At 43.6% G+C, this 57671-nt stretch carries 48 protein-coding genes and 4 tRNA genes (1 of these 52 only partly in view); 34 read left to right on the plus strand and 18 right to left on the minus strand.

The genetic code is table 11. The annotated features are described in order from the left end of the window. From ACZ48L_RS09015 to ACZ48L_RS09025, 3 genes are all read left to right on the plus strand, one after another. Positions 1 to 64, plus strand: the final stretch of a protein-coding gene (locus ACZ48L_RS09015; RefSeq protein ID WP_025790863.1) for an ATP-binding cassette domain-containing protein. It extends 1403 nt beyond the left edge of the window; 64 of the gene's 1467 nt are visible here — the last part of the coding sequence; its start codon lies off the left edge, out of view; the stop codon is at positions 62 to 64. A gap of 75 nt (positions 65 to 139) precedes the next feature. Further along, the gene (locus tag ACZ48L_RS09020; RefSeq protein ID WP_025790861.1) at positions 140 to 1198 is read left to right on the plus strand and encodes an ABC transporter permease; all 1059 of its coding nucleotides are present in this window, start codon (positions 140 to 142) and stop codon (positions 1196 to 1198) included. A 6-nt stretch (positions 1199 to 1204) separates the two neighbouring features. After that, a complete protein-coding gene (locus ACZ48L_RS09025) occupies positions 1205 to 2290 on the plus strand; it encodes an ABC transporter permease (protein WP_025790859.1) in 1086 nt (361 codons plus the stop codon). 351 nt (positions 2291 to 2641) lie between these two features. On the opposite strand, the gene ACZ48L_RS09030 is transcribed toward ACZ48L_RS09025, so the two are convergent. Further along, on the minus strand, positions 2642 to 4330 hold the full coding sequence (locus tag ACZ48L_RS09030; protein ID WP_025790857.1) for a glycoside hydrolase family 10-like protein: 1689 nt from the start codon (positions 4328 to 4330) through the stop codon (positions 2642 to 2644). A gap of 155 nt (positions 4331 to 4485) precedes the next feature. On the opposite strand from ACZ48L_RS09030, the gene ACZ48L_RS09035 reads away from it, so the two are divergent. From ACZ48L_RS09035 to ACZ48L_RS09090, 12 genes are all read left to right on the plus strand, one after another. After that, positions 4486 to 4980: a membrane protein gene (locus ACZ48L_RS09035; protein WP_025790856.1), complete on the plus strand. Its 495-nt coding sequence runs from the start codon at positions 4486 to 4488 to the stop codon at positions 4978 to 4980. A 47-nt stretch (positions 4981 to 5027) separates the two neighbouring features. After that, positions 5028 to 5636 (plus strand): recombination mediator RecR, encoded by a 609-nt coding sequence (recR, locus tag ACZ48L_RS09040; protein ID WP_025790855.1) that lies wholly within the window; start codon positions 5028 to 5030, stop codon positions 5634 to 5636. A 5-nt stretch (positions 5637 to 5641) separates the two neighbouring features. Beyond that, the gene (locus ACZ48L_RS09045; protein ID WP_025790853.1) at positions 5642 to 6148 is read left to right on the plus strand and encodes a hypothetical protein; all 507 of its coding nucleotides are present in this window, start codon (positions 5642 to 5644) and stop codon (positions 6146 to 6148) included. A 282-nt stretch (positions 6149 to 6430) separates the two neighbouring features. Further along, positions 6431 to 7639 carry a glycosyltransferase family 2 protein gene (locus tag ACZ48L_RS09050; RefSeq protein ID WP_025790852.1) on the plus strand — a complete coding sequence of 403 codons (1209 nt, stop codon included), beginning with the start codon at positions 6431 to 6433 and terminating at the stop codon, positions 7637 to 7639. Beyond that, complete coding sequence (locus ACZ48L_RS09055; RefSeq protein ID WP_025790850.1) at positions 7632 to 8159, plus strand: GNAT family N-acetyltransferase; 528 nt, start codon at positions 7632 to 7634, stop codon at positions 8157 to 8159. The genes ACZ48L_RS09050 and ACZ48L_RS09055 overlap by 8 nt, the downstream gene beginning before the upstream one ends. A 79-nt stretch (positions 8160 to 8238) precedes the next feature. Continuing rightward, positions 8239 to 8312: transfer RNA gene (locus tag ACZ48L_RS09060), tRNA-Asp, on the plus strand. A gap of 22 nt (positions 8313 to 8334) precedes the next feature. Then, positions 8335 to 8408 (plus strand) — tRNA-Asp (locus ACZ48L_RS09065). A gap of 867 nt (positions 8409 to 9275) precedes the next feature. After that, positions 9276 to 9587: a hypothetical protein gene (locus ACZ48L_RS09070; RefSeq protein ID WP_025790848.1), complete on the plus strand. Its 312-nt coding sequence runs from the start codon at positions 9276 to 9278 to the stop codon at positions 9585 to 9587. Positions 9588 to 9628: 41 nt separating this feature from the next. Further along, positions 9629 to 10177 (plus strand): RNA polymerase sigma factor, encoded by a 549-nt coding sequence (locus tag ACZ48L_RS09075; protein ID WP_025790847.1) that lies wholly within the window; start codon positions 9629 to 9631, stop codon positions 10175 to 10177. A gap of 69 nt (positions 10178 to 10246) precedes the next feature. Further along, a complete protein-coding gene (locus ACZ48L_RS09080; protein ID WP_025790846.1) occupies positions 10247 to 10648 on the plus strand; it encodes a hypothetical protein in 402 nt (133 codons plus the stop codon). A 31-nt stretch (positions 10649 to 10679) separates the two neighbouring features. Continuing rightward, a complete protein-coding gene (locus tag ACZ48L_RS09085) occupies positions 10680 to 11105 on the plus strand; it encodes a hypothetical protein (RefSeq protein ID WP_044113774.1) in 426 nt (141 codons plus the stop codon). 47 nt (positions 11106 to 11152) lie between these two features. Next, positions 11153 to 12670 (plus strand): glycoside hydrolase family 10-like protein, encoded by a 1518-nt coding sequence (locus ACZ48L_RS09090; protein WP_008823074.1) that lies wholly within the window; start codon positions 11153 to 11155, stop codon positions 12668 to 12670. 1271 nt (positions 12671 to 13941) lie between these two features. On the opposite strand, the gene ACZ48L_RS09095 is transcribed toward ACZ48L_RS09090, so the two are convergent. The 4 genes from ACZ48L_RS09095 to ACZ48L_RS09110 form a co-directional block, all read right to left on the minus strand. Beyond that, on the minus strand, positions 13942 to 15084 hold the full coding sequence (locus tag ACZ48L_RS09095; RefSeq protein WP_025790842.1) for a penicillin-binding transpeptidase domain-containing protein: 1143 nt from the start codon (positions 15082 to 15084) through the stop codon (positions 13942 to 13944). A gap of 100 nt (positions 15085 to 15184) precedes the next feature. Further along, positions 15185 to 15391 (minus strand): hypothetical protein, encoded by a 207-nt coding sequence (locus ACZ48L_RS09100; protein ID WP_008823072.1) that lies wholly within the window; start codon positions 15389 to 15391, stop codon positions 15185 to 15187. Between the two features lie 98 nt (positions 15392 to 15489). Further along, a tRNA-Lys gene (locus tag ACZ48L_RS09105) sits at positions 15490 to 15562 on the minus strand. Positions 15563 to 15600: 38 nt separating this feature from the next. Then, positions 15601 to 15673 (minus strand) — tRNA-Lys (locus tag ACZ48L_RS09110). Positions 15674 to 16496: 823 nt separating this feature from the next. Here ACZ48L_RS09110 and ACZ48L_RS09115 point away from each other — a divergent pair. The 5 genes from ACZ48L_RS09115 (at position 16497) to ACZ48L_RS09135 (ending at position 20359) form a co-directional block, all read left to right on the plus strand. After that, entirely contained in the window at positions 16497 to 17408 is a 912-nt protein-coding gene (locus tag ACZ48L_RS09115; RefSeq protein WP_008823071.1) for a sugar phosphate nucleotidyltransferase, read from the plus strand. A gap of 128 nt (positions 17409 to 17536) precedes the next feature. Further along, a complete protein-coding gene (locus ACZ48L_RS09120) occupies positions 17537 to 18574 on the plus strand; it encodes a DHH family phosphoesterase (RefSeq protein ID WP_025790840.1) in 1038 nt (345 codons plus the stop codon). Positions 18575 to 18601: 27 nt separating this feature from the next. Next, positions 18602 to 19111 (plus strand): nitroreductase family protein, encoded by a 510-nt coding sequence (locus tag ACZ48L_RS09125; protein ID WP_008823069.1) that lies wholly within the window; start codon positions 18602 to 18604, stop codon positions 19109 to 19111. A 107-nt stretch (positions 19112 to 19218) separates the two neighbouring features. Beyond that, complete coding sequence (locus ACZ48L_RS09130; protein ID WP_025790839.1) at positions 19219 to 19596, plus strand: YccF domain-containing protein; 378 nt, start codon at positions 19219 to 19221, stop codon at positions 19594 to 19596. A gap of 91 nt (positions 19597 to 19687) precedes the next feature. Then, positions 19688 to 20359 carry a hypothetical protein gene (locus ACZ48L_RS09135; RefSeq protein ID WP_025790837.1) on the plus strand — a complete coding sequence of 224 codons (672 nt, stop codon included), beginning with the start codon at positions 19688 to 19690 and terminating at the stop codon, positions 20357 to 20359. 111 nt (positions 20360 to 20470) lie between these two features. Here ACZ48L_RS09135 and ACZ48L_RS09140 read toward each other — a convergent pair whose 3' ends face one another. Beyond that, complete coding sequence (locus ACZ48L_RS09140; RefSeq protein WP_025790836.1) at positions 20471 to 20875, minus strand: hypothetical protein; 405 nt, start codon at positions 20873 to 20875, stop codon at positions 20471 to 20473. Between the two features lie 326 nt (positions 20876 to 21201). On the opposite strand from ACZ48L_RS09140, the gene uvrA (ACZ48L_RS09145) reads away from it, so the two are divergent. Next, entirely contained in the window at positions 21202 to 24060 is a 2859-nt protein-coding gene (gene uvrA, locus ACZ48L_RS09145; RefSeq protein ID WP_025790835.1) for an excinuclease ABC subunit UvrA, read from the plus strand. 574 nt (positions 24061 to 24634) lie between these two features. Here the strand turns inward: uvrA (ACZ48L_RS09145) and ACZ48L_RS09150 are convergent. The 3 genes from ACZ48L_RS09150 to ACZ48L_RS09160 are packed head-to-tail and all read right to left on the minus strand — an operon-like array spanning position 24635 to position 28358. Then, positions 24635 to 26161, minus strand: coding sequence for a peptide MFS transporter (locus tag ACZ48L_RS09150; RefSeq protein ID WP_456101223.1), 1527 nt, complete (start codon positions 26159 to 26161; stop codon positions 24635 to 24637). A 22-nt stretch (positions 26162 to 26183) separates the two neighbouring features. After that, on the minus strand, positions 26184 to 26930 hold the full coding sequence (locus ACZ48L_RS09155; RefSeq protein ID WP_025790832.1) for a porin family protein: 747 nt from the start codon (positions 26928 to 26930) through the stop codon (positions 26184 to 26186). Between the two features lie 39 nt (positions 26931 to 26969). Beyond that, positions 26970 to 28358 carry a PBP1 and LysM peptidoglycan-binding domain-containing protein gene (locus ACZ48L_RS09160; protein ID WP_025790830.1) on the minus strand — a complete coding sequence of 463 codons (1389 nt, stop codon included), beginning with the start codon at positions 28356 to 28358 and terminating at the stop codon, positions 26970 to 26972. A 189-nt stretch (positions 28359 to 28547) separates the two neighbouring features. Here ACZ48L_RS09160 and ACZ48L_RS09165 point away from each other — a divergent pair, with 189 nt between their 5' ends. Next, the gene (locus tag ACZ48L_RS09165) at positions 28548 to 29240 is read left to right on the plus strand and encodes a gliding motility-associated C-terminal domain-containing protein (RefSeq protein WP_050803868.1); all 693 of its coding nucleotides are present in this window, start codon (positions 28548 to 28550) and stop codon (positions 29238 to 29240) included. 328 nt (positions 29241 to 29568) lie between these two features. Further along, the gene (gene uvrA / locus ACZ48L_RS09170; RefSeq protein WP_025790829.1) at positions 29569 to 32412 is read left to right on the plus strand and encodes an excinuclease ABC subunit UvrA; all 2844 of its coding nucleotides are present in this window, start codon (positions 29569 to 29571) and stop codon (positions 32410 to 32412) included. A gap of 262 nt (positions 32413 to 32674) precedes the next feature. Here uvrA (ACZ48L_RS09170) and ACZ48L_RS09175 read toward each other — a convergent pair whose 3' ends face one another. The 5 genes from ACZ48L_RS09175 to ACZ48L_RS09195 all read right to left on the minus strand — a co-directional run bounded on the left by ACZ48L_RS09175 (position 32675) and on the right by ACZ48L_RS09195 (position 37481). Then, on the minus strand, positions 32675 to 33160 hold the full coding sequence (locus tag ACZ48L_RS09175) for a ferritin (protein WP_025790826.1): 486 nt from the start codon (positions 33158 to 33160) through the stop codon (positions 32675 to 32677). Between the two features lie 232 nt (positions 33161 to 33392). Then, positions 33393 to 34409: a branched-chain amino acid aminotransferase gene (locus ACZ48L_RS09180; protein WP_025790825.1), complete on the minus strand. Its 1017-nt coding sequence runs from the start codon at positions 34407 to 34409 to the stop codon at positions 33393 to 33395. 135 nt (positions 34410 to 34544) lie between these two features. Continuing rightward, on the minus strand, positions 34545 to 34733 hold the full coding sequence (gene xseB / locus ACZ48L_RS09185; protein ID WP_025790823.1) for an exodeoxyribonuclease VII small subunit: 189 nt from the start codon (positions 34731 to 34733) through the stop codon (positions 34545 to 34547). Positions 34734 to 34767: 34 nt separating this feature from the next. Next, entirely contained in the window at positions 34768 to 35997 is a 1230-nt protein-coding gene (gene xseA / locus ACZ48L_RS09190; RefSeq protein ID WP_025790822.1) for an exodeoxyribonuclease VII large subunit, read from the minus strand. Positions 35998 to 36065: 68 nt separating this feature from the next. Further along, complete coding sequence (locus ACZ48L_RS09195; protein ID WP_025790821.1) at positions 36066 to 37481, minus strand: S8 family peptidase; 1416 nt, start codon at positions 37479 to 37481, stop codon at positions 36066 to 36068. Between the two features lie 407 nt (positions 37482 to 37888). Here ACZ48L_RS09195 and ACZ48L_RS09200 point away from each other — a divergent pair, with 407 nt between their 5' ends. The 3 genes from ACZ48L_RS09200 to queG all read left to right on the plus strand — a co-directional run bounded on the left by ACZ48L_RS09200 (position 37889) and on the right by queG (position 42920). Next, positions 37889 to 41215, plus strand: a complete 3327-nt coding sequence (locus tag ACZ48L_RS09200) for a glycosyltransferase family 117 protein (protein WP_025790819.1) — start codon at positions 37889 to 37891, stop codon at positions 41213 to 41215. A gap of 108 nt (positions 41216 to 41323) precedes the next feature. Then, positions 41324 to 41956 (plus strand): polysaccharide deacetylase family protein, encoded by a 633-nt coding sequence (locus tag ACZ48L_RS09205; RefSeq protein WP_008823053.1) that lies wholly within the window; start codon positions 41324 to 41326, stop codon positions 41954 to 41956. Then, on the plus strand, positions 41943 to 42920 hold the full coding sequence (gene queG / locus ACZ48L_RS09210) for a tRNA epoxyqueuosine(34) reductase QueG (RefSeq protein WP_390891660.1): 978 nt from the start codon (positions 41943 to 41945) through the stop codon (positions 42918 to 42920). The genes ACZ48L_RS09205 and queG overlap by 14 nt, the downstream gene beginning before the upstream one ends. Positions 42921 to 43533: 613 nt before the next feature. Here queG and ACZ48L_RS09215 read toward each other — a convergent pair. The 3 genes from ACZ48L_RS09215 to ACZ48L_RS09225 are packed head-to-tail and all read right to left on the minus strand — an operon-like array spanning position 43534 to position 46483. After that, on the minus strand, positions 43534 to 44676 hold the full coding sequence (locus ACZ48L_RS09215) for a cytochrome d ubiquinol oxidase subunit II (RefSeq protein ID WP_025790816.1): 1143 nt from the start codon (positions 44674 to 44676) through the stop codon (positions 43534 to 43536). Continuing rightward, positions 44673 to 46208: a cytochrome ubiquinol oxidase subunit I gene (locus ACZ48L_RS09220; protein WP_025790815.1), complete on the minus strand. Its 1536-nt coding sequence runs from the start codon at positions 46206 to 46208 to the stop codon at positions 44673 to 44675. Before ACZ48L_RS09220 ends, ACZ48L_RS09215 begins: the two co-directional genes overlap by 4 nt. 59 nt (positions 46209 to 46267) lie before the next feature. Beyond that, entirely contained in the window at positions 46268 to 46483 is a 216-nt protein-coding gene (locus ACZ48L_RS09225; protein ID WP_008823049.1) for a DUF4492 domain-containing protein, read from the minus strand. Between the two features lie 194 nt (positions 46484 to 46677). On the opposite strand from ACZ48L_RS09225, the gene ACZ48L_RS09230 reads away from it, so the two are divergent. The 5 genes from ACZ48L_RS09230 (at position 46678) to ACZ48L_RS09250 (ending at position 52741) form a co-directional block, all read left to right on the plus strand. Then, positions 46678 to 48186 carry a TolC family protein gene (locus tag ACZ48L_RS09230; RefSeq protein WP_025790813.1) on the plus strand — a complete coding sequence of 503 codons (1509 nt, stop codon included), beginning with the start codon at positions 46678 to 46680 and terminating at the stop codon, positions 48184 to 48186. Between the two features lie 35 nt (positions 48187 to 48221). After that, on the plus strand, positions 48222 to 49205 hold the full coding sequence (locus ACZ48L_RS09235) for an HlyD family secretion protein (protein ID WP_025790811.1): 984 nt from the start codon (positions 48222 to 48224) through the stop codon (positions 49203 to 49205). Beyond that, a complete protein-coding gene (locus ACZ48L_RS09240) occupies positions 49206 to 50423 on the plus strand; it encodes an ABC transporter permease (protein WP_044113771.1) in 1218 nt (405 codons plus the stop codon). It abuts the gene before it with no gap. An 11-nt stretch (positions 50424 to 50434) separates the two neighbouring features. Continuing rightward, positions 50435 to 51760 carry an ABC transporter permease gene (locus ACZ48L_RS09245; RefSeq protein WP_025790809.1) on the plus strand — a complete coding sequence of 442 codons (1326 nt, stop codon included), beginning with the start codon at positions 50435 to 50437 and terminating at the stop codon, positions 51758 to 51760. Positions 51761 to 52195: 435 nt separating this feature from the next. Beyond that, positions 52196 to 52741 (plus strand): hypothetical protein, encoded by a 546-nt coding sequence (locus ACZ48L_RS09250; RefSeq protein ID WP_025790807.1) that lies wholly within the window; start codon positions 52196 to 52198, stop codon positions 52739 to 52741. 250 nt (positions 52742 to 52991) lie between these two features. Here the strand turns inward: ACZ48L_RS09250 and ACZ48L_RS09255 are convergent, their stop codons facing one another. After that, positions 52992 to 55295 carry a transglycosylase domain-containing protein gene (locus ACZ48L_RS09255; RefSeq protein WP_025790805.1) on the minus strand — a complete coding sequence of 768 codons (2304 nt, stop codon included), beginning with the start codon at positions 55293 to 55295 and terminating at the stop codon, positions 52992 to 52994. A 166-nt stretch (positions 55296 to 55461) separates the two neighbouring features. On the opposite strand from ACZ48L_RS09255, the gene pyrB reads away from it, so the two are divergent. The 3 genes from pyrB to ACZ48L_RS09270 are packed head-to-tail and all read left to right on the plus strand — an operon-like array spanning position 55462 to position 57308. Continuing rightward, positions 55462 to 56406, plus strand: a complete 945-nt coding sequence (pyrB, locus tag ACZ48L_RS09260) for an aspartate carbamoyltransferase (protein ID WP_036870850.1) — start codon at positions 55462 to 55464, stop codon at positions 56404 to 56406. Positions 56407 to 56422: 16 nt separating this feature from the next. Next, positions 56423 to 56845: a hypothetical protein gene (locus ACZ48L_RS09265; protein ID WP_052341924.1), complete on the plus strand. Its 423-nt coding sequence runs from the start codon at positions 56423 to 56425 to the stop codon at positions 56843 to 56845. Positions 56846 to 56852: 7 nt separating this feature from the next. Continuing rightward, positions 56853 to 57308, plus strand: coding sequence for an aspartate carbamoyltransferase regulatory subunit (locus ACZ48L_RS09270; protein WP_008823116.1), 456 nt, complete (start codon positions 56853 to 56855; stop codon positions 57306 to 57308). Positions 57309 to 57671 lie beyond the last annotated feature (363 nt).

A 57671-nucleotide genomic window follows, 5' to 3' on the forward strand; every position in this document is an offset into this window, starting at 1 on the left:
GCAGCCCGATATGGACCACGTCTTCACCTATCTGGCGCGCCAGGCGGTGCGCAGTTCCGACTGAAAAGTATAGATAATGTAACAAAAAAGATGAACAGACTGTCCCTTGCAGACACCTGTTCATAACGCCAAACATACAATGAAGCAGTTTATTTCATTTGTCATTAAGGAGGCAAAGCACATCATTCGCGATAAGCGAACCATGCTAATGCTCTTCGGTATGCCCACTGCCATGATGTTACTCTTTGGCTTTGCCATCACGAATGATGTACGAAATGTGCGGACCATCATCGTCATGAGCAATGCCGACTACGCCACACAAGAGGTTGTCGACCGTTTGGGTGCATCGGAATACTTCACCATCAGCAAGATGGTTGCCACTCCTTCAGAGGCTGAAAAGGCTATCCAGAACCAGCAAGCAGACATGGCTATCGTCTTTCCACACGACTTTGCGAGTCGTAGGACGGGCTTGCAATTCATTGTAGATGGTGCCGATCCGAACATGGCACAGCAGTGGTCGACCTACGCCAATGCGGTGATTACGAACCCAAAGGGCGGAGTTACCAACACGAAACTGCTCTATAACCCACAGATGAAGTCGACTTACAACTTCGTTCCAGCCATCATGGGCATGCTGTTGATGCTTATCTGTGCCATGATGACCTCTATTTCCATTGTCAGAGAGAAGGAAAAAGGAACGATGGAGGTGCTCCTTGTCTCACCAACTCAGCCCCTGATGATCATCATTGCCAAGGTGATTCCTTACTTAATACTGGCATTTCTCATCCTGATAATCATCCTTCTAATGTCAGTTTTCCTATTCGGTGTCCCCGTGCAAGGCTCCTTGTTCTGGATATTCAGTATCTCAACACTCTATATTCTCCTTGCACTCTCGTTGGGATTGCTTATCTCCAACATTGCAAAGACACAACTCGTGGCACTCCTGATGTCGGCAATGGTGTTGCTCATGCCCATCATTATGCTCTCAGGAATGGTCTTCCCAGTGGAGTCAATGCCACAGATTCTGCAGTATGTGTCAGCCGTTATCCCCACCCGTTACTACATCATAGCCATGCGAAAGCTTATGATTATGGGTGTAGGCATTGAACAGGTACTCAACGAAACACTCATTCTTGCAGGTATGCTCATCGTCCTGCTGTCCCTCTCACTGGCAATGTTTAAGAAACGATTAGAATAGAAACGCATGACACTCAAATATCTTTTACAGAAGGAATTCATACAGATTCGTCACAATTCGTTCATCCCCCGCCTCATCATCATGTTCCCAATCATGGTGATGTGTGTAATGCCTTGGGTGATGAACATGGAGGTGAAGAACATTGTTGTGGATGTTGTAGACAACGATAGGTCAACGGAGTCACATCGATTGGTACATGAGATAGAAGCCAACAGATACTTTATTTTCCACGGACAGCAGCCCACTTATCAGGCAGCACTTGAGGATATTGAACACTCAAAGGCTGATATCATTCTGGTCATCCCACAGAATTACAGTCGTGACCGTACGCTTGGACGGATGCCACAGGTATTGATTGCAGCCAATGCTGTCAATGGAACGAAAGGTGCTTTGGGCTCCATCTATCTCTCACAGGTGGTTACTGCCCATGCTCAACCTGCTGTTGCAGCCCTGCAGAAGCAAGCTTCAACACTCTATCTGTACAACCGTCACTTGAATTTCAAGCTCTTCATGATACCTGCACTCTTTGCTATTGTGATGATGTTGCTGACCGGTTACTTGCCAACACTGAACATTGTGGGGGAGAAAGAGGCTGGGACTATTGAGCAAATCAACGTTACTCCCGTGAGCAAATGGACTTTTATCCTGGCTAAACTCATCCCTTATTGGCTTATAGCCTTCTTTGTTATCACGGTATGTCTACTCCTTTCGTGGCTCATTTACGGTATAACACCCGTTGGTAACGTAGCTTTTATCTATCTGTTAGCCATGTTGTTGGCACTGTTCTTCTCTTCTTTTGGATTAATAGTGTCCAATTACTCTGACACTATGCAGCAAGCTATCTTCGTGATGTGGTTCTTCGTGATGATACTCATGCTGCTTTCAGGACTCTTCACACCAACGCGTTCCATGCCACCGGTGGCTTATCTGTCTACATACGTCAACCCGATGAGTTACTTTATAGATGCAATGCGAACCGTATTCATCCGTGGTGGCGGTCTGAACAGTATTGGTCATCAGCTCCTTGCACTGTCTGTAATAGGACTGACAATGGGTGTTTGGGCTGTCATCAGCTATAAGAAGAATAAATAAAAAGGGGTGGGGGAATACTGTTTTCTTTATGGATAACGACATCAATGCTTGATCCCTTAAATGACGGTCAAAGCCCCTTCAATGTAAAAACATTTCCCTATTGATTTTTAAAAGACGCCCTTTTGAGGTGTAAAAGGTGCCCTTTTGCAGTGTAAAACATGCCCTTTTGCCATGTAAAAGACGCCCTTTTGCAATGCAAAAGGGCGTCTTTTAGAAGCCTGTTTGTAACTATTTGATTCTCTATGGGTTACAAAGCTGGTTTTAAACGGTTTTCTTCTAAATCAGCGTTCATAGCCTTTCCTTTTTTTGTAAGGTTATTTCGTTACATCCGAAATACCGTCAACACTGTCTCTATCTACGGATAAGGAAGTAGCCCAAAGCGTGATGTGCCTTCTTCTTTGTATACCCTTTGAGTTGATACATACCGTCTGGAAGTGCTGCAATATTAAGCTGATTCTGTCTTACAAGTCGGCTATTGACACTGCGTATGGTTCTTCCCTGCACGTCGAGCAGTTCATAATGATCAAAGTCAGCCAGCTTTGCTTTGGCAGGTAACAGCAGTGTGTTACCGTCATTCTGCAACAGTGAAGAAGGCAAAGAAGCAGCTTGTACGTTCTGTTCTTGCAGTGCTGCACTCTCCATACCATATCTGTTCATTGCCGTAACAGCGTAATGAAGAGAAGGATTGGCATTTCTGAACTGTAGGAAAGTACCACTGTAACGAGCGAAAAGCAGGTTGTGAGGGTTCTTAATGTCTACAGGATACGTCCTGCTCGCATATATATTATAATAAGGTGAGACCCCTTTCCAACTAATTGTCACACTGTTGTCATCCCGATGCTGTACGAATGAAGCAGCAGAAGCAGGCATTGGAGCTGCTACAGATTTGCTTCCTTTCGTCACTTGTGGCAGAGCAAGCGTGGCATTAAACTGCTTTTCAAAATCGTAAACACCCTGTTTGTTGGAAGTAAGGAACCATGAACGGAAGTGAGCATGTCCCATTCCGATAGCCCTACTGACATACATTTGTCGGGTAATATCGTCTAATCGCCAGTTACCCTCACGTGGATCAAGGAAGTAAGTACCCAGCCCCGTGACGATTTCCCGGTCATAATTATTCTCCATCCAGTCTGCAATGAACGGGTAATAGTTCTCTCCACGGAAGTACTGCATAGGATAAAGCTGGTCCATCAGTCCTGTACGCAACCACTCCTGTGCCTCCTGTGCAACACGGTCACGCGCATTGAAGTTCTTCGAACTGTACCTACTGAGGTCAGAATACTTACCGATTGGAGAACAAGACATCTTCACCCAGGGTTTCAAAGCCTTCACTTGGTCGTGTATGGCACGTACAATCTGTGTGATATTATAGCGTCTGTCATCAGGTGTGTCACCGTCCTGATACGTTGGACGAGGCCATCCATCAGGATATCGGATATAGTCTAAGTTGATACCATCAACGTCATACTTCCTTACAATCTCCGCACAGATATTTGCCAGATAGTCAGGAACACGTGGGTCAGAAGGGTCGAGATAAGATCCAGTAGAGAAGTTTCTGATACGGAAACCCTTTCTAGTCAGAGTCTGACAACCCAATGAACTCTTTGCACCGACAGGTATTGTGGCAATCCATGCATGCAGTTCCATTCCCCTTTTATGGCATTCTGCAATGGCAAAAGCCAACGGGTCATAGCCAAAGCCTGGTGCTTTACCTTCCACACCAGTAATACAACGATCCCAAGGTTCGATGTCTGAAGGGTAAATAGTGGCAGCTCGCACACGTGCCTGTAGTAAAACAGTGTTTATATTTGCCTTTTGATAACTGTCAAGGATATCCGTCAGCTCCTTCTTCTGCTGTTCAATGGTTTCCGGAGAGGTTGCATATGTCTTCGGCCAGTCCAAGTTTGCCAATGTAGTAAGCCATACCGCACGTGTCTCACGCTTAGGGATTGGCTGCGTCAAGTAGTCGCTAAGTATTGTTTGTGCTTGTATTGTACAGACGAAAACACAACAAAGTGCCAGAAAAAACGATTTCTTCATATCTTTTAATATCCTATTATCCGTTGAAATAAGTTACAAAGATAGTCATTTATTTCTTTAATCCAAATATTCTGTTTACCTTTGTCTAAGATTTATTGACATAACCTAAATGGTGTGATTTGTCAATCAAAGTATTCACTTAACGAAAAGTATTTATGATTAAGAAGTGTCTGTTGCTCGTTGCAACAATGATGGTAAGCATTTGTGCATCAGCTCAGTTTCAAGAAGGTAAAGGCTATATTGGTGCCTCTCTGACAGGACTTGACCTGCATTACAATGCTCAAGACGGCTTAAATGTCGGCTTAGAAGCAAAGGCCGGTTTCTTCCCTTGGGATAATCTTATGATACTTGGCAATGTCAGCGCAGTACATAATGGTTCAGAGGCAGTTGCCGATCACATCTCTATTGGTGCTGGTGGAAGATATTACATCACACAGAATGGCTTGTATCTTGGTGCTGGTGTGAAGTTTTTGCATGCCAATCACAGTTACAATGACATGATGCCGGGTCTTGAAGTGGGCTATGCTTTCTTCCTGAATCGCTCCGTTACGATTGAACCAGCTATCTATTACGATCAATCTTTCAAGAGTTCTAGATATTCAACAGTGGGCTTTAAGCTTGGTGTTGGTGTTTATCTCTTTGATGATTGATAAAGAAAGGATAGCTCTTTCTTCACTTGTAACCACGTAAAACATAGATGCAACAATATCCATCTCAGCTCTTAGAGCGAGCTGTTGAGTCGTTTTCACAGTTGCCAGGCGTAGGGCGTAAGACCGCTTTACGCCTGGTTCTGCATCTTCTTCGCCAATCAACGGAGGATGTAGACAGCTTTGCTGATGCCATAACGAGGGTGAAACATGACGTGAAATATTGTAAGGTATGCCACAATATCTCTGATACTGACGTCTGTTCCATCTGCTCCGATCCGCGCAGAGACGCCTCTGTGGTGTGTGTAGTGGAGAATATTCAAGACGTAATGGCGATAGAAAACACACAACAGTTCCATGGTTTGTACCACGTTTTGGGTGGAATCATCTCTCCAATGGACGGAATTGGACCGAATGATCTTGAGATTGAGTCGCTTGTTAAGCGTGTTGAGGAGGGTGAAGTGAAAGAGATTATCCTGGCACTTGCCAGTACTATGGAAGGAGATACCACCAATTTCTATATCTCACGTAAGCTAAAAGACAAGCAAGTGAAGCTCTCTGTGATAGCAAGAGGTATATCTGTTGGTGACGAATTGGAATATACAGACGAGGTAACGTTGGGCAGAAGTATTCTGAACCGTACCCCTTTTGATGCTTAATACTCATGGATAAAACAAGAAAGATACTCCTTACGGAACTCATAGCGTCCTGTTGTCTGGCGTTATTGCTCGTTGGAAGTTATGAAACAGGGCTGTTATTACCCGGATTCTGGGCTACTGAAGATAACAGTCAGTTGTTAGTTCTGTTGCAATTCTGCATGCAATTAACAACACTTATCGCCATTCCGCTGGCACTTTTCCTCTTTAAGATTCGCTATGTAGCCGACTCTCTGCAGGCTGATGAGAGCCATGTAGACCGTCAGTTATGCTTCTGGGGCAGCGTAAGGATGATGATGTTGTGCCTACCAATGGTACTTAACGTGTTCTTTTATTATGCTTTCGGCGACGTTGCGGGGTTTTATTACCTTGCAATCATACTCGCTTTGAGTTTATTCTTCGTCTTTCCGACAAAGAAACGTTGTGAACATGAATGCCATTTGACCAATGAAGCAAATGACTCTGTGGATAAACCAGAAGACAAAAGGAATAAATCAGTAGACCAAAGAGGATAAATCTGTGGGCAGATGATTATAAATCTGTTGACAAAAGTGGATATATCTGCAGAGCAAAGGTTATAAATCAGAAGTCCTAAAAGGATATTTCTGGAGACCAAAGGTTATGAATTAGTGATCCTAAGAAGATAAACCTGTAAACCAAAGATTATACATCAGTGGACAAAAGTTTATAAATCAATGACCCTAAGAAGATAAATCTCTAGACCAAAGGTTATAAATCTGTGGGCAAAAGTGGATGAACCAGAAGACCAAAGGAAATAAATCAGTGAACCAAAGCGAATGAAATTAAGTGTTATCATTGTCAGTTATAACGTAAAATACTACCTTGAGCAATGTCTTGAGAGTCTGTATAAAGCTTTAAAAGACATTGATGCAGAGGTTTTTGTAGTAGATAATCACTCGCATGATGGCTCCGTCAGCTACCTGAAGGAGCGTTTCCCAGATACACATTTCATAGCCAGTTCACATAATTTGGGCTTTGCACGCGCCAACAACTTAGCCATTCAACAGTGTAAAGGGGAGTATGTCCTTCTGCTAAACCCCGACACTGTGGTGGGAGAAGACGTCATCATGACTTCCATTTCCTTCATGGATAGCCATCCAAAGGCGGGTGGTCACGGTGTTCAGATGCTCAATGACTGTGGTGAAAAAGCCTTAGAAAGCCGACGAGGATTGCCCTCTCCATTGACAGCTTTCTATAAAATGACGGGACTTTGCAAGCGTTTCCCAACCAGCAAAAGGCTTGCACATTATTATATGGGGGGACTATCATGGGATAAACCGGGACAGATTGAAGTCATAAGTGGTGCATATTGCTTCCTTCGCAAGGCTGCATTAGACCGTATAGGACTACTTGATGAGGACTTTTTCATGTATGGTGAGGACATAGACCTAAGCTATCGACTGTTAAAAGGTAACTATGAGAACTGGTATCTACCCACTCGAATCCTGCATTACAAAGGAGAAAGCACACAGAAATCAAGTTTCCGATATGTTCATGTGTTCTATGATGCAATGTTTATCTTCTTCCGTAAACACTACGGAGGGATGAGTTTACTACTCAGATTACCCATTAAAACAGCCATTTTCATCAAAGCTTCTTGCTCATTAGTGCGTACATTATGTTATTCTATACGCAAATATCTTGGCTTTAATAGCTTCTATACGACATCATTTCCCCACTATGTGTTCCTTGGTGGGCAGGAAATGACAGATCAATGTAGGCATATTGCTATGGAGAAAGGCCTTTCTGCTGAGTATTACACAGGAGATAAGGAGAGTCTTTGGCATAAAGAAGCTGACATCGTGGGGCAAAATGATGATGCAAACAAGCAGATATGCATTGTTTTTGATACCGAAATGTTCACCTATCAAGAGATATTCGACAAGTTCTCAGCGCATCCTATGGCGAATATCCACATAGGATTCTATCATAAAAAACCGAATGTTATCATCACAACAAACGAAATAATAGAAGGTAATGGATAAAGACAAAAGGCCTGAAGTGACATTAAGGGCAATGGAACCCGAGGATCTTGACGTGCTCTACCACGTGGAAAATGATAATAGCATGTGGAATATCAGTACGTCAAACGTACCTTACAGCCGTTACGCTTTGCATAATTACATAGCTGATGCAAAGAACGATATCTATGTAGATGGGCAGGTTCGACTGATGATAGAGAATGAGAATGGGGTAGTGGTAGGCGTTATCGACCTCGTAAACTTCGACCCTAAACATCATCGGGCAGAGCTTGGAATCATCATTATGGATAAGTTTCGCAGACGGGGATATGCCCATGCAGCGATCACGAAGCTCATATCCTATGCACACAACATGCTGCAACTGAGTCAGATATACGCCATTGTAGACGTAGAGAACAAGGTATGCTATCAGTGTTTGACATCCCTTGGCTTCGCAGGAGATAGCATTTTGCACGATTGGCTATACTGTGACGGTTCCTATCATGATGCTATCGTTTTGCAATTTTTTATTGAAAAACAGTAAATATATTTTGGTGGAATAGTTTTTTATTGCTATCTTTGCACTCGCAAAACGGGAATGAGGTACTAAATTCATAGTCTTTGGTGCGTTAGTTCAGTTGGTTAGAATGCCTGCCTGTCACGCAGGAGGTCACGAGTTCGAGTCTCGTACGCACCGCTGAAGCCTCCCCGTAGAGCATGGTGTGTTAGTTCAGTTGGTTAGAATGCCTGCCTGTCACGCAGGAGGTCACGAGTTCGAGTCTCGTACACACCGCAGAAGACCTTAGCAAAGTGCTAAGGTCTTTTTTGTTTTCTGTACTTTATTAGAATCCCCAATACAGACTATTGCAACGTACAGTGTAAACTATTAGAACCACAAGTAGGAACTATTGCAGCGTAGGATGTAATTTATTAGCGTTCCAAGTAGGAATTATTGCAACGTATGATGTAATCTATTAGCGTTCCAAGCGGGACTATTGCAACGTATGATGTAATCTATTAGCATTCCAAGTAGGGGGTATTGCAACATAGGATGTAATTTATTAGCGTTCCAAGTAGGGGCTATTACTGTGTATGAAATAGTCTTACATATTTCTTTCTCTATTCTTTTGTTTTTTGAATGAAAACGTCCTGTTAGTGGGTTTGTAACTAACAGAGTATCTGATGATTACAAAACGCATTGTAAAAGATGCCCTTTTGCGTTGTAAAAGACGCCCTTTTGCATGGTAAAAGATGCCCTTTTGAAGTGTAAAACATGCCCTTTTACAATGCAAAAGGGCGTCTTCTGTTTTGTAATAGTGAATAAACTTTACAGAAGATGATTTCCTATCGGTAATAGAGTAACCAACTAATACCCTCCAACCCATCTTCCTTTCAATCGTAATCGTTCCAGAGTATAGTATGCCGGTGACGCCCTTTCACATCCCCAATGTGCACTTATCTTGCACTCCCATGTACTGTCTTCGTTCCTAAATGTTTTTGTATACACATTATAATGATGTATTCCTTTATTTGAAAAAACTATTTTAAATTGTACGAAACGGGTTAATTAATGCTAAAATAGGGCAGGGAATGGTATCATATCAACCATAGGTACTCCAAAAATTACTATCTTTGTAGCAACAATCTAAAAGTATTGTCTATGATGAAAAAGATACTCACGCATATTATTTTTACGTTAATCCTCCTGCTGGGCAGTGCAACTACTATCCAGGCGAGCACATCTGTCGACTTAATCGACCAGGATTTCCAGTCGATAAACATCTCTGTTACGGGCAATGTGCTGCATGTTACAGGTGCAGAGAACGAAATGTTATTCGTCTATAACGTGACTGGTGTCCGCGTATTGGCAGTCAAAGTGGATGGCAGTGACAAACGTTACACACTCAGCATGCCACGAGGATGCTATATTATTAAGGTGGGCAAGCTTGTTCGTAAGATTTCTATTTGTTAGGAGTATAGCCTCTTGACCACTAAAAACAGTTATCCATTATCGTGCCTCACTTCGATGAGTCGGAAGTGATTCGCTTGTCAGCGAGTCCTGAAGGACGACAAAAGATATTTCCAATGATTGTTGACCAATACAGTAAAGCGCTGTATTGGAAGATTCGTAGTATCGTTCTGTCACATGATGACAGTGATGATGTCTTGCAAAACACATTCCTCAAGGCTTGGAAAAGCTTGGATTCCTTCCAAGGAAAGTCGAAATTCTCCACGTGGCTTTACCGTATTGCCATCAACGAAGCACTTGATTTCCTCCGTCATAAGAAGACATTGGCACTCGCAAGTGCTGATGCCGACTTGTCTGTTGCCAATCGTTTGCTTGCAGATGAGTACTTTGACGGCGACAGAAGTCAGGCTATTCTGCAGGAAGCGATAGCCACTCTGCCCGAAGTTCAGCGTACAGTATTCACGCTTCGGTACTATGATGAGATGAAATATTCCGAGATGAGTGAGGTGTTAGGAACAAGTGAAGGAGCACTGAAAGCCTCTTATCACATTGCAGTACAGAAGATTACCGACTATGTTAAGCAACATGAGTAATAAAATCCTTCGTATTGTTTAAACCTTTAAGCACCTTTTCGGTCTAATAGATATCAAAGAATAGCTCTTATGGAAGTAGAACATCATTTACATTCAACCTACGGAAACAAGCGACCTTTCACTGTTCCGGATCATTATTTCTCTGATTTGTCATCGCAGATCATGGCTAATATCCCTGTGGAAGAGCCAGTCAAGACTCCAGATAATACGCTAAAAACAAAGAAATCGCACTTTGTTCTCATTCGTCGGGTGCGTCCGTTGGCAATCGCAGCAGCCATGATCGGTATTGTCATGATTGCTTTCTGGTCGTTTGCTGATTATACATCGAATCAGAAAAGTGCAGCTGATGCACCGGAAAAAGGAGTAGGGGAGTCGCTCAGTAAAGCCACTTCATCCGACAGTTTCGATGAAGCAGCAGATTATATAATGATGGATGAAGACGATATGTATGCCTATGTTGCCGACCAATAACACCCTTCAGAACACTTAGATTACCAAAGATATGAAATATAAAAAGATCATTTTGATGCTGATAGCAGTGCTTTGCACAACATCAGCAATGGCACAAGGGAAGTTCGACCCAAAGAGATTTATAACCGAACTGCATCAATACGTCATGAGAGAAGCCGGACTTTCTACACAGGAAGCAGCCCGTCTGTTCCCTATCTATGATGAAATGCTTGAGAAACAACGCACAAGCTTTGACCAGTTGCGCGCTATTCATCACACGAAACCAACGAATGAAGCACAGGCACGTGGGCTGATTACAAAGGCAGACCAATTAGAAATACAACTGAAAGAGACCGAAAAGGCTTATCATGCACGCATGCTTCGCGTCATATCAGCCATCAAACTGAGCCAAGTATTGAAGGCTGAACGTCGTTTTCATCGTCTTACGTTCCGCCGAATGGCAGGAAAAGACCAATAAAAGAACATTATTACGAGAAAAAACAATAAGTTATACAGACCAAGTACATGAGACATTATCATTTCATCTTGAGACTTTTGCTTGTAACATTACTATTTACAGGAGTCAGCAATGTGGCAAATGGCAAAAGCAAACCAAGGAAACGTGAGTTCAGAGGAGCGTGGATTCAGTGCGTAAACGGGCAGTTCCAAGGAATGGGAACACGTGAAATGCAACGCACACTGGCTTATCAGCTGGATGAACTACAGAAAGATGGGGTCAATGCCATCATCTTTCAGGTGCGACCAGAGTGTGATGCACTCTATCAAAGTAAGCTGGAACCATGGAGTAAGTTCCTTACTGGTAGGCAAGGAGTAGCCCCTTCACCTTATTGGGACCCACTGCAATGGATGGTAGATGAGTGCCATAAACGTGGAATGGAGCTGCATGCATGGATCAATCCGTACCGTGCTAAGACGAAGAATACCACTCAGTTAGCATCTAATCATATTGCTGTTACACATCCAGAGCGTGTCTTTTCTTATGACGGACAGTACATATTAAATCCCGGTTTGCCCGAAAATCGTGATTATATCTGCCAGGTTGTGAACGATATTGTGAGCCGTTACGACATAGATGGGCTGCATATAGACGATTATTTCTATCCTTATCCCGTCGCAGGACTTGCCATTCCCGATCAAAAAGAGTTCCAACAGTATGGCAGAGGGTTCACAAATATAAGAGACTGGCGCCGTGATAACGTTGATGTTTTCATCAAACAGCTGGGCGAATCCATACATAAAGTGAAGCCATGGGTGAAGTTTGGCGTTTCACCTTTCGGCATTTATCGCAATCAAAAGAGTGACCCAAGGAACGGAAGTAGGACTAATGGCTTGCAGAACTACGATGATCTCTATGCTGATGTACTGAAGTGGGTGAACAACGGATGGGTAGATTACTGTGTACCTCAGCTATATTGGGAGATTGGAAACAGGGCAGCTGACTATAAAGAACTTATTGGTTGGTGGAACAAAAGTGCATCAAACAGACCGCTTTACATAGGAGAAGACGTGTTGAGAACAGTGAAATACGCTGATCCACAGAACCCTAATTCACATCAACTTCCTGCCAAACGCAAACTACATCAGCAGTCTCCGAACATCAGTGGCACTGTTCTTTGGTACGCAAAGGCTGTAGTTGACAATCCAGGAAACTATGGAACGCTACTCAGAACAGACTATTGGCGTTATCCAGCACTGCAACCTTTGATGCCATTCATTGATGATAAGGCACCATCAAAGCCTAAAAAGGTGAAAGCAAAGTGGGAACCTGATGGGTATTATCTCACATGGAAAGCCCCAAAAGCAAAACATTGGGATGACGAAGCACATCGTTATGTAGTCTATAAGTTCGAAAAAGGTGAAGATATAGATACGGATAATCCAGCCAAAATCATTGGTATTCCGTATGACAACAGACTGAAACTCGATTACAAAGACGGTGAAACAAAGTACGTTTTTGTTGTTACTGCATTAGACAGAATGAGCAATGAGAGTACAGGAAAGAAGAAAAAGGTGAAGCTTTAAGCTCCACCTTTTTCTTTTTCATTGCTCTTATACGCTTCAAAACATCTCCTTATCCATCTTAAACAGAATTCTTTTCCACCTCAATTCACGTCCATTTTTATTTCAAACCATATCCATTTCCTTTTCAAACTAAAATCTTATATACTTCAAAAAACATCCTTATCCAGTTTAAGCAGAATCCTTTTCTATTTCTGAAGACATCCTTTTCTATTTCTGAAGACATACTTATATAATTCAACTCACATCCGTTTCAACCTCAAAACACCCTCTTTAAGATTCTTATTTATCATAATTCCTATTATAAAACATTGATGTATTGCAAGTCGATAGGTGCTTTTTTGGTGTGCAAATAAGGAATTTATGATAAATAAAAAGCAATCGTCCGGGAGGCTGTTATCAGTTGTTCTGAAACTATTCCTACGTATTTCCAAAATTAATTTGCAGCGTTTCTAAAATTAATTTGCGGTGTTTCCAAAATTAATTTGCGGTGTTTCTAAAATTAATTTGCAGTGTTTCTAAAATTAATTTGCAGTGTTTCTAAAATGAATTTGCGGTGTTTTCAAAATTAATTTGCAGTGTTTCTAAAATTAATTTGTAGTGTTTCTAAAATTAATTTGTGGTGCTTCTAAAATAAATTTGCAGTGTTTACAAAATGAATTTGTGGTGTTTCTAAAATGAATTTGTGGTGTTTCTAAAATTAATTTGCGGTGTATCCAGAATAAATATGTGGTGTTTCCAAAATAAATATGTGGTGTTTCAGAAACAAATAACAGTAGTTTTACAATTTAAATCATGGTATTTCTTAAATCAATAGAAAGTAATTCTGAGAATAATCTCAAGTGGCTCAGGGAATAAACGAGAGTGTTTCTAAAATTAAAAGGAAGTATTTTAGGAACTAAGAACATGGCATTTATAAAGGTGATATACAGTTATCCAGAAATCAAACGGAAGTGTTTATGAAATCAAAAGGAAATATTTTAGAACTAAGAGCATGGCATTTATAAAGGTGATATACAGTTATCCAGAAATCAAACGGAAGTGTTTATGAAATCAAAAGGAAGTGTTTTAGGAACCAATAGCATGATATTTATAAAGGTGATATGTTATTATCCAGAAATCAAACGGAAGTGTTTTTAAAATCAAAAGAAGGTATTTTAGAAAGAAAACGCAAGGCATTTCTGAAGCTGATATGCAGCTGTTCAGAAAATACCTTGTATTGTTTAAAAGCTAATATCAAGCCGTTCAGGAGTTGATATTGCGTATTTCAGAAATTATTCTTCAATCGTTTTGGTCTTTTCGATGCGCTTTGCAAGCTCCGATGAAGGCTTAGAGAGTTTTCCTTTGAGATACTCTTCCATGATTAACCCCCCTATTGGCGCAGCCATATCAGCACCGAAACCACCGTGTTCAATGTACACAGCAATGGCAATCTTCGGTCTATCCATAGGTGCAAAACCAATGAATGCCGAATGATCCTTGCCCGGATTCTCCGCCGTACCCGTCTTTCCACACACCGGATAATCAGGGTTATTTACGACAGTAGCCGTACCTTTCGTCACTGCCATGCGCATACCAGCTATCACAGGACCATAGGCTGAAGCAGCAACCTTAGTCCTACGAGGTGTCAGATAGCGTTCAGGAAGCGGCGTTGATTTACTGTTCTTATGTACATGAGGGATATAATAGAACCCACGATTTGCTATTGTGGCAGCGAGATTGCACAGTTGAAGCGGCGTAACAGTGATATCTCCCTGTCCAATACCATTCCACATGATGGTAGATGGTATCCATCCGTCCTTGTAACGACGTGAGAGATAGTTGACATTGGCAACCAATCCGCCTTTCTCATCGGGCATATCAATACCCACGGGACCACCTAATCCCATGCTTGTGAGGTAATCATGCCATACATTCACAGCCTTTTCCTTCGTTTCATATTTACGAGTATTGCCCAACATGGAGAGGTATGACTTCAGAAACCACGTGTTACATGACACTGCCAAAGCCCCTTCCAATGGTTCAGGAGAGTAATGTTTATGACATCCCACCTTGATATTACCATCTCTGTAACTACCTTTACAAACTACTTTTGTGGCTGGTGTGACGATACCTTCCGACAAAAACGTCAATGCCTGGGCTGGTTTGATGGTTGAACCCGGTGGATAAGCCGTACCGATGGCAAGTGCATCGTTGCTCCCGTCAGGTGAGTTTGTCACCAGACAAAGCACCTCACCCGTTGCAGGATCAACCGCAACGATGCTCCCCTGCTTGTCTTTCATCAGTTTTTTTCCTAACTTCTGTAGCAGCGGACGATACGTATTCGGAGCCTCATCCATGTAATCCTGCGCCTGAATATTACCCGTACCAAGCACCGTCAGTGCAAGACATGCAATGGCAAAAACAATCTTTCTCATTCTTAGTTCTTAATTTCTCGTTTTCAATTTAGTGGCGCAAAAGTACTAATAATTCGGTGTTTTTCGTGTCATTCACCTGTCGAATTATGTTTTATTTGCATCATCTGTTCTCCCAGATTTTCGCTGCAAGCGTAGAAAACTCTGTTTTTCCGTCAATGTAATCAGCGAAAAACTCCACTGCGGGGACGCCATCAGGCAGGTTACATGAGCCACATCCGCCACATGACGGATACTTACAGACGAAGCGTTCCTGCACAAATTCAAGTCGTTCCTCGCGTTCTGAATATTCTATTTGTGGTGCTAACATGAATTGATTTCCTTTCTATAATGTTTTTGTTTTCTATGAAATAACTATGGTTTGTATAAGAATGAAAAAAGGATTCCCCGTAAAAGGAATCCTTTTTGTGCGCCCTTAGGGACTCGAACCCTAGACCCACTGATTAAGAGTCAGTTGCTCTACCAGCTGAGCTAAGGGCGCTTGCTAAAACGAAAGATTTGGGTCAGAAATCTATTTTGTGCGCCCTTAGGGACTCGAACCCTAGACCCACTGATTAAGAGTCAGTTGCTCTACCAGCTGAGCTAAGGGCGCTCATTTCGTTTTTGCGAGTGCAAAGGTATCAATTTCCAATGAATTGACCAAACTTTTCGTTCACTTTTTGAATATGATCTACTGGTTTTAATCTTTTATCATGGCGTTTCCTGACGTTAACTCAATGATTGAATGTCATTTACATCACGTACGCTGAACATTGCAAAAACATAAAAAAGATTCCCGTGAGGCTTCCTCTCCCCTACTTACCTACCACAAATCTGTTTTCCACCTGTGAACCATCACGCATTAAGAAATATCCTTACACATTCTCCCCTATGATGTTCTGCAAATCAGTTGTAGACCTCTTAAAATCGGGTTTGTAACCAACTGGAAATCAAAAGATTGCAAAGAGGTTTGTAAAAGGTGCCCTTTTGCGTTGTAAAAGACGCCCTTTTACACGTCAAAAGATGCCCTTTTACATTGCAAAAGGGCATCTTTCACTATGCAAAAGGGCATGTATTGAAAACCGAAAGAGAAATAATCTTACAAAAGAATCTTGTCTGCCCGATTTAAAGTCATCATCTACTCTCTTTCACAACCCTATCTCGAAACCTCCTTAGACACGTAGATCAAAGAGAAGACGGGCGGAAAAACATCCTGTCGGAACAAGGGATTAGAGCTTCATGAAGAGGTAATTACCTGCTACTTCTCCACACAATCCCTATTAAAGACATCCTTTCAACAGAAGAATGCCCGATATAATCTCCCACAAGCGATAAGAAAAAGCCCTTTATTTCTAACTCCTTAAAGATGTTTTTTCCATATCTTTTTGTTACCTTTGCATGCAGAACATTGTTTACTTAACAAAACACGATATAGAATGAAACCAACATTATTGCTTCTTGCGGCAGGAATGGGAAGCCGCTACGGTGGGCTTAAGCAGCTCGACGAATTAGGTCCGAATGGTGAAACCATCATGGATTACTCCATCTATGACGCCATCCAGGCAGGTTTTGGCAAGATAGTTTTCGTTATCCGTAAGGACTTTGAGGATCAGTTCCGCAAGCAAGTGCTCTCTAAATATGAGGGACATATCCCTGCAGAGCTTGTCTTCCAGTCTATTGATGCACTTCCTGAGGGTTTCAAAGTGCCAGAAGGAAGAGAGAAACCATGGGGTACCAACCATGCCGTTCTTATGGCTAAGGATGTCATCAAAGAGCCTTTCTGCGTTATCAACTGTGATGATTTCTACAATCGTGACAGCTTCAAAGTGATTGGGAAGTTCCTTTCTGACCTTCCTGACGATGCTAAGAACAAGTATGCAATGGTTGGTTTCCGCATCGGTAACACGCTGAGTGAGAACGGAACTGTTGCACGTGGTATCTGTTCAACAGATGCTCAGGGCCATCTGACCACCGTTGTTGAGCGCACAAAGATTGAGCGTCATGACGGTAAGGTACAGTATCTTGACGAGAACGACCAGTGGGTTACGGTGGACGATAACACCCCTGTATCCATGAATGTATGGGGTTTCACTCCTGATTACTTCGACTACAGCGAGGCATACTTCAAGGATTTCCTCTCTGATCCGAAGAACATGGAGAACAAGAAGTCTGAATACTTCATCCCATTGATGGTGAACAAACTCATCAATGACGGTACGGCAACAGTGAAAGTACTGGATACGACGAGCAAATGGTTCGGTGTTACGTATGCTGCAGACCGCCAAGGTGTGGTTGACAGGATACAGTCACTCGTTGACGAGGGCGTTTATCCAGCCAAATTATTCTGATCATTTCATCCTACCCAGACATCCTCAAGAGTCCTATATATAATAAGGTGGGACTTCAATTCAAAGAAACAGCGGATGTCTGGGTAGTTTTTTTCTACTCATCCCTTATCCTATAAGCTATAAAAAAAATGGAATTAAACTTACTGAACGATGCCGAAACAGAGTTGCTACGCAGTATGATTGCAGAGGCAACAAACATCGTTATCTGTGGACACAGGTCGCCAGACGGTGATGCAATAGGCTCATCATTGGCATGGATGCATTATCTTCACCATATCGGAAAGAGCAATGTGAAAGTCTGTATGCCTGATGCTGCACCCGATTTCCTGCACTGGTTGCCCGGACAAAATTCCATTTTACGTTATGATCGGAAGCCAAGGGAAGTGGCACAGGCGTTCAAAGAAGCCGACCTTGTGTGCTGTCTGGACTTCAATCAGAGCTCACGTGTCGACGCTATGCAGGACGTTTTGGAGTCATCAGAGGGCTCCCGACTCCTCATTGACCATCATCTGGAACCTGAAAGTGGGTGTAAGATGACGATTTCACGGCCTGATATGTCGAGTACATGTGAGATTATCTTCCGCCTTATTCACCAGTTAGGGGGCTATGACACCATGACGGAGCAGTGTGCCGAGTGCATTTACTGCGGTATGATGACGGATACAGGAGGCTTCACCTATAACTCTACACGTCCTGAGATATACTATATCATCAGTCAGTTGCTGGCAAAAGGCATCAATAAGGATGAGATTTACAATCGTGTTTTCCATAATTACTCCACCAATGCACTGCGTCTTCGGTCATATATCATCCTCAACAAGATGAACGTTATAGAGGAGTTACATGCCGCTTACTTCACTGTTACGAAGGAAGAGATGAGTCGTTTCCACTTCATTAAGGGCGACATGGAGGGCTTGGTAAACATCCCTCAGCAGATAAAAGGATTGAAACTAAGCATCTCTCTACGTGAAGATACGGAGAAACCGAACACTGTTCTCGTTAGTCTTCGGTCATGTAACGGTTTCCATTGTCAGCCCATGGCAACCCGATTCTTCAATGGTGGCGGGCATGCTGACGCCTCTGGTGGTAAGCTGAACTGCACCATGGAGGAGGCAGAACAGCTGTGTATCAAAGCCATTCTGTATTATAAAGAGGAGTTGAAATAGTTTTTTTTCTCATCTAAACACAAACGTATGAACATCTTAGAACTATCTAAAAAGCGCTTTTCAGCACGTAAATTCACAGACGAAGCAGTGTCGGATGACGATCTGAACTATATCCTTGAGGTGGTACGCATGGCTCCTTCAGCTGTCAACAAACAGCCATGGAAGTTCGTCATAGTGAAGTCTGACGCCGCACGCAAGCGTTTACAGGAGTGTTATGACCGTGAGTGGATAAAGTCAGCACCGCTATATATCATCTGTCTTTGCGATACTGAACATTGCTGGACACGGCAGGAGGACGGGAAAAAGCATGGAGAAATTGATGTAGCCATAGCCACAGAGCATCTCTGTCTGGCTGCTGCAGAACGTGGACTGGGCAGTTGTTGGGTGTGCAACTTCAATGTTTCGAAGTTGAAAGAAGCCTTCCCCTACCCTGGTTTCGAGCCCATTGTCATCGTTCCTATCGGACATATAGCCCCTGATTGTCCTGTGAACGAGAAGAAAAGGAAGGCTTTAGAAGAGATAACAGAAACGATATAAACCATTAAAAAACAGTATTTCAAGTTGTTACAATCCCTGTTCTGATACTTAAAAGAAGAGGGAATGCACCGTAAGACTTGCAATACTATTATCTTATCAACAACAAAATGAGAATTATAGGAAACCTTATTTGGTGGTTATTCGGAGGATTAGAGGCTGCAATAGGCTATTTCTCAGGTAGTTTAGCACTGGCTTTGACCATCGTAGGCATACCCGTTGCAATGCAAACCTTCAAACTTGGACTGCTCTGTCTGTGGCCTTTCGGTGCTGAAGTAAGGGATACCGAGACGCTGTCAGGCTGCATTACCGTCCCACTTAACATCATTTGGATCATCTTTGGAGGGTTATGGGCATGTCTGATGCACATCTTCTTCGGCGTACTCCTTGCTATAACGATCATTGGTTTGCCCTTCGCGAAACAGCATTTCAAGATGGCTGGCCTCTCATTAGCCCCTTTCGGGAAGGACGTAACACTTGACTTATAAGTCGTGATAAGGTATATTAAAAAGTTAATATATTATTTGGCAGAATAGAATAAAGTCTGTAACTTTGGGCAAAACAAAGGAGATTAAGCCCATGATTACGCCAGATAACTTTAACCAAGAGTACTCTGATCCCATCGAGGAACAGCAGATTCGCCATTTCGTATGCCTCGAAATGGGCAGAAGAATACATAGATACATTAAAGCAATGCGAGGAAGTAAGTTGCAGATGTTACGCTTTGAGGAGCAACTGAAGGACTTACCGTTACATGAAAAGGAGACTGCTATCGCACGATACATTGACTTGAACCGTAAGGTTATCAAGGGATTGGACATGAAAATAGTCCTTGCTCGTGCCATGGCGAACTACTCTGACACCTTCTCTTACCTTGTTACGCTGGTCAATGATAAGCGAAAGATGGTGCATTACTTGAACCTTATCAACAAAATCTACATCCAATACCATGAGGTAATAGAGCAAAATGGCAAGTTCGGCATGCTCGATTGCAATGGAAAGACGCTTGTTGAACCTCAATATGAGTTCCTGCGGACATGTTATGTGTATGTTGATGACTTGCGAACCATGCCTGTCATCGCACAGCTTGATGGTAAGTTAGGACTTATTCTGCCTGATGGTAAGGGCACAATCGTTGCTCCTTTCATCTATAGTAGCATCACTTTGAGGGATGAACCACCCTATTTCGAGGCGAAAAAGGGAAGAAAGAAGATTCTCTTAGATACTGATGGGAAAGAATATACGGCATAGATTAATACTGAATAGGTTGTCATTAACGCTTTAAGATGGCGTTTATGAATATGAAAAAGGTGCACTTCGCTGTGAGCAAAATGCACCTTTTTGTTATTGTGTTGTTGTTATTTAAATCTTCTTCAGCAATGCTGTGAGACCGTCAAGTTGGCTTTGCCACATTGAAATCTTACTGTTTATCTTCTCAGTATCAAGGTTTTGATTCAAGTCTGGAGTATCACGTTGCTGCTTAAGGAGGTCAATGTACTGGCTAACAAGTTCTATCTTGCGCTGTACAGTCTTCTTCTTTGGATATCCACGCTTGTCCACTTCGCGTTGATATTGCTCTGAAATATCATTGATTTTACGTCCAACTTCCTCGTATTGACCCAACCACTGCTGATAAGCAGCATTGACTTTCATGTTCTCAAGCTTAGCTTTTGGTGTTGAATCGTTAACCTCTTCATATCTACTTTGTGCCATACCCATCATTGGGAACGCTATTAAAGCTACGAATAACAATCTTTTTACTCTCATAATTTTTAGTGTTTAATGTTTATATCGGCTGCAAATATAAATTAAATACCAGAAAGAACCAAAGTTTTTTTGTATTTTTGCATATTAATAAGGGTATGATTGAAGTGCTGAAAGCAAGCATCGAAGGTGTCCTCTGACACTATTTTTAAATAAAATAGGCGGCACTCGACAAACTGAAAGCAAGCATCGAAGGTGCCCAATGGCACTATTTTTTAATAAAATAGGCGGCACTCGACAAACTGAAAGCAAGCTTTCGTTTGTTCTTGCTGGCACTATTTTTGTACAAAAAGAGGCTGGATAACCAGATAGAAAAGGAAGAAATACATATGAATAAATATATAGAAGTTAAAGGAGCAAGGGTAAACAACCTCAAGAACATTGATGTAAAGATACCTCAAGGACAGTTCATTGCCATCACGGGAGTATCTGGTTCGGGGAAGTCTTCACTTGCTTTTGACACGTTATATGCCGAGGGACAGCGCCGATATGTAGAGAGTTTGTCGGCTTATGCACGCCAGTTCCTGGGCAGAATGTCGAAACCTGAGGTCGATTTCATCAAGGGATTGCCCCCAGCAATAGCCATTGAGCAGAAGGTTATATCACGTAATCCACGTTCAACAGTGGGCACTTCGACTGAAATATACGAATACTTGCGTTTACTTTATGCACGTATTGGGCGTACTTTCAGCCCTATTTCAGGCGAAGAGGTGAAACATCACTCCGTAGATGACGTCATTGAGAAGGTCATGACCTACTCTGAAGGAACGAAATTCTGCATCCTTGCACCGTTACATGTTGTGGAAGGACGTACTGCAGAGGCTCAACTCGAGATGGAAATGCAGGAAGGTTATGCACGAATTTACGTAGATGGCGACTTCATCCGTATTGAAGACTGGCTCGCTCAGCACCCTGTTGAAAAGGAAAAGAAGCCTTCAAAGAAGGAAGGAGAAGGGATTTACCTCGTGATTGACCGTATGTCGGTGGAAGATTCCAAAGACATGCGATCCCGTTTAACGGACTCTTGCGAGACAGCTTTCTATGAAGGCGACGGCAATATGCAGCTGATGATACTGCCAGCTAAGCTGACTTACAACTTTTCAACGCGCTTTGAGGCTGACGGCTTACGCTTTGAGGAACCCAATGACAATATGTTCTCCTTCAATTCTCCCCTTGGTGCCTGTCCCACATGTGAGGGTTTCGGGCGTATTATAGGGATAGATGAGAAGCTGGTTATCACCGATTCGTCTCTATCTGTATATGATGGATGTGTGCAATGTTGGCATGGCGACAAGATGATATGGTGGAAAGACGAGTTCTGCAGACGTGCTGCAAAGGACAATTTCCCCATTTTCAAACCGTATTATGAACTGACGAAAGACGAAAAAGAGAGTCTTTGGAAGGGTCTACCAAGTGAAAGAAAGATGGATATACACGACAGAGTGTGCATAGATTCCTTCTTTCAGATGGTCAAAGAGAACCAGTATAAGATTCAATATCGGGTCATGCTGAGTCGATACAGGGGTAAAACGGTGTGTCCAGACTGCCATGGTACGAAGCTAAAGAAGGAAGCTTCATGGGTGAAGATTGGTGGCAAAGCCATCACAGACCTTGTGGATATGCCAATAATCAACCTCAAAGAATGGTTTGATAAGCTCAAACTGTCTGACCATGAACAGGAAGTTAGTAAGCGATTGATGACAGAAATAAAGAACAGACTGCAGTTCTTGCTGGATGTTGGATTAGGTTATCTGACACTCAACCGCCAGTCTAACTCCCTCAGTGGTGGTGAAAGTCAGCGTATAAACCTCACTACTTCACTTGGTTCTTCGCTCGTTGGCTCTCTTTACATCCTTGATGAACCGTCAATAGGACTGCACAGTCGTGACACCGACCGCCTCATTCACGTCCTGAAAGAACTACAGGCACTGGGCAATACGGTCATTGTTGTGGAGCATGATGAGGAGATTATGCGTGCTGCAGACTATCTTATAGACGTCGGACCAGATGCAGGAAGACTCGGAGGAGAGATTGTTTTCGAAGGAAAAGTAAGTGATATAAAGCGAACTGATGGTAAGAATGATGCTGAAACACAGCAGTTACTGGAGAAATATCCACGTTCTTACACCATAAAATACCTCACCGGGACTGAAGTTATAGATGTTCCGAAGAGCCGAAGACCATGGAATATGGCAATAGAACTCAAGGGTGCACGCATGAATAACCTCAAAGGTGTTGACGTGAAGTTCCCCTTGAACGTGCTGACAGTGGTCACTGGCGTCAGCGGAAGTGGTAAATCCTCGCTCGTAAAGGGTATCCTCTACCCTGCTATGAAGCGTCATTTGGATGAAGTTGCCGACTTCCCAGGTGAATATTCATCCCTTGGTGGCGACTGGAAACAGATAAAACATGTGGAATTTGTTGACCAGAACCCTATCGGAAAGAGTACTCGTTCGAATCCAGCTACCTATGTTAAGGCGTATGATGAGATAAGAAAGCTCTTTGCCGAGCAGCCTCTTTCAAAGCAGATGGGCTTCACACCGCAGTTCTTCTCCTTCAATGCAGAGGGCGGAAGATGTGAGGAATGTAAGGGAGCAGGCGTCATCACGGTGGAGATGCAGTTCATGGCAGACCTTGTACTGGAGTGTGAAGAGTGCCACGGGCAGCGCTTCAAACGTGAGATTCTTGATGTTCAGTTCCACGGAAAGAACATCAATGACGTGCTGAACATGACTGTTTCGGAAGCTATACAGTTCTTTGGAGAGCACAAACGCAAGGCGATTGTCAACCGACTGAAGCCACTTGAGGATGTTGGACTGGGTTATATCAAACTCGGACAGAGCTCTTCAACCCTCTCAGGTGGTGAGAATCAGCGCGTCAAACTGGCTTATTTCATTGGTCAGGAGCAGCAACAACCCACGCTCTTCATCTTTGATGAACCAACAACGGGTCTACATTTCCATGATATTCAACGATTGCTTCAGGCTTTCAATGCCCTGATTGAACGCGGACACACCGTGCTTGTCATTGAACATAACCTTGATGTTATCAAGTGTGCTGACCATGTTATCGACCTGGGACCTGATGGTGGAGACAAGGGAGGACGCCTTGTTGTGGCAGGAACACCAGAAGATGTGGCGAAATGTAAGGAGAGTCTGACGGGTAAATATCTGAAAGATAAACTCTGAAAAAGTATTTACAAAATAACACTTCACCATTGACTGCATTTCAAGGTATTTACGATAAAAACCGACTTTGTAACCTATAGATTATCAATAGGTTACAGATAGGCTTGTAAAAGACGCCCTTTTGCATTGCAAAAGATGCCCTTTTACACATCAAAAGGTGCTCTTTTACATTGTAAAAGGGCACCTTTCACTATGCAAAAGGGCACCTATTGGTTTTTAGACTATGAATAATCCTTACATCGTCTGTTGTTAACAGGATTTCTGATGGTTATGAAACAAGAAGTGTTAGTAGGACTTAAGCCTACGAACAAAGGAAAAACAGTAAGGACAGATGCTGCTGTTCCATCCGATAATCACTTGATATTGCGGACGAATAGCAGCATCTGTCCCTACTCATGAATCGTAAAAGAAACGTAATGTTTCATCGTTTCGTCAGTCAGACATTACAATGACGACCCGAAACACAAGATACTCACACTCCGCTTCGTTCAGGAAACGCACTTAAATACTGCACAAAAAAAGCAGGACTGCTGCAAAAAGCTTTGCACAGTCCTGCTTTTTAAATTGTTATTTCTTATGCTACCTTCTCCAAACGCTTCATCATGAGGAACATGAAAGAGGCTGAAACAAGGCAGAGAACAATAAATACTGTCCAAACAACGGTCAGAGAGAGATCGCCCCAAAGATAACCACCGACACTCACAAGGAGGTTACCAATGGCTGTGGCAACGAACCATCCGCCCATCATAGCACCCTTATACTTAGGAGGAGCAACCTTACTTACGAAGCTGATACCCATTGGGCTGAGCAGTAACTCACCGAAAGTGAGGACGAGGTAAGTACCAATCAGCCAGTTAGCTGATGCAAAAGGAACGGTCTCACCTGCTGCTTTAGCCAGCTTTTGCTCGTGTGGTGTGAGCAATCCCTGCGATGCAAGAACCATCAAAAGGTATGCACAACCAGCCACAATCATACCGTAAGCAATCTTACGAGGCGCAGATGGCTCCTTACCTTTGGCTGCAAGAGAACCGAAAATAGCCATACTGATTGGTGTGAGGGCTACTACATAGAACGGATTAAACTGCTGGAAGATAGGTGCACTAACCTCAACCTGACCACCAATATTCATGTATTTATAAGCCAACACAGCTATTGCAGCAAGGATGACAGCACATGCAATACCCTTCGCCTTGGTTGTCTTGCTCTGGAACAATGCCATGATAGAATATACAATGAAGACAATCATCACGAGGTTGACCACATCAAACGCCATGCTCTGTACACCAGTTGATGTCGGACTGACGAACTCATCAGCGAAATAAGTCAGTGTCAGACCATTCTGATGGAATGCCATCCAGAAGAAGATAACGACTGCAAAGACAAGACATAGAGCCACAATGCGCTCCTTAGTCTGCTGAGGAGTAAGCTCTTCAACGGCAGCTGCAGCTGCTTTTTCAGTCTTCTTCGTACCGCCTTCCACGTGTTTGAAGGTACTGCGGAAAGCGTAATAGATACCCATTGACACAATCAGCGATACGCAAGCTACGGCAAATGAGAAGTGATAAGCATCATTTCCTGCATAACCAAGCGATGTCTCAGCCCATTCTTTAATCTTTACGGCAGCTGTAGGAGCAAAGAGTGCACCGATATTGATAGCCATGTAGAAGATAGAGAACGCCGAATCGCGCTTGCTTGCCAGCTCTGGTGTATCGTAAAGGTTACCCACCATCACCTGCAAGTTACCCTTAAAGAGTCCTGTACCGAAGCTGATAAGGAGCAAAGCTGCCAGCATTGCACCGAAAGCAACCGTACCTCCACCCAACGGAACGGACAAGAACAGATAGCCAGCGAACATGACAATGATACCAATCGTTACCATTTTGCCATATCCAAACTTATCTGCCATGATACCACCTATCAACGGAAGGAAGTAAACAAGACCAAGAAAGATACTGTAGATCAGCCCGGCAGTACCCGGTTCCAATCCAAAATTCGCTCTCAAAAACAACGCAAAGACAGCTATCATGGTGTAATAGCCGAATCGCTCGCCTGTGTTGGCCAATGCCAATGCATACAAAGCTTTAGGTTGGTTTTCAAACATAATTTAAAATTTTAGGCTAATATTAATATTTTGTTTTCGTTATATCAAAGAGATAAGCAGCCTTTATGACAACGTTTCCAAAGTTAGATTTACCGAAATAGTCCCTTTTTGAACTGCCGTAAATGTTACCTAAACCATAGTAATAACGGGCTTCAAGAAGGAAATGTCCTATGTGTTGGTTGCTCCATTCAGCTCCAATACCGGCTGCAATGCCGTAATCAAACTTCTTTTCTACGGGCTTTGTCTCCTGTTCTATGTTCGGATTGCTACGCCCAGTGCCGTTTGTTGCAAGGTTCGGAGTGACGTAATTCTTCTTTGTTGACTCACTCAGATAGAGTCCGAGTTGTGGTCCTGCTTGGAAAAAGAAGTTGAATCCGGTTTGTTCCTTGCCCCATGCGAGGTGTGCAAAGACTGGTATCTGAATATAATTGATGGTACGAGAGTACTCTTCAGCAAGTCCGTTGCTGTTGATTACCTTCTGATCTGTACCCGTAAGGATCTTCTCTTTCCATCCAATAGAGGCATAATTGACCTCTCCATAGACGGAACAGACGGTGTTGAAGTACTTCTCACACACGTATCGGAAGCTCAATCCTCCTGTCAATCCACCGTGTAACGACTGCGAAACCTTCGGGTCGAAGCCCACGTTTGACAGTACATAACCAGCGTTAACACCTACTGAAAGGTCGTTACGGTGCTGCCCTATCTGCGCATTTGCTGACAGTGGAGCAGCCAAGATGAGGACAATGAATAGCTTTAAGATTCTCATTCTTTTATTAAAACATATCCTGTTTGGTTCTCCTTAGGCTTAATAGACGAGGTTCTCCATCGTCTGATCGGTCTTGAAATGAACCAACTGGAAGTTGTCATTGACATATCCGCCCTGTCCAACACGTACGAAGTTGTAACGAGTCTGCAAAGGTTTATACTTCACTTCAGAGGCTGTTCCCTTGAAATTCTTGCCATGTTGCTTCAAACCACGTACGAAAAACTCAGCCTGATCATAGCCAGTTATAGCCATACGGGGGATATATTGCTTTGCCATTGGCTCATTATACTGTTCTTGATACAGTGCTTCCAACTCCTTAGTCTTGTCCGCTGCCTTATTATAATAATAGGTTGTAGGGATGTAAGTGTTGTATTTGAAGAAGTAATCGAGGTCATAATCCTGATAAACAAACCACTGACTATAGCCGTAAAGACTGATGGCAATACCTGGACGTGCCTTCTTTAGCTGTGCCAACTTAGCAAAAACCTCATTGAGTTGTGGGCTTTTCTCAGAGTTAACAACCACTACATTCGGTCGGGAAGCATCGAAATGCTTTGCAAAGTCAGCCGAAGAAGAGCTCGTACTGGTAAGATCATACTTGATTTTCTGCAGGTCTAACTGCTTACGCAATGATGATGTGAAGGCCCCAACCTGACTGTTTGCATCGTTACAGTTGATGAAAACAGGGTGATGTGACTTCTGGAAACGCTCCAAGAAACATGCTATCGCCTTATTGTTCAGCGTCTCTTCAGTCTGATAAACCTGGAAAATGTTAGGGTTTGTCTCGACCTCATTGCCTGTAATAGAGAATGGAATAACTAATTTAATATTGTTGTTCCGGCAGAAATCAGCCAATGGTTTCACCTGATCAGAGTACAATGGACCAAAGATTATGTCCAGATTGGGTGCGTTTTTATCGGTAAGTGTCACACGAATATCAGCCCCTTTCGGTACATTCCACGCATGAACTTCAGTCGTTATGCCCTCACTTTTCAATTGGTTCAGTGCCAATAAGATACCACGATAGTATTCAATCATACGTTTACCATCGCCATCTTGATTGTGAAGGGGTAACATTACACCGACACGAATAGCATTAACAGGCTTCACTTTGTTGTTATCAGTAGCCTTCGCCGTTACCTTTCGGCTGTCTTTCGTAGCCACTGTACCATCAGGATTGAAGTCTCCTTCCTTTGCAAAAGGTACAAAAATCAAATCACCTTTCTTCAGTTCATATCCTGTTTGCTTCATTACTGGGTTCGCATCGATGAGCTGTTGGATGCTAATTCCGTATTCTTTAGCTATTCCGAACACTGTTTCACGACGTTTTACCTTATGTTGATCACGCCATTGAACGCTCTGTGCCATCACAGTAAAGCTGAAAGTAACAGCGAAAATCAGCAAAAGATATTTCAAATAACTTCTCATTCAAATGTATTTTTGGTTTTATACAAGTGCAAATATACAAAAGAAATCTGGAAAGAAAAGGTGTAAAATCAAAAAAAAGCTAAATAAAGTATGACATAATAAAGAATAAAGTGCCTGTTCTTCAATCTCTTGTTGATGTGAAAAAAAATACGTATATTTGCACGAATGTACAATTTGGAGGATAGAAAAATGAAGGAAATAAACTATAGAATAATAACTTTAGCATTGCTATCGGTTCTCTTTTTCATGCCAATACATGCACAGAACTGTCAGCCATCAGGCACATATACTGACGCATCGGGCGAAAAAAACACGATAGCAGCAGGTGATACTTATGCTGCTTCAGCCCCTCTCAGTGTGTCATTTGCTGCCAATCCTGTAGCAGGAATCAATCCTAACACACGCTATGAGTGGCATTTTTTTGCACAGGATAACCCCCGTAACGCCTTACTTGTGCGCTATGAAGAGAATACAGACTATACTTTTACGAAGGCAGGGACGACACTTGTCTATCTATATGAGATCCTTGACGGTGACACAACACGCTATGATGCCATCAATATATCCATAAGTGAGAGCAGTTTACAGATGCCTAACGCCTTTACTCCTAATGGTGACGGCATCAATGATGTGTATAGAGCGAAGCCAGGGTACAAGAGTATCGTGGAATTTAGGGCTATTATCTTCAACCGATGGGGACAGAAGCTCTACGAATGGACCGACCCGGCAGGTGGATGGGATGGTAAATACAAAGGTAAAGACGTGGCACAAGGCACTTATTTCGTGAATGTTACGGCAAAAGGAGCTGATGGAAAGGTGTTCAATATCAAGCGGGATGTGAACCTGTTAAGGGGATATTCGCAAACAACACCAAATAATTAGACATTCAGAAAACAACATATCGGTATTTAAATACCAATAGATAGGTAGTTAAAAGACAATAGACAGGTATTTAGAAAACAATAAATGGATATTTAAAATCCAACAGATAGACATTCTGAATACCAATTCGTGGATAATCAAAAATCAATAGACTGGCATTTAAAATCCAATAAATGGATATTCAAGATCCAATAGATAGGCATTCAAGAAACATAAAATAAGAACTCAAAAACCTTGTGCTTACAGCATGTTAGAGGCTCTTTTGGCACTTAGTTTGTAGTTCTTATTCCCAAATAAACAGATACATTATATTATTTTTCAGCAGATAATGAACGATAAAATAGAAGTCTTCGGCGCAAGAGTACACAACCTGAAGAATGTAGATATAACCATTCCACGCAATTCTCTCACTGTTTTTACAGGGCTATCGGGCTCTGGTAAGAGTTCACTTGCTTTTGATACGATCTTTGCAGAGGGGCAACGTCGCTATATAGAGACGTTCTCTGCCTATGCACGTAACTTCCTTGGAGGAATGGAAAGACCTGATGTTGACAAGATAACGGGGCTTTCTCCAGTTATTTCTATCGAACAAAAGACCACTAATAAGAACCCACGTTCAACCGTCGGAACCACCACTGAGATTTATGATTACCTGCGTTTGCTCTTCGCAAGGGCTGGGGAAGCCTACTCATACATGAGTGGTGAGAAGATGGTAAGGTACACTGAAGAGAAAGTAGTGGACATGATCATGAGCGATTATCAGGAACATAAGATCTATATCCTTGCTCCTTTGGTCAGAAATCGTAAGGGTCATTACCGTGAACTGTTCGAACAAATGCGCCGAAAGGGCTACCTTTACATCCGTGTTGACGGCGAAGTGCAGGAGCTGACACGTGGTATGAAGGTTGACAGATACAAGAATCACAACATTGAGGTGGTCATTGACAAGATGAAACTCGGTGGACAGGATGCTGAAACACTGCGGGAACGACTCTCAAAGACCGTCTCTACTGCAATGAAGCAGGGTGATGGACTCATCATGATACTTGATAATGAGAGTGGAGAAGCCAAGTATTTCTCAAAAAGACTCATGGATCCTATAACGGGAATAGCCTATAAGGACCCTGCACCGAACATTTTCTCATTCAATTCTCCTGAAGGAGCGTGCCCACATTGCAAGGGTTTGGGTGTCATTGATGAGATAGATTTGAAGAAAGTCATACCAGATACGAAGCAAAATATCTATTCTGGTGCAATCATTCCTTTAGGAAAATACAAGAACCAGATGATATTCTGGCAGATAGAAGCAATACTAAAGAAGTATGATTGTACACTGAAGACCCCCGTAAAGGACATCCCTAAGGAGGCAATGGACGAGGTTTTATATGGTTCATTGGACAAGTTGAAGATTTCAAAGGAGCTTGTTCACACCACATCCGATTACTTTGTTTCCTTCGATGGTATTATCAAGTATCTTTCAACAGTGATGGAAAACGATGATTCAAGTGCAGGAAAGAAGTGGGCAGATCAGTTCATTGCTGAGGCTCCATGCCCTGAATGTCATGGTCAGAGACTGAATCGTGAGGCACTGTCTTATAAGATTTGGGACAAGAACATTGCTGAATTGGCAAGCATGGACATAACAGAACTGAAGGAATGGACCGACCATGTGGAGGAACACATGGACGAAAAGCAGAAGCGTATAGCATCGGAGATTGTGAAAGAGATACGCAAGCGCATCAACTTTCTTCTGGAAGTGGGACTTGATTATCTGTCACTGAACCGACAGAGTGCAACCCTTTCGGGTGGTGAGAGCCAACGTATACGTCTTGCAACACAGATTGGTTCGCAGCTTGTCAACGTCCTTTACATTCTTGATGAGCCTTCAATAGGTTTGCATCAGCGTGACAATGAACGGCTCATCAACTCCTTGAAGGAGCTAAGAGACATGGGTAACACAGTCATTGTCGTTGAACACGATGAAGATATGATGCGTGCTGCCGACTGGATTGTGGACATTGGTCCTAAGGCTGGGCGTAAAGGAGGCGAAGTTGTGTTCCAGGGTAAACCCTCAGACATGCTGAAGACACACACACTTACAGCCCAATATCTGAACGGAGAACGTGTCATTGAAGTGCCAAAGGAACGAAGAAAAGGTAACGGTAAGGATATCAAGCTGATAGGATGTACGGGTAATAATCTCAAAAACGTGGATGTCAGCTTCCCACTTGGCGACCTAATCGTCGTCACAGGCGTGTCAGGTTCAGGTAAGAGTACGCTCATCAATGAGACACTTCAGCCTATCTTGTCGCAACATTTCTATCGTTCTTTGAAGCGACCAATGCCTTATAAGGAAATAAAAGGTATTGATAACATAGACAAAGTGGTCAATGTTGACCAGAGTCCTATCGGTAGAACGCCACGCAGTAACCCTGCAACGTACACGGGAGTGTTCTCTGATATCCGTCAACTCTTCGTCAATCTGCCCGAAGCTAAGATACGTGGATACAAGCCGGGACGCTTCTCCTTCAACGTGAAGGGCGGCCGTTGTGAGACATGTGGTGGTAATGGATACAAGACAATAGAGATGAATTTCCTACCCGATGTCATGGTTCCATGTGAAGTATGTCATGGTAAGCGATATAACCGTGAGACATTAGAGGTTCGTTTTAAGGGAAAATCCATTGCTGACGTGCTGGATATGACGGTTAATATGGCTGTAGAATTCTTCGAGAATGTCCCCCAGATTCTTCCAAAGATAAAAGCTTTACAGGATGTAGGATTAGGTTATATCAAGCTCGGACAAAGCTCTACTACCCTTTCTGGTGGTGAAAGCCAGCGTGTGAAGCTTGCAACAGAACTCTCAAAGCGCGACACAGGTAAGACACTCTACATCCTTGATGAACCTACAACGGGCCTTCACTTCGAGGATATACGTATCTTGATGGATGTATTACAGAAGCTTGTAGACCGTGGTAACACTGTTCTCATCATAGAACACAACCTGGATGTTATCAAACTTGCCGACTATATCATCGACATGGGACCCGAAGGAGGACGCGGAGGAGGCCGTGTGCTGGCATGTGGAACGCCCGAAGAGGTTGCAAAGAACAAAGAGAGCTATACCTCACGCTTCCTTGATAAGGTACTGAAGGGTGCTAAACGGAAATAAGGAAATACTCTTACATTTTTCGAAAGACAAAAGACCGAAAAGCAAAAGAAAACAGATAAAAACTGAGTTTGTAATCATCAGAAATTCAATTGGTTACAAACAGCAAAGTAAAAGGTGCCCTTTTGCATTGTAAAAGGGCACCTTTTGAACAGTAAAAGACGCCCTTTTGAATTGCAAAAGGGCGTCTTTTAGGATGCAAAAGAGCATCTATTGGAATCAGTACTACGAAATTATATTACACGTACTGTATGTGTTTCCGTAATTACTGACGCTTAGACAACTCTTTATCAATGTGTGCGACAGCGTGGTTTGACTGATGTTCGAATGAGTCGAGGATATCCTGGACGTTTCTTTCTTCCTCTACTTGCTCGTCGATATACTTATCAATGAAGTTCTGAGAAGCACGATCCTTCTCCTCGTCAGCTACGTCAGCAAGTACATTGATCATCTCTGTAACATTCTGTTCGTGTGCCAAAGTGTCTATAAAGATCTCTTTTGCATCCTTCCAGTTGGTCTTAACGGCATCAATAGCAGTCAGTTTAACCTCACCACCACGCATAAGTACGAAGTTTGAGATGTCCATTGCGTGCTGTTTTTCCTCTTCTGCCTGCTTATACATCCAGTTTGCGAAACCCTTCCAGCCCTCTTTGCGGAACCAGAATGCCATCTGTAGATAAATGTTTGATGACCATAACTCTGCTACAATCTGCTTGTTGAATGCGTCTTGCATTCTCTGTGAAATGTTCATAATTGCTTTTTTCTTGTACGGTAATTTATGTTTTATATGTAAACATTACAAGTTTACGGACTGCAAAGTTAGCTTTTTCCCCTTATTCTACCAAATATCTGAAAAGATAACAGCGCTATTTAGAAATAAAAAAAATTGCATAAAGCCTCATTTACCTATCTTTTTCGTCATGAAAAATAGGAAAATGAGGCTTTATGCAATGATCACTTATATGCCTGGAACAGCTGGTTGACTATTCAATCACAACCATTGTCCATCCGTGTTTATCCTCAACTGTTCCGTACTGGATACCACGAAGCGTCTCATAAAGCTTGGTTGACCATGGTCCGGGCTTGTCTCCGAAGTTATAAACCTTACCTGTTTCCATGTCATCAAGATGTGAAATTGGCGAGATAACAGCTGCTGTTCCGCATGCACCAGCCTCCTCGAAGCTGTCTAACTCATCCTCAGAGATAGGTCGACGTTCCACTTTCATGCCCAAATCTTCAGCTATCTGCATCAGACTCTTGTTGGTTATAGAAGGCAATATAGAGGTTGATTTCGGCGTAACGTAGGTGTTGTTCTTGATACCAAAGAAGTTTGCAGCACCGCATTCATCAACATATTTCTTCTCTTTTGCATCAAGATAGAACTCAGAAGCATAGCCTTTCTCATGTGCAAGCTTGTTGGCACGCATGGAAGCTGCGTAGTTTCCACCCACCTTATACATACCTGTACCCAACGGAGCAGCACGGTCGAAGTCGCGCACAATGACATATGGATTGCTTGAGAAGCCTCCTTTGAAGTAAGGACCAACAGGAGTAACGAAGATAAGGAAGCAATATTCCGCTGCAGGATGTACCCCTACTTGTGCTGATGTACCAATAAGTAGCGGACGAAGGTACAATGATGCACCGCTTTCATAGGTAGGAATATACTCTTGATTGAGGCGAACAACCTTCTTAACCATCTCTAAGAAGAGCTCAGTAGGCACCTCTGGCATCACAATACCACGACATGTGTTCTGCAAACGGGCTGCGTTTTCCTCTGGACGGAACACCCTTACCTTGCCATCAGGGCATCTAAAAGCCTTCAAACCTTCGAAAGCTTCCTGTCCATAGTGCAGACATGTGGCTGCCATATGCAGCTTTAAGTATTCGTCGGAGCACACTTCTACCTCGCCCCACTTGCCATCACGGTAATAACAACGTACGTTGTAATCAGTTGGTATATAACCAAATGATAAACTCGCCCAATCTAAATTTTTCATATTACATATCAGTTTAAAAGATAATCTATACGACTCAGATGCAAAAGTAAGCAAAATTCTTCTTACTTGCAACCGATAATTAAGTAATTTGTTGTATGCTTTTCCGGCTTAAGAGGATACAGAACGCCAGACTGTTTACTGTTCAGTCAGTAGCTTTTGTATCTCATCATCCGTATGTTTCAGCTTCTTTTTGCAGAGTTTGATAAGCTCTTGCGCCTTCTTTAGTTGCTCTGCCATGGTGTCAACGTCCAACTCTCCTTGCTCCATCTTTGCTACAATGGCTTCAAGTTGGTGTACTGCTTCTTCGTATTTCATTGTTTCCATTTACTTTTTCCTTGCTTTTTTAATAGGTTTAATACTACTTAATGACACTCTCAACCTCGCCGTTTGCCAGCCGAGTGACGATGATGTCACCCTTTTTCAGTTCCTCCTGACTCTTGATAGCCTTACCATTGTGAAGCGTAATGCTGTATCCTCGCTTCAGAAGGAGCGTTGGGTCGAGTAGTTCCATGCGCTGACTGAGCAGTTCTATGTGGTGGTTCGACCTGTTGATGTTCTCCTTTATGCCACTGATAAGTTGCTGAATCATGCGTTCCAAACGTGCTTCCTGCTTCGTACGGACCACTGAGAAGAGCACAGGTATGTGTGAACTAAGGTGCTGAAGACGCATATTCTCACGTTCAATCTTCCTTTTCACACCGTCAATGATAGCTGTCTGTGCATTCTCCACACGTGAAAGTGTGGCTGCAAGACTGTCAATGAGGAAGGCAGCAGCGGCAGTTGGCGTCTTAACGCGTTGGAATGACACCATATCCAGCACACTTTCATCCCGTTCATGACCAATACCTGTGATGACAGGGAGCGGAAAGTTCGCAACATTCTCAGCCAGAAGGAGCGTGTCAAAACCGCTTAAATCAGCCGTTGCACCGCCTCCTCGGATGATAACAACACAGTCATAATCCTCCACTTGTTGGTTAATGGCATCCAAAGCACTGATGATACTCTGTTCAACTTGCTCTCCTTGCATCACCGCAGGGAATAGTTTTACATGAAAGAAGAGTCCGTATTCATTGTTCATCAGTTGGTTACAGAAGTCTCCATAGCCTGCTGCTGTCTCTGAAGAGATGACCGCTATACGCTGGGTAAACATCGGTAAGCGCAGCTCATGTTGCAGGTCGAACACCCCTTCTGCCTTCAACTGGCGGATGATCTCCTGTCGTTTGCGCATCATGTCACCCATCGTAAACTCAGGATTGATATCGTCTACAATCCACGAAAATCCATATTGTGGGTGAAATTGGGCATGAACCTGTAGCATAACCTTCATCCCTGCATGTATCGTTTGCCCTGTTATGCGCATGAAATAAGGCTTTATCATCGACCATACATTGCGCCAACACTTTGCTGATGCACGTGCTATGGGGACATTTCCACCCTCTTCCTTCTCTATCAACTCCATGTAACAATGGCCATTACTTTCCCTTGCTTCGGACAATTCAGCCTCTACCCAGTAGGCATGTGCCATCGTGTTGCTGATAACATCAGCCACAAGCGTGTTCAGTTGATAAAGTGAAAGTGCTTTTGTCATGCTTCTTTTTCTCCCTATATATAATAAGGTGTAATGCTAATTACGATGAACTGTCTTTTTCCTTGGTATCATTGCTTCTGCGGTTGATAGGCTTTCCAGAAGTCTGGGATGCCATATCCCATGATATTATCAGGTGTTTTGACATTGCTACTGCTCCTTCTGACGATGTCAATCATCTCCAATGCCGTCTTGTTGGGCATACTTTGCCACAGACAAGCAACCATTCCGGCAACCAATGGACAAGCAAATGAGGTTCCAGTATCGGGAGTTATGTATCCTCTTCCCGTCACAACGTTTGTCGGACAACCGTATGCCATCACGTCAGGCTTGGTCCTTCCGTCAGCAGTTGGGCCGATTGAGGAGAACGGAGCATTGATACCATCGGGTGAAACGGCTCCTACAGTGAGGATATCAGGTGCATCTGCCGGTACGTTTATCTTCTTCCAGGTTCCCATACCATCGTTACCAGCACTGTTGACAAGTATCATTCCCTTGTGAGCCAGCATGGCTGCAGTGCGCGAAATGGGAGCTGTACGACCATTAAGATCGGCATAATGATAACTCAACGACGCATCATCAAAGGAGTGATAGCCCAGAGATGAACTGATAACATCCACTCCCACGGAGTCAGCAAACTCTGCTGCAGCTATCCAATAGTCCTCTTCCGCAGGGCTCTCCGTAAGATAATCCTCACAACGAAGCAACCAGAAAGCAGCCTTTGGGGCTGTACCTACGAACAACTTCGGCTGGTCCATGGCAATGACAGAGAGTGTTTTCGTACCATGATCCATCTCTTTATATACGTCATTGTCATATCCTGCCACGAAATTTCGCGTTCCAAGGATCTTCACTTTCTTAAAGGCTGGGATCCTGTCGACGTTCATGAAGCCTGCATCCAACACTGCAATGGTCATTCCTTCACCCATGAATCCGAAGTCATGAAGCCTCCTTCCGTTGATGCTTTCTATCTGTGCCTTACCCATTCCATAGGCATCATGGATTGTAGAGTCAAGCATGATGAGTTCAGAATGGTTACGAACACGGCGTGAAAGAGGACGTATTGAATCGGGAGAGACAAAGACGAACTCGCTACTCTTCACAAATGGCAACACAGTAAGGTCTTCCAGAGTCTGCCGATTGTCGCTTTTTACGAGTACAGTGTTGTTCCATTTGCTCACAGCCACCACCTGTGCGCCCTCTTTTTGCATACGTTGGAGATAAGAAGGAGTGACAGGAAGGTCGGTAGAGTCGACCTTTAACCCTTGTCTCTGCCGTCTTTCAATCGCCTTCTTCGACAAAAACTGTTCGGGTTTGCCCACAGAATACGGCGTATTGGCCTTATCTCGCAGTGTAACACGGAACATATAGTACTTCCCACCAGGGTAAGGAATACGTCCAGGACCGCCCATTCTGTTGCTCATAGCAGTCATTGTGACAGCTGCCAGAAGGAGAGCGAGATATAATTTAAGGTGGTTTTGATTCATAAGTGCAAACTTACACAAAATTATTGGAATATAATAGCCTTACAAGGGATAATCTTCCGTTTTATTTTTCATATCCTTTTACATCCTTCGCGATGCCCTTTCAGAAAGCAGAAGACGGCATTCCAGAAAATTACAGACGCCTTGTAGAAGTTCTACAAGCCCTTTGTAATTCTTCTACAGACGCCTTGTAATTCTTCTACAAAGCCTTTGTAATTTTCTTGGAGACGGTCATTGACCTCCCAGAACATCAATTCTTCACTTCCAATAAGCCTACTATTTGCTATTTTTCTTCCGTTCTCTTGACCGATTCTTGATTAATATTGCTATCTTTGCAGCGATTATTTCGAAATAACTGATGTGCTATTCCATGACAGGAGTGGGCATACTGTAAAATTCTAATCGCATAAATGAAACAATTTAGACTGGTGGATAACATCTTCGGGTGGGTAGCTTTCTTGGTTGCAGCATTCGTTTATTGTTCCACGATTGAGCCGACAGCCAGCTTTTGGGACTGTCCTGAATTCATCACTACAGGCTATAAACTGGAGATAGGACACCCTCCTGGGGCGCCATTCTTCATGCTTACAGCCAATCTTTTCTCACATTTTGCCAGTGATCCGTCACAAGTTGCACGTATGGTCAACACCATGAGCGCCTTGCTTTCCGCAACGTGTATCATGTTTTTGTTCTGGACCATTACGCATCTTGCCCGCCGATTGGTGGTACGTGACGGTCAAGCGCCGACGCTTTCTAAGATGATTGCCATCGAAGGAGCCGGTCTTGTGGGTGCATTGATCTATACTTTCAGTGACACTTTCTGGTTCTCTGCAGTCGAAGGTGAGGTATATGCCTATTCATCAGCATTCACTGCGGTTGTCTTTTGGCTTATATTGAAGTGGGAAGACAATGCCGACAAGCCTCATTCTGACCGTTGGTTGGTGTTGATTACCTATATGACAGGCTTGTCAATAGGTGTCCATCTGCTGAACCTTCTTTGTATTCCAGCCATGGTATTGGTATACTATTACAAGAAAGTTCCCGATGCAAACCTCAAAGGGTCACTCTTGGCATTCGTCGTTTCAGTGCTCATTGTGGCAGCAGTTCTCTATGGTGTAGTACCTGGAATCATAACTGTTGGCGGATGGTTTGAGCTCTTCTTCACGAATACATTGGGTATGCCGTTCAATACGGGTACTATTATTTATATCATTCTGCTCATCGCTTCCTTCGTATGGGCTATCTATGAGACTTATCAAGACAGTCATCGCAAGCGTGAGAACATCGCTTTCCTTGCAGCTCTTGCCCTCATTGGTATTCCATTCTATGGTTATGGATGGACAGCTTTCTTCACAGGTATTGTCATTTTAGCCGTTGTTTACGTGCTTTTGCAGTGGCAACGCCCTGTAAACAGTCAAGGAAAGAAGCTGCGTACAGCCTTAATCTCATCACGAGTAAAGAACACTGCGCTGCTATGTATGCTGATGTTGATCATCGGTTACTCATCTTACGCAGTGATAGTCATACGTTCTACAGCCAATCCTCCTATGGATCAGAACTCACCAGAGGACATCTTCACCCTCGGAAGCTATCTGAGTCGTGACCAATACGGCGATCATCCTTTGTTTTATGGTCCTGCTTACACCAGCCAACCAGCTGTTGCAGCTGACGGTATGCACTATAAGTTTGACGAAGGTGCACCTGTTTACGAGCGCAAGGAGAAGGCTTCAAAGGATGAAAAGGACTCTTATTTCCTCGTAAGGCATAAGTCTACGCAGGTATTTGAGCAGAATATGTTCTTCCCACGTATGTATGATCAAGGTCATGCAGCCCAGTATGAGCAGTGGATGGGAGGCGTTACAGGTCACGATGTGGATGGTGTTAAGATGCCAACACAGCTTGAGAACCTTCGTTTCTTCCTCTCTTACCAGTGTAATTTCATGTATTGGCGTTACTTTATGTGGAACTTTGCCGGTAGACAGAACGACCTCCAGGGTAACGGTGAGCCAGAACATGGAAACTGGATTACGGGTATTTCCTTCATAGACAACGCACTCTACGGTAATCAAGACATGATGCCTGACGAGTTGAAAGCCAACAAGGGACATAACGTCTTCTACTGTTTACCATTGCTTTTGGGCCTTATCGGACTCTTCTGGCAGGCATGGCGTGGCAAAAGAGGCATCCAACAGTTCTGGGTTGTCTTCTTCCTGTTCTTCATGACAGGCCTTGCTATCGTCGTTTATATAAACCAAACTCCAAGTCAACCACGTGAACGCGACTATTCTTATGCTGGTTCTTTCTATGCATATGCCATCTGGTGCGGTCTTGGAGTACTTGCTTTGTATGACTGGGCACGCAAGTTGAAGCTTGCACCGGTGCTCTCTGCATCAGTAGTATCACTGGCTTGTCTGTTTGTTCCAATACAAATGGCATCACAGACATGGGACGATCATGATCGTTCTGGACGTTATACCTGTCGTGACTTTGGTCAAAACTACCTCATGTCACTGCAACAAAAGGGCTATCCAATCATCTTTACGAATGGGGATAACGACACATTCCCTCTCTGGTATGACCAAGAAGTGGAAGGAATACGCACCGATTCACGTGTCTGCAACCTCTCTTATCTGCAGACTGATTGGTATATTGACCAGATGAAGCGTCCTGCTTACACCTCACCAGGCGTCCCAATCTCTTGGCCAAGGCTTGATTATGTGAGCGGAACGAACGAGTATGTGCCTGTACAACCAGAGTTTAAGCAGCAGATAAAGGACTTCTACAAGCAGAATCCAGCAGCTGCTAAGGCACAGTTTGGCGATGATCCGTTCGAACTAAAGAACATTCTGAAGTACTGGGTACGCTCTAAAGACCCACAGACACACGTCATCCCAACTGATACTATCTATATGAAGATAGACAAGGAGGCTGTTCGAAAGAGTGGAATGATGCTTCCTGGCGACTCAATCCCCGACCGTATGGTCATCTCTTTACAAGGAAAGCAGGCGCTATACAAAGGAGATTTGATGATGTTAGAGATGATTGCCAACTGTAATTGGACCCGTCCACTGTACGTAGCCATCACTGTTGGCTCTGAAAACTTCATGAATTTGGGCGATAACTTCGTACAAGAAGGTCTGGCTAACCGTATTACACCGTTCAATACACAAGGTAATAGCGACCAAACTGGCATCAATATGCGCGACTTCGACACCGAAAAGACGTATGATGTTATGATGAATCGCTTCAAATGGGGCGGTCTTAACGTGCCAGGGCTTTACATTGACGAGACTGTAATGCGTATGTGCTATACGCACAGACGTGAGATGGCTAATCTCGCATTGCACCTTATCGCCAAGGGAGAGAAGGAAAAGGCACTCAAAGTACTGCAGAAACTGGAGAAAGTGCTGCCTACTTACAATGTTCCTGTAAGCTATATGAGTGGTTCAGGAGACATGGCTCAGGCATATGCAATGCTTGGTCAGAAGGCTAAAGCACGCCAGCTCTATGATACTTTGTGGAAGATCTCCATGCAATATGCTAACTATTACATGAGTCTTCCGCCTCGTTACTTCGACATGAGCCAGAGTTCATGTAAGATGCACTTCCAGATTATGATGAATCTTGTCAATGCTAACGATCGTACTGACCGTGTATGGGCTAACAAACATGCCATGCAGCTGAACAATATGATGATCCGTTTCAAGAATCTTGGTGGTTCTTTGGAACAGGTATAACAAGACATCATTACATTATAAAAGACTATTAAAAAGCGAGCCGGGTGCTGGTTGCCTGTAAAAAGGTTACCATACTCGGCTCTTTTTATTCTATTTCACAGATAAAATATGCTTATCGAACAACCTGCACGTTGGCTTCGTATCTTCTATCCACATGCCTTGTGGCGTATGGATAAGAATGATCACTCCGTCTATCTCACCTTTGATGACGGTCCAATACCCGAAGCTACGCCCTTTATCCTCGACACATTGGACCAGTTTGGAGCAAAGGCTATGTTCTTTATGGTGGCTGACAATGTGAGGAAACATCCCGAACTATATGAAGAAGTCATAAGACGTGGCCACAAAGTGGGCAACCATACCTATCACCACCTTGGCTCTTTCCGTCACTGGGCACTGACTTATGCTGTCGATGTGACGAAGGCTGACGCCCTACTCCATACCCCTTACTTCCGTCCGCCACATGGTTGGCTGCGCCATACAGTGTATTGGTGGACCAAACAGTACTACCGTGTCGTCATGTGGGACCTCGTTACGCGAGACTATTCGAACCTTCTGACGGCAAAGGATGTGGTGAACAACGTGAAGAAATACGCCCGAAACGGGTCTATTATCACCTTCCACGACTCTCTGAAGAGCATCGATAAACTGCGGACAGCCCTCCCCGAATCACTTCAATGGCTGAAAGATCAGGGCTATGAGTTCAAAGTTTTCCCTGATAACCCTGATGAAACAAGATGAAAAGATGATAGCGAGCAAGATAAAAGCCGAGGCACAACGTCTTGGCTTCTTTGCTTGTGGCATAGCGAAGGCGGCACCTGTGGAAGAAAATGTTGCTGAAGCTTATCGGAAATGGTTGGAAAACGGTGAGGAAGCATCCATGGCTTATATGACAAACTATCTTGAAAAACGACTGAATCCCGCTCTTCTCGTCCCCGGCGTACGCTCCATCGTCTCACTGGCAATGAACTATGCGCCTGCACAACAGCTGCCTGAAGGTGAATATCAGTTGGCTGCTTACGCCCTCGGGCAGGACTATCACGACCTGATGAAACAGCGATTACGCGAACTTGCCGTAAATATCGGAGCACCAATGGAGCTTTTTCAGAAAGGGAAGAAACCACAATCAGCCGACGAAAAAGAAGAAACAGGATGGGGAATCTTCTGCGATACGGCACCGGTTCTCGAACGTTACTGGGCTCAAAAGGCTGGTTTGGGATGGGTAGGACGCAACCATCAGCTCATAATACCGCATGCTGGCTCCATGTTTTTCCTCGGAGAAGTCTTCCTTCCCTTTGCTGTTGACGTCTATGATACGCCCATGCAGAGTCGTTGTGGCAGTTGTCACCGATGCATTGATGCGTGTCCTACACATGCCATCATCCCTGATGAGGACTTCCATGCCGACCGTTGCCTGTCTTATCAGCTCATTGAGAACCGTGGCGAACTGTCGGATGAGGCGAAAGCAGCCATGGGCAACACCATATATGGCTGTGACAGATGCCAGACGGCATGCCCTTGGAACCGTTTCGCAACGCCCAATACGGAGCCAGCCTTACAACCGAAACCGGAGCTCCTCAGCATGAGTAAGGAGGCATGGCACAATCTCTCCGTTGAGGATTATCGCCGTCTTTTCAAGGGATCAGCTGTCAAACGTGTGAAGTTTGACGGTCTGAAACGCAACATTGATGCTACCAATAATTAAGCCCAATGGGCATTCTGAAAGGAGAACAAGGGATGTCTGCCCCCGTAAGGTATAAACCATGGAAAACATTTCTTATACTGAAAAACATTCGATTTCCATACTTTCTATTCGAACCCAACCATCAAAGGTAAACCATAAGACGCACTTATGGCAAACGTGTTATATATATAATAAGGTGTAAAAGACTAAAAGCGGGACTTACATGGTGTTCAGCATTATGAAATAAAATAGTCTTACAAATTTCAGAACACCACAAAGCTGAAAACGAACGGAAAGGGTCTTTTTCTGACTTTGTAACCATTAGATTATCAAGTGGTTACAAACAGGCTTGTAAAAGGGCATCTTTTGCGTTGCAAAAGGGCATGTTTTACACCTCAAAAGGGCGTCTTTTACAATGCAAAAGGGCGTCTTTTACAATGCAAAAGAGCATGTCTTGAAAAGCAGATGTGAATTCTTTTTACATTAGTAAGCCCTTGGGGGTTCTGTACATGCTCATATCATCAGTTTCACATTATTATGAATTAAGCTTCTGAAAAGAGGAAAACGAAAAAAGGTGAGAGACAGTGCACGAGGCACTTCTCCCACCTTTACTGTTTGATTAACCGACGAAAGCTTAATAAGCGTGGTCGTCGTCTATGATTTCTTCACGTGTAATAGCCTTCTTATCGATAGCACGCCAAGCATAAATGATGTATCCAAGGACGAACGGAACAAGGAAGCTTACATAGAACATAGCCTTGAGTGTAAACTCACTTGAGCAACTGTTCTGAATCGTTAGTGAACTCTGTAGGTCGGCAGTTGACGGATAATAAGCCGTATTGTTCCATCCTGCGATGAGGAAAAGGACAAGCACAACCAGTACAACACCGATTCCTGCTGGCCATATACCACGTGTGTAAGCTGATGATGCAATGGTCTTGATGATGCCGAAAAGCAACAGAAGAACACCCACTAGGAGGACAACAGCCAGTGGCCACATGGCAATCAGGTTGTTCAGATACTTCATTGGTTCCATGAAAACAACGCCCGATGCATTGACAGTATAGCCTTCACCGATCAGTGTTACGATGAGGAAAGGCAGGAAAAAGACAAGGAACAACACCGTATTGATAAGTAACTGCTTACGAACTCGCCCACGAATAATGGCATCATCCACGTTATTGTTGATATAAAGTGTACCCAGAATACGAGCAAGGAATACCACTGCAATACCGAAAACGACTACCCATGGATTCAGAAGGACGTCAAGTCCACGTGAAGCATTCGCCCAATGAGAGATAACAGGCTGTAAAGAGTCGGTGATATTACCCTTCTCTACGATGAAATTCGAGCCCGTGAAGAATGTTGCAACAGCTCCACCCAAGAGCAACGGACCAAGAATTCCATTGATGATAAGGCATGTCTGGAACGTCCGTACACCAAAGATATTACCGGCTTTGTTCTGGAATTCATAGCTGATAGCCTGTATAATAAAGGTGAAAAGGATCAGTAACCAAACCCAATAAGCACCTCCAAAGCTGGTACTATAGAACAGTGGGAAGGATGCAAAGAATGCTCCACCGAAGGTAACAAGCGTGGTAAAGGTGAATTCCCACTTACGTCCCGTTGAATTTATTAGTATTCTGCGGTCCTCTTCGGTCTTTCCGAGTTGGAAAATCATGGAGTTTGCTCCTTGAACGAAGAGCAAGAACACCAGAATTGAGCCTAAAAGGGCGATGATAAACCACCAGTAGTGTTGTAAGAAATCGTATGTCATAGTTCTGGTCCTTTCTTAATTTGTTTGCACATGATACTTATCTCTGCTGTCAACATGCCAGTGAAGAGAACAAGGAAGAGGAAGAAGGTTAAGGCAATGCCACCACTTGACAGGTCGCTGACGGCAGCCCATGTAGGAAGCATGTCCTGAATGGTCCATGGTTGACGACCGAATTCAGCTACCAACCAACCACTTTCGCTGGCAATAAACGCCAATGGGATGAGTGCCAGACCAACGTATTGCAACCAACGTGGGCGTGTGATATCCTTCTTATATAGAATGAACAACATCACAGCAAACACCAGAATGAAGAGGCAACCTAGTCCAACCATCGTACGGAAAGCCCAGAAGTTGATTGGGATAAATGGTACTATCTGGTCGGCATTCTTGATATATCCATAACCAAAGTACTTCATGTCACGGTCAAGAATCTTGCGATTGGCTTCCTTATCCTTTCCTGCACGGAAGTCTTTGAGCGCCTGAATGGCATTACGTCCACGTTCCTGCTTCTCCTTTAGAGATGGTTCGCAGGTGCCATCGGTCTTCGTGTAACCCTTAATAATATCCCTTACACCTGGTACAAAGCCATGAGGATCATGCGTAGCAAGGACAGAAAGCATGTTAGGAACAGCTATTCGCATAGGAGGTTCAGCCTCAGTCATATAGTCAGGTTGCTTAAATGGATTGACAAAGGCAATACCTGTCAGGCTCTGATCAGTCCCTCCTTCATATAAAGCCTCCATAGCTGCCAGCTTCATAGGCTGGGTTTGTGCCACCATATATGCTGAATTATCACCCGTAAAGGCTGCAAGTAAGGATGCAACAAGACCAACAATAGAACCAATCTTAATACTTTGCTTTGCCAACTCCGTGTGACGCTTGCGCAAAAGGAACCAACAGCTGACGCCAACTGTGAACGCTGCACCCAGCACCCATGCTGAAGTAACCGTGTGAGTGAACTTATCAATGGCGAAAGGACTCAATGCTACATCGAGGAAAGACGTCATCTCATTGCGCATAGTGTCAGGATTGAAGGTGCAACCAATAGGATATTGCATCCAAGCATTAGCCACAAGAATCCACCAAGCAGACAGTGTTGCACCCAAACCGGTGAGCCATGTAGATGCCAAATGGAACCCTGGAGATACCTTTTTCCATCCAAAGAACATCACAGCAACGAAGGTTGACTCCATAAAGAACGCCAAGATACCTTCAATAGCAAGTGGTGCACCGAAGATATCACCCACAAACCAAGAGTAATTGCTCCAGTTTGTTCCGAATTCGAACTCCAGAATGATACCCGTTGCAACGCCCATTGCGAAGTTAATACCGAAGAGACGCTGCCAGAAACGGGCTGCTGAACGCCAGAACTCAGTACGAGTTTTGTAATAACAGGTCTCTACAATTCCCATAATGACAGCTAAACCAAGTGTCAAAGGGACAAAAAGCCAGTGATAGATGGCGGTCAATGCAAACTGCGCACGTGACCAGTCAACTGTTCCTGGGTCAATGGTTAAGAGTAGGTTTTCCATTGTTTTTTTGTTATTTGATAATGTTAAGAATTGATTTTTCCGCTTGTAGGTTGTTCGTTTTATCGTTTCATGATCTGCTGCTCAACGAAATCTCCTTCCTTACCAGGCTTTGAATTCTCCTTTAAGAAGTTAGGAAAGAAGAACACTTTAAGCACAAGAAACATGATTATCAGCTTGATAATAATCACAGTCCACAGTGTTTTACCTAAGGTCATATGCTTAAAACCATCGTAATAGAGGTCGAACACACGATAAAAGAAGCTTGTTTTCTTCACTATTTGTAATATATCTTGTTCTTGTATTAAATACAGATTGCGTTTGCAAAGATAAACATTATTTTCGAAAGTTGTTCTATATTTCCTTAAAAATAGATAGTTTCTTGTATTTTAAGGATTAAGAAATGTTTTTCTATTGTGGTATCATTTAAAAGATTTATATTTGCATTTATATTCTTAGAGGTTATAAAATAATGAGAAAACTTTTCTTTTTTGTGGTTTTCAGTAGCATCTCCTTCAGCTTACAAGCCCAAGGAGTTTTGTCTTTACAGCGCTGTAGAGAGTTGGCATTGGAGAACAATCGCCAGCTGAAAGTGTCCCGTATGACGGCTGAAGTAGCTGAAAATATACATAAATCAGCTAAAACTAAGTACCTTCCACGTGTAGATGGTTTGGCAGGATACCAACATTTCTCACGAGAAGTATCCATTTTGAACGACAAACAGAAGGGTGCTCTTGCCAATTTGGGCTCTAACACGGCAGGAAAACTGGGCAATCAGATTGGTCAGAACCTCACCTCTCTGGCACAACAGGGCATCATCAGTACGCAGACAGCCCAACAGTTGGGGCAGCTTTTGAGTAATATTGCAGCGCCATTGACGCAAGCCGGCAACAACATAGGGCAATCCATAAACGACGCTTTCCGCACTAATACGAAGAATGTGTACGCTGCAGGGATCGTCATCAGCCAACCTATATATATGGGTGGAGCCATACAAGCAGCCAATGACATGGCTACTATTGGTGAAGAAATGGCACAAAACAATCTCGCTTTGAAGCAACAACTGATCCTTTTTGGTGTTGATAACGCTTATTGGCTGGCTGTTTCGTTGAAGAGAAAGGAGTCTCTTGCCATTCAATATCGCGATTTAGCGAAGAAATTGGACGACGATGTGAAGAAGATGATACGTGAAGGAGTGGCTACAAGGGCTGATGGTTTGAAGGTGGATGTCGTTGTTAACACTGCAGATCTGCAGATTTCGCGCATACAAAGTGGTGTTTCATTGGCTAAGATGACGCTTTGTGAACTCTGTGGCATTGCCCTTGACGGTGATATTGAGCTTGCTGACGAGGGTACAGCAGACCTTTCGCCTACTCCATTACCTAATTATGAGGCTCATTCTACGGCTTATTCTTCAGATAGCACAGCCCAGAAAGAAGCCAGACCAGAGCTACGTCTACTGCAGAATGCGGTGGATTTAAGCGAACAGAACACTAAATTGGTGCGTGCTTTGTACTTACCCCATGTCCTCTTGACAGCTGGTTACTCTGTAATGAACCCCAATACCTTCAACGGTTTCCAAAATAAATTCAGCGATTTGTGGAACATTGGCATCACACTTCAGGTGCCTATATGGAACTGGGGAGAGAATAAATACAAGGTAAGGGCAGCAAAAACGGCTACAAGTATAGCTCAATTAGAGTTGGAAGATGCCCGAAAGAAGATTGATTTAGAACTGGAACAGAATCGACTTCGGCTCAAAGATGCCAATAAACAACTTGCCACAGCACATCAGAATATGGCTGCAGCAGACGAAAACCTACGTTGTGCAAACGTCGGTTTCAAGGAAGGTGTGATGACAGTAACGGAAGTTATGGCAGCACAAACAGCCTGGCAGACAGCTCGAACAGCGATTATTGATGCAGAAATTGCCGTAAAACTTGCACAGACTGGTGTTAGAAAGGCTATGGGAGAACTATAATAATAAAGGTAAAAGACAAAAAGATAAACTACAATATGTCAGCAAAATCACAACATAATAACATTCTACTCGCCGTATTGGGCTTTGTTTCGGTAGTCATTGCAGTAGCTGTTATTGGTTATTTCACGTTAGATCGTACGAAAGAAGTTATTGAAGGAGAGGTTGAAGTAAGCGAATATAGGGTGGCATGTAAGCTCCCCGGACGTGTAACCGACATCCGTGTGAAGGAAGGAGACTATGTTCATAAGGGTGATATCGTTGCTACTTTAGCCATTCCAGAGGCTTCCGCACAGGAGAAAGTGGCGCAGGCTGCTGCAGGAGCTACCGATGCTTTGAGTGCTTTAACAGCTGCTCCTACACGCCGAGAGACTGTAGAGAGTGCTTATCAAGTGTATCAACAGGCGGTTGCTGCCAATGATATTGCGGAGAAAACGTACGGTCGTATGCAACGACTCTTCGATGAAGGCGTCATGAGTGCACAGAAACGTGATGAGGCAAAGGCTGCTTTCGAGGCTACAAAGGCGGGCGTTCAGGTGGCGAAATCACAATGGGAACTGGCAAAGAGTGGCGTACGTGAGGAGGCAAAGGTTGCTGCAAAGAAGCAGGCACAGGCTGCTCATTCAGCTGTCGACGTGGTGCGTTCGGTACTGAAAGAGACTGTTCAGCGTGCCACAGCAGATGGAGAAGTGGAGACAATCTACCCCAAAGTGGGCGAATTAGTAGGCTTAGGCAGTCCTATAATGAGTATTTCCATGGTGGATGACATGTGGGGAACCTTCAATGTTCGTGAGGATCAGCTTAAGAATATGAAGGTGGGAACGGTGCTGAAGGCGTATGTTCCTGCCCTTGACAAGGATATTGAACTGCGCGTTTCTTCGTTGAAGAATCAGGGTTCGTATGCCGTATGGAAGGCTACAAAGACCAACGGACAATATGATCTCAAGACTTTCCAGGTGAAAGCACGCCCTGTGAAGAAGGTGGATGGGCTGAAACCGGGTATGTCTTTGATAATAAAATAAATGGGAAAGAGGAGAGCTTTCAGTCTGAAGTCTGCTTTTACGTCCTTTGGGGAGAGCCTGAAAAGGATAGTATCTATCGCTTCCCGTGAGGTAGGGTTAATGGTTCATAACCCTATCTACATCTGTTGTATGGTAGTATTCCCCATCATTACCATCTTCTTTTTCACTTCTTTGATGAGCGAAGGACAGCCGGAGAAGCTGCCTTGTGGCGTGGTTGACAATGACAACACGTCTACTACACGTGCACTTATCCAACGGTTGGATGCCTTTCAAAGCACCCGTGTTGTGGCACATTATAATAATGTGAGTGAGGCAAGACAAGCTATTCAGCGTGGAGAGATCTATGGATTCCTGTATATCCCTGACCATATGACGGCTGATCTGATTGCTCAGCGACAGCCGAAGGTATCGTTTTATTATAGTAATGTGACCCTTGTTGCTGGCGGAATGGTCTTCAAGGACCTCAAAACCATAACAACACTGGTGTCAGCGAGCGTTGGTTCGGCGAAATTGCAGATGTTAGGAAAGACAAACAGGGAGATAAGGAACTTCATTCAGCCAATAGCGATAGACTTACACATGATAGGTAACCCATGGATGAGCTATAATGTGTATCTCAGTAGTATCATGATTCCGGGCGTTCTCGTACTTTTCATGTTGCTTATTACGGTCTATTCCATCGGAACAGAGCTGAAATTCGGACGTGCAAGGGAGTGGATACAGATGGCAGACTATAACATCTTTGTTGCTCTGACGGGCAAATTACTCCCACAGACGCTTATCTTCCTGAGTATTTTCTTAGGTTTTGAATGGTACATATACGGTTATCTGAACTTCCCACACCCTGGTGGACTGCCGATGATACTGCTGATAGCCGTGCTGACAGTGCTGTCCTCACAAGGCTTTGGTGCCTTTGCATTCGGTCTGATGCCGTCATTGAGAATGTCAATGAGTGTGTGTTCACTGTGGGCAGTGGTGGGTTTCTCTGCCTGTGGTGCCACCTTCCCACTCTTTGCAATGGACGGAATGATTCAGGCTTTGGCTGAGATTATCCCTCTACGTCATTACTATATGATCTATCAGATATGTGTTTTCAATGGTTATCCACTGATCGACGCATGGCAGAATGTCATCATTCTCGTTGGCTTTGCATGTCTGCCTATCCTCACAATGAGGAACCTTAAGCGAGCAATGCTTGAATATGTGTATATTCCATAGGGGCAATAATTATGACAAACAACAAGAATAAAACAATCCCAATAATGGATAAAGCAGCGGCATCTGTGAAGAAATCTGTTTCGGGATTGTATGATTTTCTCTCTTCTTTCTGCTATATCTGGTGGCTGGAGATGAAGAGTACGGTGAAGGATGAGGGCGTATTGATCTTCTTCCTACTGGTTCCGTTGGCTTATCCGTTGCTTTATTCGTGGATATATAACAATGAAGTGGTGCGCGATGTGCCTGTTGCCATCGTCGATCTCTCCCACTCTGCTGCATCACGTGAGTTCATTCGTAGCTTTGATGCGTCTCCGGATGTGCGTGCAGCCTACTATTGTAACAACCTTCAGGAGGCAAAGGACCTCGTAGGACACCAGGCTGTGAAGGGCGTTTTGTACTTTCCTGAGAACTTCGACAGGGCACTGGGACGTGGAGAACAGGCGCATGTGGGTGTTTATTGTGACATGAGTCTGATGCTAACATACAAGGCTATCTATCAAACTGCACAGACTGTAGCACTCGAATTGAACTCTGAAAGACTGAAACACAAAAGCTTTTCGTTCACAGAACGGGATGAGGAGATAAACACTGAGCCGTTGGCTGTGGACGCGAAAGCTATCTTTAATACGACGGGAGGCTATGGTAACGCTATTCTTCCTGGGGTTTTAATCCTCATTTTGCAGCAGACACTACTATTGGGAATCGGTCTTTCGGCGGGTACGGCACGTGAAAACAACCGCTTTCAGGACCTTGTTCCTATCGGGAAGCACTATAACGGCATCCTGAGAATAGTACTCGGAAAGTCGTTTTGCTACTTTATGATCTACTGTGTGATGGCAGCTTACGTGACGATGGCTGTGCCTTATTTCTTCGGATTCACGATGCTTGCACATGCTTCCGACCTCTTCTGGCTGCTACTGCCTTATCTTCTTGCGGTGATTTTCTTTGGTATGACGGTCTCTTGCCTTGTCCGTTACCGTGAGAACGTGATGCTATTGGTGGTCTTTACATCCGTCCCACTGCTCTTTCTCACGGGTGCTTCGTGGCCACAAAGCAACATTCCGGGCTATTGGCAAGGCTTCAGTTGGCTGATTCCTTCAACCTTTGGCGTGCGTGGTTACCTGCGCATTGCATCAATGGGGGGCACCTTGGACGACATATTACCTGAGGTTCGGACACTTTGGATACAAGCTGTCATCTACTTCACCACGACTTGTTTCGTTTATCGTTTCCAGATAATCAATGCGCGAAAGCACGCTATTGCGCACTATGAGATGATTCAGAACAAGATAAAAAAGGCACGTGAGGAGAAAGTACAAAAGGAGAACAAGGGATGATATCTGCCTTCGTGAAAAGTGAAGGAACAACTGTTTTTGTAAAATAAACTACTCATTGAATTTCAGAAGGGCATCTTTTGCGTTGTAAAAGATGCCCTTTTGCATGGTAAAAGGTGCCCTTTTGATGTGTAAAAGACGCCCTTTTGCAACGCAAAAGATGCCCTTTTACTTTGCTTTTTGTAAGCTGTTGAATATCTGATGGTTACAGAGTTGAAAATAATCAGTTTTCGTGTAATAACTAAAGTGTGATGGTTTAAATTCTGTAAGGTTATTTCATGTGACGTATTACAGCCCTTTTGGTGCATTCGTTGCTATATCTCCGAGTAAGCAATGGTGCATGTTTTGCAGATAGAAAAAGAAAAAAGGAGCCTTGTTATAGGGCTCCTTTTAGCTTTAATATGTAACTTTGCAGACAGAAAAATAATTGGAAAGAGAATGGAAACAGCAGATTTACAAATTTCGAATGAAGAGAAATTCAGAGATGATTTAGTCACCTATCTGCAAGGTAAAGACCTTGTTGACAGTATGTTACCCGATGCTCCGGACATTGAAGAGAAGTGGACGGGCATCGCTGAAGCCTATCTGCCAGATGGCACAAAGGAGTTTGCTGCCTACCCTACTGTCTCCCTTGGCTGGATGATGTATGTGGGTATGGCTGTGGCAAAATACTGGGATGAAGACTGGTCTATATATAATAAGGTGGAAAATCTATATACTTATCTTCGTGATCGGATTGATTATGACCACATGGATGACTACATCTGTGAGAAGGTTCTGTTGCTTTCAGCCGACGAACGCAAGTCATTGACTGCCATCGTTGGGGAATGTGCCGCCCGCACGAACAGTCTTCTGCGTCATCTTCCCATAGAAGCTGGAAGCAAAGAGGCGTTCATGGCTTATGTTGCTGCGCTTCATCAGCTCTATCTGATGGGTGCAGCCATGCAACTGAAGCGCATGGGATATCACATGACGAAGCTTTAAGCGTTCTTTTCTTTCTGTACTTTTGCCCAACGAAAGGGCTGGCATCGTATTGAGAAAGAATGTCTTTTGGCAGTTGATGTATAGGTCGGACGACTTATAAAACAATAATAAAACGGCAGTTTAAAGCCAGACATAAAGAAAGGACAAATGCCCTCGTCCATCCGTAACAGAATCTGTCCATCGGATAAACGAAGGCATTTGCCCTTTTTAATTGGTAACTATCGGTGCCTCAGAAGCACCCATCTGTTCCTTAGAAGTATTCCTCCTGTATGCCGTTTACGTTGATAGTATCAGCCGTTTGACACGGATTGAACTTGGCAGGAATAGCAAATTTCTTGTTCGGATTATAGCCTAATCGAGGGTCAGCAAAGACCTTTTGCATGTAGTAAGCCCATACTGGCAGGGCTGTAGTAGCACCTTGTCCCATGCTGGTGTTGTCGAAATGGATGTCACGATCCTCACCTCCGACCCAGCAACCACTGACCAATTCAGGCGTAATACCCAAGAACCAACCATCGGAATTGTTGTTAGTTGTACCCGTTTTTCCACCTATATCGCCCGTAAGATGGTATGCATAACGCAGTCTGCTGGCTGTTCCTCCCTCAATAACAGCACGTAACATATCAATCATTTGATAAGAGCTTATCTCGGAAATAACCTCCGTCATAAGTGGTTGGAACTTAGCAATGACATTCCCATGACTGTCTTCTATCTTCGTAACGAAGAGCGGTGAGCATCGAATACCACCGTTTGCAAATGTCGTATAGGCACTTGTCATCTCGCCAACTGATACCTCACACGGTCCAAGACTTAGCACAGGACTTGTGTTTTTATCAATGTCTGGGTTGTTCAAGCCAAAGTCATGCAGGATATTCACAAACTGTGTAGGACCTAAAAGGTTGATAAGATAAGCCGATATCCAGTTGTTTGATTGCTGAAGACCCCATCTCAATGGTACTTCCTGCCCATATCTGGCATGTGAACCATTACGTGGTGTCCATCCACCGTACGTCCTTTGAACATTAGGAGCAAGTGTACAAGGAGTCATACCATTCTGCATTGCCAGCGCATAGAGGAACGGTTTGATCGTAGAACCCACCTGTCGGCGTCCTCCCATGACCACATCATACTTGAAATGTTGGTAGTCTATATCGCCAACGTACGCCTTTACGGCTCCAGTATGTGGATCCATGCTCATGAAAGCAGCCCTTAAGAATGACTTATAGTACCGAATTGAATCGATAGGGGTCATCACTGTGTCAATATCTCCATGATAAGTGAAGATCGTCATCTCATGTGGAGTGCGGAAACTACGCTTGATTTCCTCTGGAGTAGCACCCTGTTCCTTCATCCGACGGTATCTTAGACTCTGTCGACAGGCACGGTTGAGAATCTGTTTGATAGCCCTGTGAGAGATATTTGATGAGAAAGGAGCATCCTTTTTATAGCGCATTGCCTGGTTGAACTGCGCCTGTAGATAGCCACCTACGTGCTTTCTGACCGCTTCCTCTGCGTATTGTTGCATGCGAGTGTCGATAGTTGTATAGATACGAAGTCCATCTGTATTCACATTATAAGGCTCTCCATTACGCTTCATGTTCTTATTACACCATCCATAAAGTGGATCTTGCTCCCACGCAATGGAGTCTAATACGAACTGACGAGCCTGCCATGCTTGGTAATTGTCGCGCTCTGGCTTCTTTTCCATCATGTATTGACGCAAGAAAGCTTGGAAATAATCAGCCGAACCATTGATGGGTTTGGCTTTAGTAAAGTGTACTCCGAGTGGTCTTTGGGATAGTTCTGCATACTCAGCCTTGGTTACATAGCCTGATTTTACCATCTGCATGAGCACCACATTACGGCGTTGCAGGCAGCGTTCTGGGTGTCTGAGCGGGTTGAACATAGATGGATTCTTGCATAAACCGACCAATAATGCCGCTTCAGTAACGGTCAATTTGCGTGGTTCCTTATTGAAATAGACGTTCGCAGCACGCTTAATACCCACCGCATTGTGAAGGAAATCGAAGTAATTGAAATACATTGCAAGAATCTCTTCCTTGGTAAAGTGGCGTTCAAGTTTGACTGCTATGATCCATTCTATAGGCTTTTGCAGTAAACGTTCCAGTGTACTGTGCGCCTTTTCAGAGAACAATTGCTTTGCCAACTGCTGTGTAATGGTTGATCCACCACCAGCACTAGCCTGTCTCATGACGCCCCTCTTGATGATAGCACGTCCTAAAGCGATGAAGTCAATGCCTGAATGTTCATAGAATCTCTCATCCTCTGTGGCAACAAGTGCGTGTACAAGATGTGGTGACAAGCCGTTATAGTCAATGGCAACGCGGTTATTATTATCCTGATTCCACGTACCGATGAGTTGTTGATCAGAAGAGTATACCTGCGAAGCGAACTTATCTATAGGGTTAGAAAGCTCATCCATGTCAGGCATATAACCAACCCATCCATTCCAAACGGATATGAAGAATACAAAGATAAAGCCGAGAACGGCTATCAGAGATCCCCAAAGGAAATGTACAAAGTGTCTTCTCATAAACTTATGAAAAATATTATGCAAAGATAACGTAAATGAATGGATAAGCAAAATAAATAAAACTTTTTTTGTTGTATACGTATTTTTCACATTTGTCGATTGATGTTTAAGGAAATAAATACCTACCTTTACACGCAGAAAAGGAACAAATCATCACAAAAAAGAGATGGGAAAACATAACTTTGTGAACATTCAGGGACTTGACCGTGAGCAGTTACTTTACTTAATAGAGATGGCTAAGGAGTTCGAAGCACATCCTAATCGTGAACTTCTCAAAGGGAAAGTAGTGGCAACGCTCTTCTATGAGCCATCAACACGTACACGTCTGAGTTTTGAGACGGCTGCCAACAGACTTGGTGCACGTGTCATTGGCTTTACAGATGCAAAGGTTTCGAGCGTCAGTAAAGGTGAAACACTGAAGGATACGATCCTCATGGTGTCCAATTATGCGGATGCTATTGTCATGCGGCATTATATAGAAGGGGCTGCACAATACGCATCTGAGGTGGCTCCAGTGCCTATCATCAATGCTGGAGACGGGGCACATCAGCACCCATCACAGTGTCTGCTCGATCTCTATACCATCTATCAGACACAGGGAACATTGGAGAATCTGAACATATACCTTGTGGGTGACCTTAAGTATGGTAGGACTGTTCACTCGTTGATCATGGCAATGCGCCACTTCAACCCAACGTTTCACTTTATTGCTCCTAAGGAACTTGCTATGCCAGAGGAGTATAAACTCTATTGTCATCAGCATGGTATACGCTTCGAAGAGCATGAGGATTTCACGCCAGAGGTGATTGCTCACGCCGATATTCTGTATATGACACGTGTGCAAAAAGAGCGTTTCTCCGATCTTATGGAGTACGAACGTGTGAAGAACGTTTATATTCTCCGTCGTGATATGCTCTCTTTGGCGCGTCCGAACATGAAGATTCTGCACCCATTGCCACGTGTGAATGAGATTGCATACGATGTGGATGACAGTTCACATGCCTACTATATTCAGCAGGCACGCAATGGACTTTTCGCCCGTGAAGCCATCTTCTGCCACTGTCTGGGTATATCTTTGGAAGAAATTAAAGCTGATAAAACCATCATATAACAAATTAGATTATATTATGACTAAGTGGAAATATCTTGTCTTTACAGTCTTTATGTTATGCTTAACAGTACTTATTTCTGGTTGCCATAAGTCTGATTTAGTCGGAGATTGGGAACCTATGAGATGGCAATCTGACCTTTCTGGTGATCTACATAAGCTTTCTGTCCCTACTTCGGGAGGTACTTATACGTTGAGATGTACTAACTATACAAAACTTAGATTTGCCAGTATGACACACGATAATAGTACTGTTGGTATTGGGGAAGATGCTGAAATCTTTGTTTATCACATTACGACAAAGTGGAGTGATGTGGCACTTGAGAATAATATTCTCACCATAGAAGTATCTCCTAATACTACAGGTAGAGTCCGCAGACTTGTTGTTAGAGTGTCTGCAGGTGATGCTTTTGACCAGATAGTTGTCACTCAATCAAAATAAATATACTATGTCTAAGAAAGAACGATTGGTTGCCGCCATTGAGAACGGCACCGTAATAGACCATATACCATCTGAGAAGACCTTCCAGGTGGTCAACCTTTTACAGCTCCAGAAGCTCTCCACACCCGTTACTATCGGCTATAACTTCTCATCGAAGATGGTAGGTACAAAGGGAATCATAAAGGTCAGCGATAAATTCTTCACTGATGCGGAGATCTCCCGTCTGTCGGTCGTGGCACCGAACGTGGTACTCAACATCATTAAAGACTATGAAGTGGTAGAGAAGAAGAAGGTAGTGACACCGGATGAGCTTCGGAGCATTGTCAAATGTAACAACCCTAAGTGCATTACCAACAACGAACCGATGAGTACTATCTTCAATGTCGTTGACAAAGAGCACGGTATCATCAAGTGCCACTACTGTGATAAAGAACAGGATATAGACAAGGTTGAACTGGTTTAAAGGACTGTTGGTTGCCCACACTCGCCCACTCTGTCACGTGGAAAACGATGGTAAGGGATGGGGAGGAGAATTACTTATGTAAAGTAAATTCACATAGTACAACGCAATACATGCCCTTTTGCATTCTAAAAGACGCCCTTTTGCACTTCAAAAGATGCCCTTTTACCATGCAAAAGGGCATCTTTTACATCGTAAAAGGGCACCTTTTGCGAGCCTCTTTGTAACCTTCTGAATACGTGATGGTTGCAAAGTCGAAAATGAAAGGTTTTCCTTGATTTTGCAATGAATATCCGATAAAAATATGTAAAGTCCTTTCATGTATCCCCATCCCTTATCCATTCGTACGCATCAGGTTCTGTTTTG

The organism is Prevotella histicola (assembly GCF_055385135.1).

Coding starts and splice junctions, on each gene's coding strand:
- ACZ48L_RS09020 (WP_025790861.1), top strand. CDS start 140: ATGAAGCAGTTTATTTCATTTGTCATTAAGGAGGCAAAGCACATCATT.
- ACZ48L_RS09025 (WP_025790859.1), top strand. CDS start 1,205: ATGACACTCAAATATCTTTTACAGAAGGAATTCATACAGATTCGTCAC.
- ACZ48L_RS09030 (WP_025790857.1), bottom strand. CDS start 4,330: ATGAAGAAATCGTTTTTTCTGGCACTTTGTTGTGTTTTCGTCTGTACA.
- ACZ48L_RS09035 (WP_025790856.1), top strand. CDS start 4,486: ATGATTAAGAAGTGTCTGTTGCTCGTTGCAACAATGATGGTAAGCATT.
- recR (WP_025790855.1), top strand. CDS start 5,028: ATGCAACAATATCCATCTCAGCTCTTAGAGCGAGCTGTTGAGTCGTTT.
- ACZ48L_RS09045 (WP_025790853.1), top strand. CDS start 5,642: ATGGATAAAACAAGAAAGATACTCCTTACGGAACTCATAGCGTCCTGT.
- ACZ48L_RS09050 (WP_025790852.1), top strand. CDS start 6,431: ATGAAATTAAGTGTTATCATTGTCAGTTATAACGTAAAATACTACCTT.
- ACZ48L_RS09055 (WP_025790850.1), top strand. CDS start 7,632: ATGGATAAAGACAAAAGGCCTGAAGTGACATTAAGGGCAATGGAACCC.
- ACZ48L_RS09070 (WP_025790848.1), top strand. CDS start 9,276: ATGATGAAAAAGATACTCACGCATATTATTTTTACGTTAATCCTCCTG.
- ACZ48L_RS09080 (WP_025790846.1), top strand. CDS start 10,247: ATGGAAGTAGAACATCATTTACATTCAACCTACGGAAACAAGCGACCT.
- ACZ48L_RS09085 (WP_044113774.1), top strand. CDS start 10,680: ATGAAATATAAAAAGATCATTTTGATGCTGATAGCAGTGCTTTGCACA.
- ACZ48L_RS09090 (WP_008823074.1), top strand. CDS start 11,153: ATGAGACATTATCATTTCATCTTGAGACTTTTGCTTGTAACATTACTA.
- ACZ48L_RS09095 (WP_025790842.1), bottom strand. CDS start 15,084: ATGAGAAAGATTGTTTTTGCCATTGCATGTCTTGCACTGACGGTGCTT.
- ACZ48L_RS09100 (WP_008823072.1), bottom strand. CDS start 15,391: ATGTTAGCACCACAAATAGAATATTCAGAACGCGAGGAACGACTTGAA.
- ACZ48L_RS09115 (WP_008823071.1), top strand. CDS start 16,497: ATGAAACCAACATTATTGCTTCTTGCGGCAGGAATGGGAAGCCGCTAC.
- ACZ48L_RS09120 (WP_025790840.1), top strand. CDS start 17,537: ATGGAATTAAACTTACTGAACGATGCCGAAACAGAGTTGCTACGCAGT.
- ACZ48L_RS09125 (WP_008823069.1), top strand. CDS start 18,602: ATGAACATCTTAGAACTATCTAAAAAGCGCTTTTCAGCACGTAAATTC.
- ACZ48L_RS09130 (WP_025790839.1), top strand. CDS start 19,219: ATGAGAATTATAGGAAACCTTATTTGGTGGTTATTCGGAGGATTAGAG.
- ACZ48L_RS09135 (WP_025790837.1), top strand. CDS start 19,688: ATGATTACGCCAGATAACTTTAACCAAGAGTACTCTGATCCCATCGAG.
- ACZ48L_RS09140 (WP_025790836.1), bottom strand. CDS start 20,875: ATGAGAGTAAAAAGATTGTTATTCGTAGCTTTAATAGCGTTCCCAATG.
- uvrA (WP_025790835.1), top strand. CDS start 21,202: ATGAATAAATATATAGAAGTTAAAGGAGCAAGGGTAAACAACCTCAAG.
- ACZ48L_RS09150 (WP_456101223.1), bottom strand. CDS start 26,161: ATGTTTGAAAACCAACCTAAAGCTTTGTATGCATTGGCATTGGCCAAC.
- ACZ48L_RS09155 (WP_025790832.1), bottom strand. CDS start 26,930: ATGAGAATCTTAAAGCTATTCATTGTCCTCATCTTGGCTGCTCCACTG.
- ACZ48L_RS09160 (WP_025790830.1), bottom strand. CDS start 28,358: ATGAGAAGTTATTTGAAATATCTTTTGCTGATTTTCGCTGTTACTTTC.
- ACZ48L_RS09165 (WP_050803868.1), top strand. CDS start 28,548: ATGAAGGAAATAAACTATAGAATAATAACTTTAGCATTGCTATCGGTT.
- uvrA (WP_025790829.1), top strand. CDS start 29,569: ATGAACGATAAAATAGAAGTCTTCGGCGCAAGAGTACACAACCTGAAG.
- ACZ48L_RS09175 (WP_025790826.1), bottom strand. CDS start 33,160: ATGAACATTTCACAGAGAATGCAAGACGCATTCAACAAGCAGATTGTA.
- ACZ48L_RS09180 (WP_025790825.1), bottom strand. CDS start 34,409: ATGAAAAATTTAGATTGGGCGAGTTTATCATTTGGTTATATACCAACT.
- xseB (WP_025790823.1), bottom strand. CDS start 34,733: ATGGAAACAATGAAATACGAAGAAGCAGTACACCAACTTGAAGCCATT.
- xseA (WP_025790822.1), bottom strand. CDS start 35,997: ATGACAAAAGCACTTTCACTTTATCAACTGAACACGCTTGTGGCTGAT.
- ACZ48L_RS09195 (WP_025790821.1), bottom strand. CDS start 37,481: ATGAATCAAAACCACCTTAAATTATATCTCGCTCTCCTTCTGGCAGCT.
- ACZ48L_RS09200 (WP_025790819.1), top strand. CDS start 37,889: ATGAAACAATTTAGACTGGTGGATAACATCTTCGGGTGGGTAGCTTTC.
- ACZ48L_RS09205 (WP_008823053.1), top strand. CDS start 41,324: ATGCTTATCGAACAACCTGCACGTTGGCTTCGTATCTTCTATCCACAT.
- queG (WP_390891660.1), top strand. CDS start 41,943: ATGAAACAAGATGAAAAGATGATAGCGAGCAAGATAAAAGCCGAGGCA.
- ACZ48L_RS09215 (WP_025790816.1), bottom strand. CDS start 44,676: ATGACATACGATTTCTTACAACACTACTGGTGGTTTATCATCGCCCTT.
- ACZ48L_RS09220 (WP_025790815.1), bottom strand. CDS start 46,208: ATGGAAAACCTACTCTTAACCATTGACCCAGGAACAGTTGACTGGTCA.
- ACZ48L_RS09230 (WP_025790813.1), top strand. CDS start 46,678: ATGAGAAAACTTTTCTTTTTTGTGGTTTTCAGTAGCATCTCCTTCAGC.
- ACZ48L_RS09235 (WP_025790811.1), top strand. CDS start 48,222: ATGTCAGCAAAATCACAACATAATAACATTCTACTCGCCGTATTGGGC.
- ACZ48L_RS09240 (WP_044113771.1), top strand. CDS start 49,206: ATGGGAAAGAGGAGAGCTTTCAGTCTGAAGTCTGCTTTTACGTCCTTT.
- ACZ48L_RS09245 (WP_025790809.1), top strand. CDS start 50,435: ATGACAAACAACAAGAATAAAACAATCCCAATAATGGATAAAGCAGCG.
- ACZ48L_RS09250 (WP_025790807.1), top strand. CDS start 52,196: ATGGAAACAGCAGATTTACAAATTTCGAATGAAGAGAAATTCAGAGAT.
- ACZ48L_RS09255 (WP_025790805.1), bottom strand. CDS start 55,295: ATGAGAAGACACTTTGTACATTTCCTTTGGGGATCTCTGATAGCCGTT.
- pyrB (WP_036870850.1), top strand. CDS start 55,462: ATGGGAAAACATAACTTTGTGAACATTCAGGGACTTGACCGTGAGCAG.
- ACZ48L_RS09265 (WP_052341924.1), top strand. CDS start 56,423: ATGACTAAGTGGAAATATCTTGTCTTTACAGTCTTTATGTTATGCTTA.
- ACZ48L_RS09270 (WP_008823116.1), top strand. CDS start 56,853: ATGTCTAAGAAAGAACGATTGGTTGCCGCCATTGAGAACGGCACCGTA.